This window comes from Kitasatospora sp. NPDC033851 (genome assembly GCF_055576085.1).
Genome location: NZ_JBVIRL010000016.1, coordinates 112,251 through 168,983 on the forward strand (window position 1 = coordinate 112,251; position 56,733 = coordinate 168,983).

Consider the following 56,733-nt stretch of genomic DNA (forward strand, 5'->3'; position numbering starts at 1 on the left):
GCCTCGATGGACATGTTCACCAATTACGGCGAGCGCGGCGACCTGTTCGCGGCGGCCGTCCGGGAGCTTGCGGACAGCTAGGGCACTGGGCCTCCGGCGAGAGCACAGAACGGGTAGGGGCGTGGCGGGGCAGGGCAGGGCGGAATCCGGCGTTGGCAAGCAGGACGCCGCCGAGCCGTGGCGAGTGATCTCCGCCACCACGACCAAGTACAAGTCGGCCGGTCCGCTGGCCCGCGTCCAGGCCTTCCGGGCCCGGCTCGGGTACTGGCTGGACCGGCCGCTCACGCCGTACCTGCTGGTCGTCGGCAGCACGCTGCTGCTGGTCGTGCTCGGCCTGATGATGGTCTTCTCGGCCTCGCAGATCCTCGCCCTGAACCAGCACCACGCGGCCCAGTACTACTTCCTCAAGCAGCTGATCGCGGCCATCCTCGGCCTGGTCCTGCTGATCGGCTTCGCCTCCGTCCCCGTGGCGGTGCTGCGGGTGATCGTCTACCCGGTGATGTTCGGGGTGATCGGCGCGCTCACGCTGGTCGCCGTGCCCGGCATCGGGGTGCGGATCAACGGCAACCAGAACTGGCTGGATTTCGGCTTCTTCCAGTTCCAGCCCTCCGAGTTCGCCAAGCTCGCGCTGGTGCTCTGGGGCGCCGACCTGCTCGCCCGCAAGCAGAAGGCCGGCACCCTGAACTCCTGGAAGCACCTGCTGGTACCGCTGGTGCCGGGAGCCCTGCTGCTGCTCGCGCTGATCATGTTCGGCGGCGACATGGGCACCTCGATGATCCTGGTGGCCATGGTGTTCGCGCTGCTGTGGATGGTCGGAGCACCACTGCGGCTGTTCGTGGCCACCGTCGGGGTCGCGGTGGTGGTCTGCACCGCGCTGGTCATCACCGTCCCGCACCGCGCGGAGCGACTGGGCTGCATCGGCGTCACCAAGCTCGACCCCGAAGGCGCCTGCTTCCAGGCCCTGCACGGCGTCTTCGCGTTCGCGAACGGCGGTGGCTTCGGCACCGGCCTCGGCGCCGGCGTGGAGAAATGGGGTCAGCTGCCCGAGGCGCACACCGACTTCATCTTCGCCGCGACCGGCGAGGAACTGGGCCTGGTGGGGACGCTGTCGGTGATCGGCCTCTTCGCGGCACTAGGCTACGCGGGTATCCGTGTGGCCATCGGCACGAAGGACCCCTTCGTCAGGTACGCCGCGGGAGCCGCCACCACCTGGATCATGGCGCAGGCCATGATCAACCTGGGGTCGGCGCTGGGACTGCTGCCCATTGCGGGCGTCCCGCTCCCGCTGTTCTCCTACGGCGGTTCCGCCATGCTGTCGGCCATGTCCGCGATCGGTGTGCTGCTGTGCCTGGCACGCAGTACCTCGGGCGCGAAGGCGGCCCTGGCCGCCCGGAACAAGAACTCCCGGATCAGGAAGCGACTGGCCCGGGTGCTGACACGACGACGAACCACAGCGCGCCCGGCCCCCGGGCCGGCACGCAGGGAGCGGTGAATTTCGGTGCATGTCGTACTCGCCGGCGGGGGGACCGCCGGTCACATCGAGCCGGCCATGGCCCTCGCGGACGCCCTCCGCAGGCACGACCCGTCCATCGGGATCACCGCCCTGGGCACCGAGCGCGGTCTGGAGACCCGGCTGGTGCCCGAGCGCGGCTACCAGCTGGAGCTCATCCCGGCCGTCCCGCTGCCCCGCAAGCCCACCCCGGAGCTGATCACCGTCCCCGGCCGGCTGCGCGGCACCGTGCGGGCCGCCCAGGAGATCATCGAGCGGGTCAACGCGGACGCCGTGGTCGGCTTCGGCGGCTACGTCGCGATGCCCGCCTACCTGGCCGCCAAGCGGGCCGGCGTGCCGATCGTGGTGCACGAGGCGAACGCCCGCCCGGGCCTGGCCAACAAGATCGGCGCCCGCTACAGCGACTTCGTGGCGGTCTCCACGCCCGACAGCAAGCTGCGCGACTCCCGGTACATCGGCATCCCGCTGCGCCGCACCATCGCGACCCTGGACCGCAACGCGGCCCGCCCGGAGGCCCGGCACTACTTCGGCCTCGACCAGCGGCTGCCCACCCTGCTGGTCTCCGGCGGCTCCCAGGGCGCCCGCCGGCTCAACGAGACGGTCACCGCGATCGCCCCGCGGCTGCAGCAGTACGGCGTGCAGATCCTGCACGCGGTCGGCCCCAAGAACGAGCTGCCGCAGGTCGCGGACGTCCCCGGGATGCCGCCGTACCGCCCGGTGCCGTACCTGGACCGGATGGACCTCGCCTACGCGGCGGCCGACATGATGCTCTGCCGGGCCGGTGCCATGACGGTGGCCGAGCTGGCGGCCGTCGGCCTGCCCGCCGCCTTCGTCCCGCTGCCGATCGGCAACGGCGAGCAGCGGTTGAACGCCCAGCCGATGGTCAAGGCCGGCGGCGGCCTGCTGGTGGACGACGCCGAGCTGACCCCGGACTGGGTGCTGCAGAACGTGCTGCCGGTGCTCACCGACCCGCAGCGGCTGTGGGACATGAGCCGGTCCGCGGCCGAGTTCGGCCGGCGGGACGCCGACGACCTGCTGGTCGGCATGGTCTACGAGGCGATCCAGGCCCACCGCGGCGGCCGCCGCCGTGGCTGACGGCCGGCTCGCCGACCCGCTCGAAGCGGAGCTGGAGGACGAGGAGTCCGCTCCTCGCCTCCGGCTCTCCCGGCGGGGCATCGTGGTGCTGAGCGTGCTCGGCGCCGCGGTCTTGGGCGGGCTGGCCTGGCTGGTGTTCTACTCGTCGGTGCTGGACGTGCGCAGCGTCGCCGTCCAGGGGACGACCGACGACAAGCTGACGGCGGCCCAGGTCCGCGACGCGATCGGCGGGCTCGGCGACGGCCCGCTGGCCCGGGTGGACCTGGACGACGTCCGGCACCGGGTGGAGGCGATCCCCCGGGTGTCGAAGGCCGAGGTGTGGCGGGGCTGGCCGCACACCCTGCAGGTGAAGGTCGCCCAGCGCAAGGCGGTGGCCGCCGTCAAGGGGGAGGACGGCCGGTTCACCCAGGTGGATGCCGGGGGCGTGAGCTTCGCCACCGAGGCGGCCCCGCCGCAGGGCGTGCCGGTGGTGGAGCTGCGGCTCAGTCAGCAGGCGAACGACGTGGACGGGGTGATCTCCCGTCCGCAGTTGGTCCAGGGCGCGGTGGCGGTGGCCGCCGGGTTGCCGCCGGACGTCGCCAAGCGGGCCGGGGCGGTGCTGGTGCACTCGTACGACGACATCGAGCTGCAGCTCAGCGGGGGTGCGACGGTGCGCTGGGGGAGTCCGGAACAGATCGACCGGAAGGCCCGGGTGCTGGTGGCGCTGCTGAACCAGAAGGGTACGAACTTCGATGTGACCGCTCCGGAGGCGCCGGCGGTGTCGGGATGATCCGGTAGGTTCTGTGCCTGAGGGAGGGGTTGACGCCTCGAAGTGTCGGCCTGAACCTTGGTGGTCACCCCGGTTTCCTAAGCCGGCTGATGATCACATAGGCTCAAAAGAAAAGGGGAAGCTCGGCGTGTTCGTTGAAACACGTGCCAAGAGCCACCTAGTGTCCTGTGTCACCAGACTGTGCCACTTGGTGATGTGACGAAGGCACAGGACTAACCCTAAAGGTCAAGTTTAGGGTTGGGGTCGGCGGTCGGCATTTCGGACATTCAGTCAGAAACCAGGCTCCCTACCCATCGACATCCGTCGGAACGGACCCTCGCCGGGCCGGGCCGACCCGGAAATTCGAGGCGAGAGGCCTTCGACGTGGCAGCACCGCAGAACTACCTCGCAGTCATCAAGGTCGTCGGAATCGGCGGCGGTGGTGTCAACGCCATCAACCGGATGATCGAGGTCGGTCTCAAGGGCGTCGAGTTCATCGCGATCAACACCGATGCGCAGGCCCTCCTGATGAGCGACGCCGACGTCAAGCTCGATGTGGGCCGTGAACTCACCCGGGGCCTCGGCGCCGGCGCCAACCCCGAGGTCGGCCGCAAGGCCGCCGAGGACCACCGCGAGGAGATCGAGGAGGTCCTCAAGGGGGCCGACATGGTCTTCGTGACCGCCGGTGAAGGCGGTGGCACGGGCACGGGCGGCGCGCCCGTCGTCGCCAACATCGCGCGCTCCCTGGGCGCCCTGACCATCGGCGTGGTCACCCGCCCCTTCACCTTCGAGGGCCGGCGCCGGGCCAACCAGGCCGAGGACGGCATCGCGAGCCTGCGCGAAGAGGTCGACACCCTCATCGTGATCCCCAACGACCGGCTGCTGTCCATCTCGGACCGCCAGGTCAGCGTGCTCGACGCGTTCCGCTCGGCCGACCAGGTCCTGCTCTCCGGTGTCCAGGGCATCACCGACCTGATCACCACCCCGGGTCTGATCAACCTCGACTTCGCGGACGTCAAGTCCGTCATGTCGGAGGCCGGTTCGGCCCTCATGGGCATCGGCTCGGCCCGCGGTGAGGACCGCGCCAAGGCCGCCGCCGTGATGGCGATCTCCTCGCCGCTGCTGGAGGCCTCGATCGACGGCGCCCGCGGCGTGCTGCTCTCCATCTCGGGCGGCTCCGACCTCGGCCTGTTCGAGATCAACGAGTCGGCCCAGCTGGTCAGCGAGGCCGCCCACCCCGAGGCCAACATCATCTTCGGCGCGGTCATCGACGACGCGCTCGGCGACGAGGTCCGGGTCACCGTCATCGCGGCCGGCTTCGACGGCGGGCAGCCGCCGGCGATCGTCCGTGACCCGGTGGTCAAGTCCACCGCCTCGGACCGCCCGGCCACCCCGCCGGCCGCCCCGGACCGCCCGGCCAGCCGGCCGTCGTACGGGAGCATCGGCTCGGTGGCGTCCCGTTCGGAGGAGACCCCGGCCGCGTCGACCCGGGCCGAGACCCCGGCCACCACGACCGCCGCCGCCCCGGTGCCGCCGCAGGTGCAGCCGGTCCGGCAGCCCTATGTGGAGAGCCCGGCCGAGGAACTCGACGTCCCGGACTTCCTTAAGTGATCGATCACGCGGTACACGCGGGTGCTCACTTCGCCTTCACCGACCGGTGGGGCGGGGTGAGCACTTCGCCGTACGGGGAGCTCAACCTCGGCGGCGCCGTGGGGGACGACCCGGGGGCCGTCCGGGAGAACCGGGCGCTCGCCGCCCGGGAGCTGGGGATCGAACCGGCCGACGTGGTGTGGATGAACCAGGTGCACGGCGCCGAGGTCGCCGTGGTGACGGAGCGCCAGCCGCTGGGGGCGGCCCCGACGGTGGACGCGGTGGTCACCGACCGGCCGCTCGCCCTCGCGGTGCTGACCGCCGACTGCACTCCGGTGCTGCTGGCCGACCCGGTGGCCGGCGTGGTGGGCGCGGCCCACGCGGGCCGGCCCGGGCTGGCGGCCGGGGTGGTGCCCGCGGTGGTCCGGGCGATGGTCGAACTGGGGGCCGAGCCCGGGCGGATCACCGCCGCCACCGGGCCCGCGGTCTGCGGCAGCTGCTACGAGGTGCCGGCCGAGCTGCGCGCCGAGGTCGCCGCGGTGGTGCCGGAGGCCTTCGCCGAGACCTCCTGGGGGACCCCGGCCCTGGACGTGCCGGAGGGAGTCGCGGCCCAGCTGGCCGCGATGGGGGTCAAGGAGCCGGTGCGGTCACCGGTCTGCACCCTCGAATCCGCCGATCACTACTCCTACCGCCGCGAGCAGCGCACGGGTCGGCTCGCGAGCTACGTCTGGTTGGGCTCCGATCATTGATGACGAATGACATCTACGGACCGTTCCCGGGTGGTCCCGGCCCCTTCTCGCCCGGTCAGGACTGGCTGGGTGCGCTGACGGAGGGCCGACGGGCCCGGTACGAGGAGCTCGGGACCAACCTCGAGGTGGTCGAGCGCCGGATCGCGGCCGCCTGTGCGGCCGCCGGGCGCTCCCGGGACGAGGTCACCCTGATCGTCGTCACCAAGACCTACCCCGCCGAGGACACCGCGCTGCTGGCCGGACTGGGTGTGACGGATGTCGCGGAGAACCGCGACCAGGACGCCGCACCCAAGGCGGAGCAGTGCAGAAACCTTCCTCTTGACTGGCACTTCGTCGGACAGCTGCAGACCAACAAGGTGCGCTCGGTCGTCGGGTACGCGAACCACGTGCACTCGGTGGACCGGCTGCGGCTGGTCGAGTCGCTCTCCGCGGCGGTGCTCAAGTCGGAGCGCCCCGAGCTGGGCTGCCTGGTGCAGGTGGCGCTGGACAAGGCGCACGGCGAGGGCGCGCACCGGGCCGGGGTCGCGCCGGAGGACGTCGCGCGGCTGGCCGACGCCATCGCCGACACGCCCGGGCTGCGGCTTGACGGTGTGATGACCGTCGCTCCGCTGGCCGGACCGCTGGCCGGAGACCCGGCCCGGGCCTTCGATCGGCTGGCGGAAATCGCAACCGGCGTACGGACGGCCCATCCTGCTGCCACCATGGTCTCCGCAGGCATGAGCGGCGACCTTGAGCAGGCGATTGCCGCCGGAGCGACACATGTGCGCGTCGGAACGGCGGTACTCGGAGTGAGGTCACCCCTCAGGTAACGTCACCGGGTAAGTAGATCAGACTGCAGGACAAAATAGGACAGAATCTAGCAGCTCTTCGGAGCGCTAGCGAACCGTGGATCGCAGCTCCGCGGACCCCACTCCACGAACCCTGACAGGCCGTCGGCCTGACGCGCCGTCGTGGATGGACCGTGGAATCCGCAGGCAGGGCCGTACGGCCCCGGCCGCCGGGAGACGGATCCGGTCCCACGGAGTGAGCGAAGCGAGCGACCATCGGACGGGGCGCGGCTTCGCGGAGTAGCCACCGGGCGCCAGCTCGGTGGCCATGAGCGGAGGAGACAGGAGCATGGCCGGCGCAATGCGCAAGATGGCGGTCTACCTCGGCCTCGTGGAGGACGAGACGTACGACGGCCAGGGGTACGACCCCGACGACGACTACGACGCGGACCCCGAGCCGATCCGGACGGGACAGCGGACCGAGGACATCCCCCGGCCGGCCGCCCCGGCCGCCGCCACGCCCGCCCCGGTCTCCTCGATCACTCCGCAGCCGGTGCCGGCGGCGGTGCCGATCCGACAGGAGACCCCGAGGATGGCCCCCGTGTCGTCCATCACACCCGAACGCCGCCACAACCTGGAGAAGAGCGCCCCGGTGATCATGCCCAAGGTAGTGAACGAACGAGAGCCCTACCGCATCACCACGCTGCACCCCCGGACCTACAACGAGGCCCGTACCATCGGGGAACAGTTCCGTGGCGGCACTCCTGTGATCATGAATCTGACCGAGATGGACGACACGGATGCGAAGCGGCTCGTAGACTTCGCCGCTGGACTCGTCTTCGGTCTGCACGGCAGTATCGAGCGCGTGACACAGAAGGTGTTCCTGCTGTCGCCTGCTAACGTCGATGTCACGGCGGAGGACAAGGCTCGGATCGCCGAGGGTGGGTTCTTCAACCAGAGCTGACCCGGCCACGACTTTACGTGTGGATCTGATCAACAGTGGGTTAGCGACAGGTGACGAGGGCGGGCCCGAGGGCTCGGGACCGGGGAGAGGGAAAACGCGATGGACATCGTGTGGGCGGTGCTCTACTACGCCCTGACCGTCTTCCTGGTGTTCCTGCTCGTGCGACTGGTCATGGACTGGGTCTTCCAGTTCGCGCGTTCGTGGCGGCCTGGCAAGGCCATGGTCCTGGTCCTGGAGGCCACGTACACTGTCACGGATCCGCCGCTCAAGCTTCTTCGGCGGCTCATTCCGCCGTTGCGTTTCGGGGGCGTGGCGCTCGACCTGTCCTTCTTCGTACTGATGATCATTGTGTATGTCCTGATCTCGCTTGTGCACCCCTAGTCGTAGGTGAGCGATGCGACAGGATGCCGGTGTGCCGACGATCACGTTGAGGTGAAGAGATGCCATTGACCCCCGAGGACGTTCGGAACAAGCAGTTCACGACCGTCCGCCTGCGTGAAGGCTATGACGAGGACGAGGTCGATGCCTTCCTCGACGAGGTCGAGGCGGAGCTGACGCGCCTCCTCCGGGAGAACGAGGACCTGCGCGCCAAGCTGGCCGCCGCGACTCGTGCCGCCGCGCAGAACCAGGCCAACCTGCGCAAGGAGCCGCCGCAGGACGCCCCCCGTCAGGGTGGCGCCCCCGTCCCGGCCGCCATATCCGGCCCGCCGATCCCCGGCCAGCAAGGCCCGGGCGGCCCGCAGCAGATGGGCCCCGGCGGCCCGCAGCAGCAGATGGGTCAGGGTGGTCCGCAGCAGATGGGCCCCGGTGGCCCGCAGCAGCAGATGGGCAACCAGCCGCTCGGCCTGCCCGCCGGCTCCGCCCCGCAGCTGCCGCCGGCCGGCGGCCAGCAGCAGATGAACCAGACCATGGGCGGCCAGCAGCAGCTGGTCCAGCCGATGGGCGGTCAGATGCTCCAGCCCATGGGCGGCCCCGGTGGCCCGCAGCAGATGGGCAACCCGATGGGCCAGGGTATGGGCCAGGGCATGGGCCAGGGCCAGGGTATGGGCCAGGGCATGGGCCAGCAGCAGATGCAGCAGATGGGCGGCCCCATGGGCGGCCAGCAGCAGATGGGCAACCCGCAGCAGATGGGCGGCCCGCTCGGCGCCCCGATGCAGCAGCAGGGCCCCGGTGGCGACAGCGCGGCCCGCGTGCTGGCGCTCGCCCAGCAGACCGCCGACCAGGCGATCTCCGAGGCCCGTTCCGAGGCCAACAAGATCGTCGGCGAGGCGCGCAGCCGGGCCGAAGGCCTCGAGCGCGACGCCCGTGCCAAGGCCGACGCCCTGGAGCGGGACGCGCAGGAGAAGCACCGCGTCGCGATGGGCTCCCTGGAGTCCGCGCGGGCCACGCTGGAGCGCAAGGTCGAGGACCTGCGGGCGTTCGAGCGTGAGTACCGCACGCGTCTGAAGTCGTACCTGGAGACCCAGCTCCGTCAGCTGGAGTCGCAGGCCGACGACTCGCTCGCCCCGCCGCGGATCCCCGCCACCGCGTCGCTGCCGCCGGCAGCCTCGTCGATGGCGTCGGCCGGTGCCGGTGCGATGGGCAGCGGTGCGCCGAGCTTCGGTGGCAACCAGCCGTCCTTCGGGGGCAGCTCGCCGTCCTTCGGCGGGAACAGCTCCTTCGGCGGCAACACCTCGGCGCCGAGCTTCGGTGGACAGCCCAACGTCGGCAACGGCGGTGCTCCGCAGATGCAGCCGGCCGGGATGACCCAGCCGATGGCGGCCGTCCGGCCGCAGCCGCCGCAGCCGATGCAGCAGGCTCCGGCGCCGATGCGGGGCTTCCTGATCGACGAGGACGGCGACAACTGAGGTTGTAGCAGGGCCTTCTGAGGGCGTCCCCTTTCTGACCTCCGGGTCGGGGAGGGGGCGCCTTCTTGTGTGGGCGGGTGGGGGTGGAGACGGGGCCGGACCGGGGGTTCGGGGGAGGGGCGCGGGGTGGGTGTGGGTATGGCGAAGCCGCCGTCACCCGGGGGTGACGGCGGCTTCGCCGGGGGTCAGGCCTTGCGGAGTTGGAAGGCGAGGCCGAGCGAGTCGTCGGTGAAGGTCTCGGAGTCCCAGTCGGCTGCGCCGGCGGCGAAGTCGGTGGCGAGGACCTCCTCGGCGACGAGGGGGCCGTGTTCGGCGATGGCCTCGGCGGTCTCCTCGGTGGCGGCGCGCCAGCGCAGGACGATGCGGTCGGCGACGTCCAGGCCGGAGTTCTTGCGGGCCTCCTGGATCTGGCGGATGGCGTCGCGGGCGACGCCGAGGCGCTTGAGCTCCGGGGTGATGGCCAGGTCGAGGGCGACGGTGGCGCCGGACTCGTTGGCGACGGCCCAGCCCTCGCGCGGGGTCTCGGTGATGATCACCTCGTCCGGCGAAAGGGTGATCGTCTCGCCGTCGAGCTCGACGCGGGTCTCGCCGTCGGCGCGCAGCTCGGCGGCCAGGCGGGCGGCGTCGGTGGCGGCGACCGCCTTGGCGACGTCCTGCACGCCCTTGCCGAAACGCTTGCCCAGCGCGCGGAAGTTGGCCTTGGCGCTCGTGTCGACGAGTGAGCCCCCGACCTCCGCGAGCGACTCCAGGGTGGAGACGTTGAGCTCCTCGGCGATCTGCGCGCGCAGGTCGGCGGGCAGCTCCTCCCAGCCCTGGGCGGCGACCAGCGCGCGGGAGAGCGGCTGACGGGTCTTCACGCCGGACTCGGCGCGGGTGGCCCGGCCCAGCTCGACCAGGCGGCGGACCAGCGCCATGTGCCGGGAGAGGTCCGCGTCGATCAGCGACTCGTCGGCCTGTGGCCAGGTGGCCAGGTGGACCGAGGCCGGGGCGTCCGGGACGACCGGGACGACCAGGTCCTGCCAGACCTGCTCGGTGATGAACGGGGTGAGCGGGGCCATCAGGCGGGTGACCGTCTCCAGCGCCTCGTGCAGGGTGGCCAGCGCGGCGGCGTCGCCCTGCCAGAAGCGGCGGCGGCCGCGGCGGACGTACCAGTTGGACAGGTCGTCGACGAAGCCGGAGAGCAGCTTGCCGGCGCGCTGGGTGTCGTACGCCTCGAAGGCCGCGTCGACCTCGCGGACCAGGGTGTTCAGCTCGGAGAGCACCCAGCGGTCCAGCTGCGGGCGGTCGGCCGGGGCCGGGTCGCTCGCGGAGGGCGCCCAGTTCGAGGTGCGGGCGTACAGGGCCTGGAAGGCGACGGTGTTCCAGTAGGTGAGGAGGGTCTTGCGGACCACCTCCTGGATGGTGCCGTGGCCGACCCGGCGGGCCGACCAGGGCGAGCCGCCGGCCGCCATGAACCAGCGGACGGCGTCGGCGCCGTGCTGGTCCATCAGCGGGATGGGCTGCAGGATGTTGCCCAGGTGCTTGGACATCTTGCGGCCGTCCTCGGCCAGGATGTGGCCCAGGCAGACGACGTTCTCGTAGCTGTTCTTGTCGAACACCAGGGTGCCGACCGCCATCAGCGTGTAGAACCAGCCGCGGGTCTGGTCGATCGCCTCGGAGATGAACTGCGCCGGGTAGCGCTTCTCGAACAGCTCCTTGTTCTGGTACGGGTAGCCGTACTGGGCGAAGGGCATCGAGCCCGAGTCGTACCAGGCGTCGATGACCTCGGGCACGCGGGTGGCGGTGCCGCCGCAGTCGCGGCAGGCGAAGGTCACCGCGTCGATGTACGGGCGGTGCGGGTCGAGTCCGCTCTGGTCGGTGCCGGTGAGCTCGGTCAGCTCGGCCAGCGAGCCGACGCAGGTGAGGTGGCCCTCCTCGCAGCGCCAGATCGGCAGCGGGGTGCCCCAGTAGCGGTTGCGGCTGAGCGCCCAGTCGATGTTGTTGTTCAGCCAGTCGCCGAAACGGCCGTGCTTGACCGTCTCAGGGAACCAGTTGGTGGCCTCGTTCTCGCGGATCAGCGCGTCCTTGACGGCGGTGGTCCGGATGTACCAGGACGGCTGCGCGTAGTAGAGCAGCGCGGTGTGGCAGCGCCAGCAGTGCGGGTAGCTGTGCTCGTACGGCAGGTGGCGGAAGAGCAGGCCGCGCTCCTTGAGGTCCGCGACCAGGGCCTCGTCGGCCTTCTTGAAGAACTGGCCGCCGACCAGCGGGACCTCGGGGGCGAAGGTGCCGTCGGCGAGCACCGGGTTGACCACCGGCAGGCCGTACTTGCGGCAGGTCGCGAGGTCGTCCGCGCCGAAGGCGGGGGACTGGTGGACGATGCCGGTGCCGTCCTCGGTGGTGACGTAGTCGGCGTTGAGGACGTAGTGCGCGTTCTCGATCTCGACCAGGTCGAAGGGGCGGCGGTAGGCCCAGCGCTCCATCTCGGCGCCGGTGAAGGACTCGCCGGTGGTCTCCCAGCCCTCGCCGAGGGCCTTGGCGACCAGCGGCTCGGCGACGACCAGCTTCTCGTTGCCGTCGGTGGCCACCACGTAGGTGACCTCGGGGTGGACGGCGGCGGCGGTGTTGGAGACCAGGGTCCACGGGGTGGTGGTCCACACCAGCAGGGCGGCCTGGCCGGCCAGCGGGCCGCTGGTCAGCGGGAAGCGGACGAAGACCGAGGGGTCGACCACGGTCTCGTAGCCCTGGGCCAGCTCGTGGTCGGACAGGCCGGTGCCGCAGCGCGGACACCAGGGGGCGACCCGGTGGTCCTGGACCAGCAGGCCCTTGTCGAAGATCTGCCGGAGCGACCACCAGACGGACTGGACGTACGACGGGTCCATCGTCCGGTAGGCCGAGTCCAGGTCGACCCAGTACCCCATGCGGGTGGTCAGCTCGGCGAAGGCGTCGGTGTGGCGGGTCACCGAGTCGCGGCACTTGGCGTTGAACTCGGCGATGCCGTACGCCTCGATGTCCTGCTTGCCGGAGAAGCCGAGCTCCTTCTCGACGGCGAGCTCGACCGGGAGGCCGTGGCAGTCCCAGCCGGCCTTGCGGGCGACGTGGTAGCCCTTCATGGTCCGGTAGCGCGGGAAGACGTCCTTGAAGACGCGGGCCTCGATGTGGTGGGCGCCGGGCATGCCGTTGGCGGTCGGCGGGCCCTCGTAGAAGACCCACTCGGGGCGGCCCTCGGACTGTTCCAGACTGCGCTGGAAGATCTTGTTGTCCTGCCAGAACGACAGGATCTGGTGCTCCAGGGCAGGCAGGTCCACCTGCGCCGGGACGGGGTTGTAGGAGCTGCTCATCGCGGGCGTCTACCTCCGGCGGATGCTGGGACTGGATCCTCCGGAGGGACGAGACGGCCAGGCCGCCCCGCGGTACCACCCTCCTTGGCCGCGGTGCTGCGTTGCGGCCCTCTTGTTTGGGCTTGCTGCCGGGTCTAGTGGACCGCCGCGGGCTTCGCGGTGGCCGTTCTTCCGGCGGCTCCGGGGTGATCTTCCCGTCGTGCACACCCCCGGGCTCGCACCATCCCCGGGTCGCTCGTGGCTGCGTACGTCGGTACTCGTCCCATCTGCGCCTTGCAGGGCCAGTGTATCGGCCGGGCGAGTCGGTTTGTCCAAACCGTTTCGGGCGGGCGGCCTCCGGGGCGGGCGGCCGGGTTGGTGGCCGGGCTGGTGGCGGGGCTGGTCAGGGCGGTGGTCGGGGCGGTGGTTAGGCGGGGGCGATGTGGGCACAACCCTGTCAGCGCGAGGGGCGTGGCGGCTGGGGCGGCTGCCTGGGTGGGATCGTCATGAGGCGTCGGTATGTCATGTTGTGACCGGTTTTGATCGGGATTATCGTTCCGGCACTGGAAGCCGCCGGGAACCGGCGGCTCGATTCGTTCGTAGATGGAGTCGAAGCCATGGCTGAGAAGGGAACCGGCGCGGGTACCGCCACCAAGCGGGCACGCAAGGCCGTGGCGGTCGATCCAGGGGAGGGGACCGTGACCACTACCGCACCGAAGTCCAGCACCGACACCGTCACCGTGCCGCGTGGGGCCGAGTCCGTGGACCCGGCAACGCTGCCGGTCCGGCCCGGCGAGGATCCGTGGACCACCGAGGAGGTCCACGAGCTCCACAACGAGCTGATCGGCGAGCTGGAGCGGCTGCAGAACGAGATCGACGCCGCCGAGGCGGCCATCTCCGGTCTGATGCGCGACTCCAACGACGGGGCCGGCGACGACCAGGTCGACGCCGGGACGAAGAACATCTCGCGGGAGAGCGAGCTGGCGCTGGCCAACAACGCGCGCGACAGCCTCGCCCAGACCGAGCGCGCCCTGGGCCGGCTGGAGGGCGTCGGGTTCGGCACCTGCGAGTCCTGCGGAAAGGCCATCGGCAAGGCCCGGATGCAGGCCTTCCCGCGGGCGACGCTCTGCGTGCAGTGCAAGGCCAAGCAGGAACGCCGCTGAACCGGCTGCCGAACCGGGCGACCGGAGCGACGCGGGGGGTCGGGCTTGCCGTACGCTCGACCCCGTAACGTCGCCTGACTCGTCTGTTCGTGGTTGCGGACGCGGTCGGGTCGGCACTGGCCCACCACCCTCCCCCTCCTACGCCGGGGGAGCTCCATCGGCAGCGGAGCGGATCATCAGTACGCAAGGTTCCCCCCAGACCCGGGACGACGCAGTCCCGTCCCCCGCCGATGGCGTGGAGGTGCCCGTGGCCGAGCCGTCCGAGGCGGCGTCCGTGGACGAACCGACGGTGGCGGAGAAGCCCAAGGGCCCGCGGCGGATCGGGGTACTGCTGGTCATCGCGGTCCTCGCCTTCCTGATCGACCTCGCCAGCAAGCTGCTGGTCGTCGCCAAGCTGGAGAACCACTCGGCGATCAAGGTGATCGGGGACGTCGTCACCTTCCAGGTGATCCGCAACTCGGGCGCGGCGTTCGGCATGGGCCAGGCCCTGACCGTCGTCTTCACGATGATCGCCTCCGCCGTCATCGTGGTGATCTGGCGGATCGCCCGCCGGCTGTACAGCCTGCCGTGGGCGATCGCGCTCGGACTGCTGCTCGGCGGGGCGCTGGGCAACCTCACCGACCGGCTGTTCCGCTGGCCCGGCGTCTTCCGCGGACACGTCGTGGACTTCATCTCCGTCCAGCATTTCGCGGTCTTCAACCTCGCCGACTCGGCGATCGTCTGCGGCGGGATCCTGGTCGTGCTGCTGTCCTTCCGGGGCAGCAACCCGGACGGGACCGTCCACCAGCAGGGTGGCAAGGAGGAGTAGCGCGGCGGCCGCCCGCCCGCCCCGGGAAGGGGCGGGCCGGGTTTCCGGCATACTCGTACGGGTGAGTACCGCAGCGCAGATCCGAAGCCTCCCCGTTCCCGACGGCCTGGAGGGCGAACGCCTCGACGCCGCCCTGGCCCGGATGTTCGGCTTCTCCCGGACCAAGGCCGCCGAGCTGGCCGCCGACGGCAAGGTGACGCTCGACGGCGCCGTGGCCGGAAAGTCGGACCGGGTGACCGGCGGTTCCTGGCTGGAGGTCGAGATCCCCGCCCCCGCCGCCCCGGTGCAGATCGTCGCCGAGCACGTCGAGGGCATGCGGATCGTCCACGACGACGAGGACATCGTGCTGGTCGACAAGCCGGTCGGCGTCGCCGCGCACCCCAGCCCGGGCTGGACCGGCCCCACCGTGATCGGCGGGCTCGCCGCGGCCGGGTACCGGATCTCCACCTCGGGCGCGGCCGAGCGGCAGGGCATCGTGCACCGGCTGGACGTCGGCACCTCGGGCCTGATGGTCGTCGCCAAGTCCGAGCGCGCGTACACCGACCTCAAGCGGCAATTCCACGACCGGATCACCGACAAGCGGTACCACACGCTGGTCCAGGGGCACCCGGACCCGATGAGCGGCACCGTGGACGCGCCGATCGGGCGGCACCCCAGCTCGGACTGGAAGTGGGCGGTGACCCAGGACGGCAAGGCGTCCGTCACGCACTACGACCTGATCGAGGCGTACCGGGCCGCGTCGCTGCTGGCGATCAAGCTGGAGACCGGGCGCACCCACCAGATCCGCGTCCACATGTCCGCGCTGCGGCACCCGTGCGTGGGCGACCTGACGTACGGGGCCGACCCGACGCTGGCCAAGCGGCTCGGGCTGACCCGGCAGTGGCTGCACGCGGTGTCGCTCGGCTTCGAGCACCCGTCGGACGGGCAGTGGGTCGAGTTCTCCAGCGAGTACCCCGCCGACCTGCAGGGCGCGCTGGACGTCATCGCGGCGGAGAGCTGACATGAGCACTGGCGTGGGGATCGCCATCCGGGTCGCCGAGGGTGACGCCGACCTGGCGCTCGTGCGGGCGGTCCGGCGGGAGGTGTTCATCGTCGAGCAGAACGTGCCGGAGGAGCTGGAGTACGACCGGTACGACGGGACCTCGGTGCACCTGCTGGCGGTGGGCGCCGACGGGGCCGCGCTCGGCACCGGGCGGCTGATCTTCGGCGACCAGGCGCGGGAGCTGACCGGGGGCGTCGAGGGGCGGGTGCTGCTCGGGCGGCTCGCGGTGCTGCCGGCGGCCCGGGGGACCGGGCTGGGGGCGCAGCTCGTGCGGGCGATCGAGGCCGCGGGGGCGGAGCGCGGGGCCTCGGAGGTGGAGCTGCACGCGCAGGTCCACGCGCTCGGGTTCTACGAGCGGCTCGGGTACGTGGCGGAGGGACCGGTGTACGACGACGCCGGGATTCCGCACCGGACGATGACCCGGGTGCTGTAGGCGGCGCTGTAGGCCTTGCGTTTCGCGCGGTTCCCCGCGCCCCGTCGGGGCGCGGGGAATTCGTGTTCGGTGGTGGGCTTCGGGGGTGGGTTTCGGGGGTGGGGGAGAGGCGAGGCGGAGCCGTACGCAACCCGGGCGTAGTGGGGTGAACCGGGCTCACGGCGGGCCGGCTTCAGGGGTGCTTATCAGGCGCCTACCCGGACGGCGGATACGATCAGCGGCCATGGAGTTCGGTGGGGCATGGCGTCGCTGGCGCGGCCGGGGTACGACGGTCAGGCGAAGGGTGCTGGCCGGTGCGGTCGCCCTGGTGGCGGTGGCCGGGGTGGGCACGGCGACAGTGGCGTCCGGCGGTGAGCAGACGGTCCGACAGGAGGACCGTTTCCTCAGCATGCCGGAGACGCCCGGCGGCACGCAGCAGGTCCAGCTGGACACCTCGTTCTTCACCGCCGGAAGCGGTCCGCGTCCGGCGGTGCTGCTGGCGCACGGCTTCGGCGGCTCCAAGGAGGGCGAGCGCGAACGCGCCCAGCAGCTCGCCCGGCAGGGGTACGCGGTGCTGACCTGGTCGGCGCGCGGGTTCGGCCGCTCGGGCGGCAAGATCGGCCTCAACGCGCCGGACCGCGAGGTCGAGGACGTCCGGCACCTGGTGGACTGGTTGGCCCAGCGGCCCGAAGTGCAGCTCGACGGGCCCGGCGACCCGAAGGTCGGCATCACCGGCGCCTCGTACGGCGGGGCGATCTCGCTGCTGGCCTCCGCGTACGACCACCGGATCGACGCGGTGGCGACCCAGATCACCTGGTGGAACCTGGCGGACGCGCTGTTCCCGCAGGGCGTGCAGGGCTCGGCCGCGGCGGACGGCGTGTTCAAGAAGCTGTGGGCCGGGATCTTCTTCACCACCGGCTCGGCCGGGGACCTCGGGCCGTCCGGCGGTGCGCCGCGCGAGGGCGGCGAGGCTAAGCCGATGGCGGACGGGCAGGCCGGGTGCGGGCGGTTCCTGGAGTCGCTCTGCCAGATGTACGACCGGGTCGCCACCGCCGGGCACGCCGACCCGGAGGCCGTCGCGCTGCTGGACCGCTCCAGCCCGTCCTCGGTCGCCGCGCAGCTCAAGGCGCCCACGCTGGTGGTGCAGGGGCAGCAGGACTCGCTGTTCCCGCTCGACCAGGGCGACCGGATCGCGCAGGCGATCGCCGCGAACGGCGCGCCGGTGGCGGTGGACTGGTTCGCCGGCGGACACGACGGGGGGACGGACACCAGCGCGCGGGTCGACGACCGGGTGACGGCCTGGTTCGAGCACTACCTGCGAGGCCGCGGCAACGACACCGGGCCGGCGTTCCGGGTGACCCGGACCGGCGGGGTGGACTCCACCGGCTTCCAGGCCGTGCTGCGCGGGGCCACCGCCGACCGCTACCCCGGGCTCGGCGGGACGGGCTCGCGGGCCGTCGCGGTGACGGGCGGGGAGAAGACCATCGCCAACCCGCCCGGCGGGGCGCCGCCGGGGATCTCGACGCTGCCGGGCATCGGCGCCCTGAGCCAGGCCGCCTCGCTGGGCGCCGGGCTGTCGCTGGACTTCCCCGGGCAGAACGCCGCCTTCGACTCGCCGCCGCTGGACTCGCCGCTGCACCTGACCGGGCAGCCGACCGTGCCGGTGCGGGTGAAGGCGGACCGGCCGGACGCGGTGCTGTTCGCGAAGCTGTACGACGTCGGGCCGGACGGCAAGGCGGTGCTGCCGCAGCAGCTCGCCGCGCCGCTGCGGGTCACCGGCGCGGACGCCGGGCGGACGGTCACCGTGGCGCTGCCGACGGTGGACCACACCTTCCCGGCCGGGCACCGGGTGCGGCTGGTGCTGGCGAGCACCGACCTCGCGTACGCCTCGCCCGTCGAGTCGGCCACCTACCAGGTCGCGCCGGCCGGGGTGATCACCGCGCCGACCGTTCAGGAGCTGGTCACCGAAGCGGCGCCGCTGCCCGCGCGGACCTGGCTGCTGCCGCTGGCCGCCGTGGTGGTGGCTGCGGGCCTGGTGCTGACGCCGCGGCTGCGGCGTCGGCGGGCGGCCGGCGGCCCGGAGTTCGATCCGGAGCTGGCCGCGGTCCCGCTGCGGATCAGCGGGCTGAGCAAGCGCTACAAGGGCTCCCAGGACCGCTACGCCGTAAGGGAGTTGGGCTTCCGGGTGGACCAGGGGCAGGTGCTCGGGCTGCTCGGGCCGAACGGCGCGGGCAAGACCACCACGCTGCGGATGCTGATGGGCCTGATCCGGCCGGACGCCGGGGAGATCCGGATCTTCGGGCACCTGGTGCGGCCCGGGGCGCCGGTGCTGTCGCGGGTCGGGGCGTTCGTGGAGGGAGCGGGCTTCCTGCCGCACCTCACCGGGCGGGCCAACCTGCGGCTGTACTGGCAGGCGACCGGGCGGCCGGAGGCCGACGCGTGCTTCGAGGGGGCGCTGGCCATCGCGGGGCTCGGGGAGGCGCTGGACCGCGCGGTGCGGACGTACTCGCAGGGCATGCGGCAGCGGCTGGCGATCGCGCAGGCCATGCTCGGGATGCCGGACCTGCTGATCCTGGACGAGCCGACCAACGGGCTGGACCCGCCGCAGATCCGCGAGATGCGCGAGGTGATGATCCGGTACGCAGCGGGCGGGCGGACGGTGATCGTTTCGAGTCACCTGCTGTCCGAGGTCGAGCAGAGCTGTACGGATCTGGTCGTGATGGACCGAGGGAAGCTGGTGACGGCCGGTGCCGTCAGTGAGATCGTCGGGTCGTCGGAGCTGCTGATGATCGGCGTCGCCGCTTCGTACGACCCGGAGTCGGCGGCCGAGAAGGTGGCCGCGCTGGCCGGGGTCGGCTCGGCGGAGGCCGTCGAGGACGGGCTGCTGGTACGGCTCGACGGCCTGGCCGCGAGCGAACTGCTCGCGGAGCTGGTGCGGCTGGGGGTGCCGGTGCAGAGCGCCGGGCCGCAGCGGCGGTTGGAGGACGCGTTCCTGTCGTTGATCGGAGGTGGCGAGCGATGAGCCAGGTCTCGGAGGTCTCCGCAGTCTCGGCTGACCACGCGGAGGGGTACCGGGCGAGCCGGACGCTGCCGCTGCGGGTGGAGGCGATGCGCCAGCTGCGCCGGCGCCGCACCCTGGTGATCGGCGCGGTGCTGGCCGCCATGCCGTTCGTCCTCCTGGCCGCGTTCCAGATCGGCGGCACCCCGGGCCGACCCGACCGGACCACCTTCATCGAGCTGGCCACCGCCTCGGGCGCCAACTTCGCGGTCACCATGCTCTTCGTGGGCACCGGCTTCATGCTGGTGATCCCGGTCGCGCTGTTCTGCGGGGACACCGTCGCCTCGGAGGCCAGCTGGTCCTCGCTGCGGTACCTGCTGGCCGCGCCCGTGCCCCGGGCCCGGCTGCTGGCCCGCAAGTTCACGGTCGGGCTGGTGTTCTCGGCGGTCGCCGTGGTCATGCTGCCCGCGATCGGACTGGTCGTCGGGACCGCCGCCTACGGGTGGGGCGACCTCAAGCTGCCCGCCGGGGCCAGCCTGCCGGCCGGCGAGGCGCTGCCCAGGATCGCCATCGCGGTGGCCTTCGTCTTCCTGAGCGAGATCGTGATCGCGGCCCTCGCGTTCTGGCTGTCCACGGCGACGGACGCGCCGTTGGGCGCGGTCGGCGGCGCGGTGTTCGCGTCGATCATCACCGGGGTGCTGGACGCCGTCACCGCGCTCGGCGACCTGCGGGAATGGCTGCCGGCGCACTGGCAGTACGCCTGGGCGGACGCGCTGCAGCCGCAACTGGAATGGGGCGGGATGGTGCAGGGCGTCTCGCTGTCGCTCTCGTACGCGGCGGTGCTGCTGGCGCTCGCGTTCCGGGGGTTCGCGCGCAAGGACGTGGTGTCGTAGGGCCCGGACGGTGTCATGGGGCCCGGTGGTGTCGTGGCGGCGGGTGGGACATGGGGGATCATGGGTGGGTAGCTGACCTCTGCAGGTGAAGGACCCCAACCGTGGCCCAGATCGTCCTCTTCCACTCCGCCTACGGGCTGCGCCCCGCCGTGCACGCCGCCGCCGACCGGCTGCGCGTCGCCGGACACACCGTGCACACGCCGGACCTGTTCGACGGGCGGACCTTCGACTCGGTCGAGGAGGCGCAGGAGTTCCAGGAGGAGATCGGCGGCCGCGACGAACTGCTGAAGCGAGCGGTGACGGCCGCCGCGCCGGTGTCCGAGGGCGGGCTGGTGTACGCGGGCTTCTCGCTCGGCGGTGCCGTCGCGCAGAACCTGGCGCTGGCCGACGAGAAGGCGCGCGGGCTGCTGCTCCTGCACGGCACCTCGGACCTGCGGGAGGACGCCGCCACGTCGATCCCCGTCCAGCTGCACATCGCGGAGCCGGACCCCTTCGAGCCGGAGGACTGGCTGAACGCCTGGTACCTGCGGATGCGGCGGGCCGGGGCGGAGGTCGAGGTGCACCGCTACCGGGGGGCCGGGCACCTGTTCACCGACCCGGAGCTGCCGGACTACGACGAGCAGGCGGCGGAGCGGGCCTGGGCGGCGTCGCTGGACTTCCTGGTGGAGGTGGACGGGCAGGAGGACTGGCGGGGACCGCAGGACTGACGGGCAGCAGGGCTGACGGGGGCCGTCAGTAGGTCGCGGGTCCGGGAAGGCCAGGTCGAAGCGAAGGCTTCGGTCTGGCCTTCGGCGTTTCTAGGGGTGGAGACCGCCGACGTCGCCGCCGACGTCGCGTGGGGCTGACGAGGCGTCATGTGACCGGTGGAGCACGAGTGGTGAGGCGCCGGGGGGACGGTCGGGAAGTGGCGGAAGTGCCGGTCGCGCACCGGTTCGCGGGTCGGAAAGACTGTTTCCGGACAGCTACCCACAGTGATCAACAGGGTAGTGGTCCAGACCTCTTGTCGAGCATGTGTCACTCTGCCAGCACGGATGATCGAGCTACGAACTGTTGTTAACCAAACGGCCGCCCCGGCGTCACCGTCCGACGGGTGGTCAGGTTGACCGGATTTCCCACGGCGTCGTTGATCTCCCGGGAAACCACTCCATAGAGTCGCGGTGCACTCCACCTCACCAGTTCGCCGAATCCGCGGAAATGCCGGCGAGCCATTCCCGCGACTAATCATTGGGGCGGCACATGCTTGTTCTCGGAATCACCAACAACGACCTGGCCGGCGCCTGCCTGGTTCAGGACGGAACGGTCGTCGCGGCCGTCAGCGAGGAGCGCTTCTCCCGGATCAAGGACCACAAGGCCTGGCCGGAGCAGTCGATCGACTACGTCCTGAAGGAGGCCGGGGTCACCCTTTCCGATGTCGACCGGGTGGCCTACGGGTGGCAGGCGGGATTCAGCGCCGAAAAGCACCTGCTGCTCTATGTGGACCGCATTTCGGAGGAGGCCAGGCTGCGCCCCGAGGCGCTTCCGCACCTCCGCAAGCGGATATCCGACGAAATTCAGAACGACCGCGAGAAGCGCGGCGAGTTCGATGCCTTCATCGAAGCGAACGGGCTGCGCGGCAAGGTGGTTCACGTCGACCACCACGAGTCGCACGGGCTGGGCGCCTACCTCTGCTCCCCGTTCGACGACGCCCTCGTGGTCACCTGCGACGGCCGTGGGGACTTCCAGTCCCTGACCGTCACGCACTACTTCCCCGGCGGCGAGGAGGTGCTCCAGCGCGAGACCTCGATCGACAGCCTCGGCTACTTCTACGGTCGGATCACCAAGCTGCTCGGCTTCCGCCCCAACCGCCACGAGGGCAAGATCACCGGCCTGGCCGCCAACGGCGACCCGGAGAAGCTCCTCCCGCTGATGCGGCGGATGATCGACGTCGAGGAGAACGGCGCGATCCGCGCCCGCTGCGGCGACTGGTACCAGCCGTCCTACGAGGGCTACTCCGAGGCGCTGCTGGCCGAGATCGCCACCCACGAGCCGGCCGACGTCGCGGCCGCGGCCCAGCGGCACGTGGAGGACCTGCTGACCGCCGTGGTGGCGCGGCACGTCGGCCGGGTGCCCAGCGGCAACGTCTGCCTGTCCGGCGGCGTGTTCGCCAACGTCAAGCTCAACCAGCGGATCTTCGAGACCGAGGGCGTGCGGAACATCTACGTGCTGCCGCCGATGGGCGACGGCGGGCTGCCGCTGCAGACCGCCGTGATCGTGGCCCACCGGGAGACCGGCGAGCGCCCGCGGGTGCCCTCGATGGCGCTCGGGCCGGACGCCGCGATCTCCGAGGGCCGGCTGGAGGAGCTCCTGCGGGACTACCCCGAGCTGCGCTACCGGCGGATCGGCGAGTCCATGCAGGAGGTGCTGCTGGGCGCACTGGAGGCGGACCAGGTCATCGGCACCTACCGCGGCCGGATGGAGTTCGGCCCGCGCGCCCTCGGCCGGCGCAGCGTCATCTACGGCACCGCCGACGTGACCATGAACGACTGGCTCAACAAGCGGCTGAACCGTACCGAGTTCATGCCCTTCGCGCCGATCACCGCCGAGGACCTGGCGGCGGACTGCTACGTGGGCTGGGAGCCCGAGCAGCCGTCGGCGCTGTTCATGACGATCACCTACGACTGCCACGAGACGTTCGCCAAGGCCTGCCCGGCGGTGGTGCACGTCGACAACACCGCCCGCCCGCAGATCGTCCGGGCCCAGGACGACCCGTTCCTGCACGAGCTGCTGATGGCCTGGTACGACCGCAGCGGCCAGGCGGCGCTGGTGAACACCTCGTTCAACAAGCACGAGGAGCCGATCGTCGGATCGCACCGCGACGCGCTGGACCCGCTGGCCGACGAGGTGATCGACCTGCTGCTCGTCGACGACGTGTACCTGGTCTGGAAGGACTCCGCCAACACCTTCATGGCGCGGCAGTCCGGCTAGGCCGGTGGCTCGATCGGCCGGGGGGTCAGTCGTGAGGTCAGCCGTGAGGTCTAGTCCAGTTGACCGCCTGGCCGACGAGCATTGAACTATCGTCAGACCGTATGGCATGAACGCCGAGTGAGGAGACCGATGCAGCCGCACGCCGGAACGCGGTACGAGGTCGAGGCCGTCGTCTTCGACATGGACGGGGTCCTGATCGACTCCAGGCCCGTGATCGAGGAGGCGTGGCGGTCGGTGGCTCGGCGCCACGGCCGGGTCCTGGCCGACCCGGAGATCGAGGAGTACGTCCACGGGCGGACCGGCGACCAGACGGTGCGGCTGATCTTCCCCGACCACTCGGACGCCGACCGGAAGGCGATCTGGGCCGAGGTCGACACCGTCGAGGAAGAGGCCCCGTACCGGTCCGTCCCCGGCGCCGACGGGCTCGCCACCCGCCTCCGGGACGCCGGTGTGCCGATCGGCCTGGCCACCAGCAGCTGGACCCGGAAGATCGACAACGCGCTGGGCGGGCTCGACCTGCTCGACGTCTTCCGGGTGCGGGTCACCCGGGACGACGTCGAGCGGGGCAAGCCGCACCCGGACCCGTACCTGGCGGCCTGCCGGGGGCTCGGGATCCGGCCGCAGCGCGCGCTGGTCTTCGAGGACTCGGTCAGCGGGGTGCGCTCGGCGGTCGCGGCGGGGGCGGTGTGCGTCGGGATCGGCGGGTCGGCCCTCGTCGAGGCCGGCGCGGTGGTCGCCGTACCGGACTTCACCGCGTTGGTGGTGGCGGACGGCGACGGGGGCGGGGCGATCACGCTGACCGACCCGGACGGGCGGGTCACCGTGGTGCTCGCCGTCGGGCCCAACGGTGGCTGAGGCGCGCCGGGCCGCGTCGAACCCGGCGCTCGTGGACTCGATACCGCGGGCGCCGGGGGCCTCGGCCGATCAGGCTGAGGATGTTGAGCACGTTGAGGACGTTGAGCACGTCGAACGGGCTGAAGCGGCTGAAGCGGCTGACCGGGCTGAACCGGCGGCGCCGGTGATGGCCAGGTCGGCGGCGGTCTCGGCGTTCTGCGTCTTCCTCGTCCTGGGCGTGCTCACCGCCTCGCTCGGCGCTTCGCTCCCCTTCCTGCGGGAGCGCTTCGGCGCCGAGCACGAGGTCGGGCGGGTGGTCTCCGCGTACAACCTCGGCGCGCTCGCGGCGACCGTCTGCATCGGGCTGCTGGGGCGGCGGCTGAACGTCCGGGCGGCGCCGCCCGTCCTGCTCGCGGTCTTCGCGGCGGGCGCGGCCGGGATGGCGGCCAGCCCCGGCTGGACCGCCTACCTCGGCTGCGCGGCCGTCACCGGCATCGGGTACGGCGGGCTGGCGCTCACTCTCAACACCGCGTTCGCGCGCGGGTTCGCCGGGAACAGCGTGGTGATGGTCAACCGGCTGAACGCGGTCTTCGGAATCGGCGCCATGCTGGGCCCGCTGGCCGCGGGGGCCGTCGGGCACACGGACATCCGGCTGCTCGCCCTGGCGGCGGCGGTGTGCGCGCTGCCGTGCTTCCTGGTCGGACGGGCGGGGGCGGTGCTCGCCACCCCCGAAGCCGCGTCGGGCGGGCAGCCGTCGCAGGGCGGGCAGGCGGCGCAGGGCGGGCAGGCGGCGCAGGGCGGACAACGCGCGCGGATCGGGCTGGAGTTGCTCCCGTTCCTGCTGGTGGGCCTGGTCTACGCGGGCATGGAGACCAGCATCGGCACCTGGCAGTCGACCCAGCTGGTGCGCGACGGCTGGAGCATGCAGGCCGCGACGACGGCGGCCTCGGGGTTCTGGGCCGGGATGGCCATCGGGCGCCTGGTCCTCCCGCAGCTGACCAGGCGGCTGTCGGGCCGCACCACCCTGCCCGGCTACCTGGCGGCCGGGGTCGGCGCGCTGGCGCTGGCCGCCGTGCCGCACCTCGCGGTGGTGGCCTACCCGCTGGCCGGCCTGGCGCTCGCGCCGGTGCTGCCGACCCTGATCGCCTGGGTCTCCGGCGTGGCGGAGGTGCCGCAGCAGGCGACCTCCGTGCTGACGCTCTGCTGCATGCTCGGCAACGCCGTCGTGCCGGCGGTGGTGGGGGCGCTCAGCGGGTCGGGCGGGGCGGCGGTGATTCCGCTGGTCCTGGCCGGGGCGTGCCTGCTCTGCCTCGGGCTCGCGGGGTGGCTGCGGTCCGCTCGGCAGTAGGCGGGAGTGCTGCGGTCGCGATTGGTGCGCAGGAAGTCGGATGGGCCGACTTCCTGCGCATAATCCGGGGCGGAGTCGGGCCCGGGATCAGCCGTAGTAGTTGTGGATGTTGTAGATGATGTTGGCCCGGAAGTAGTGGCCCTGGATGTCGTAGAAGTTGCCACCCCGGATGGTCATGCCGACACCGTCGGGCTCGGAGTCCACGCGCGGGGCCGACGGGCTGGCGACGTTGTTACCGCGCGGCACACCCTGGGGGGCCGTCGCCTCGGCGGCGTAGGTCAGGCTCTCGGAGGTCAGGATCTGGCCGGTGTTGGCGTCGCGCCAGGCCTCGACCATCAGGCCGTCACGGCCGTTGTACGCGATCGACGGGGCGGCGTTGGTGTTGGTGTTCCTGATCTGCTGCCAGTTGTTGTCCCACTGCCAGTAGCGGACGTTCAGGCCCTGGCGGTAGATGCGGTTGTCGGTGCCGCGGTGGAGGACGGTCAGGCGGTTGTCGGGCGAGGTCGAGGCGGCGGCCGCGGACTCCGTCCGGGCGCCGCCCGGCAGTTCGGACCAGGGGCTGAAGTTCCTGTTGACGCCCATGGCGCCCTGGTAGATGCGCTCGTTGGCGCCGACGACGATGAAGTGCAGCAGGTCCGGGAAGGCCGCGATGGCCGGGCTCAGGGTCGCGCGGCCGGCCGAACCGGAGCCGCCGATGTTCTGCGTGCGGTACTGGATGGCCGAATTCCAGTGCCAGCGCCGGTGGTTGGAATCACCGGGGTGGCGAGGTTCTGGCCCCAGATGTCGCCGTTCTGCCCTTAGGTGTGAGTGAGTGTGAGTATATGTGTGTTGAGGTGTGAGCCGGGGTGGCCGGAGAACGAGAACCGCCCGACCGGACGGTTCCGGGCGGGCGGCGGTGGGCTCGGTGGGCTCGGTGGCGGCTCGAAGGGCTACATCGGGGTGGGCTTGATCATGGCGAAGGCCGCACCCTGGGGGTCGGTGGCGACGGTCATCCGGCCGGCCACCATGTCGAACGGCGGGGCGAGGACGGTACCTCCGCGCTTGACCAGGGCGTCCACGGTGGAATCGACGTCGTCGACCGCGAAGTAGGTCAGCCAGTGCGCCGGGGTGCCGGGCGGGTCGTTGGCGAGGAGGGTGGCGCCGCCGACCGCGCGGCCGCCGACCCGCAGTTCCCAGTACGAGTCCGCGCCGTCCAGCGGCTCGATCTCGATGCCGAACGCCTCGCCGTAGAAGGCTGTCGCGGCCTGGATGTCGCTGGTGTGCAGCTCGTTCCAGGTCAGCGCGCCGGCCTCGTTGACCACCCGGGCGCCGGAGAACTCGCCCGGCTGCCAGGCACCGAACACCGCGCCCTGCCGGTCGGCGGCGATCAGCATCCGGCCCAGGTTGCCGACGTCCACGACCGGGACGAGCAGGGTGCCGCCGGCGGCGACGATCGCGTCCTGGGTGGCCTGGGCGTCGGTGGTCGCCAGATAGCTGTTCCAGACGGTCGGCGGCTCCGGCATCCCCTCGGGGGTCATCGCCGGGCCGATGCCGGCCACGGCCTTGCCGTCGAGCTCGCAGACCGCGTAGCCGCCGAACTCGGCCGGGCCGGGCCGGCCCTGCCAGCCGAGGAGGTCCCGGTAGAAGTCCAGCGCGGCCTGCTGGTCCTTCGCCATCAGATCGACCCAGCACGGAGTGCCGGTCGGGTACGGGGTGGTGACTTCAGGCATTTTGACCCTTTCTGGTGGGTTTACTGCCGGTCACGATTTCGTCGCGGGAGGTGAATCGCCACTCGACACGCCGCCGTGGCCGTGGGGGCGGTGGACGGCCGGCACGCTGCGCAGGAAGTCGGACCGGCCGACTTCCTGCGCAGTCCGGAGGCCAACGGGCCCTCACAGGTTCTGGTGGCCGACGGTGCGGTGTTGGGTGTCGTACTCGTCGAGGGTGTTCATGTGCGAGGCGGCGGGGACGGGGATGGCGTAGGCGGTGAAGGTGGTGCCGGGGATGGTGGCGGTGGTGGCGGTCGTGGGTGCGGCGTTGCCGAAGGTCATGGTGGCGTCGGCGACGTTCGCGGCGGGCTGGGCGGTGAAGAGGCTCGCGCCGTTGGGCAGGTTCTGCTGGCCGTAGATGCCGCTGGGGCCGGTGTCGATGGGGCTCTTGACGCCGGCGCAGTCGCCGTACGGGCTGCTGACCAGGCCGTTGTAGGCGGTCCGGAGGCAGACCAGGCCACCGGTGCTCCTCCCACCGGGTGCGTAGCCGGCGGGGGCGGCGGGGTAGTAGGTCAGCGTCACCGACCAGGTGGCGCCGTCCAGCACACCGCTGCCCACGGTCGTCGACAGCTCGCCCGCGACCGGGGGCGGCGGCGCGGCGGCGAACTCGGACCGCGGTGGTCCCGCCGGGTCCCGCGGGTCCGAGGAGAGCGCGAGCACGCCGGCCACGGCGCAGGCCAGGGCGCCGGCCACGACGCCGGCCAGCGCCCGGCGGCGACGGGTGCGCCGGGCCCGGCCCGACCGCAGGATCTCGGCGACCGGCGCGGGCGACGGGGTGACTCGCCCGGCCGAACGGGCGAGGGCGTCATGGAGTCGATCGGTCATGGGGTCGCTCCCAACAGGTCGGCGGCGTGGTCGAGCAGGGTGGGGTCGGCGCGCAGCCTGGTCAGCGCCCGGGACGCCTGGCTCTTCACCGTGCCGATGCTGCACCCGAGTTCGTCGGCGACCTGCTCCAGGCTCAGGTCCTCCCAGTAGCGCAGTACCACCACGGCCCGCTGGCGTTCGGGCAGCCCGGCGAGGGCCGCGACCAGCAGGTCTCGGTCCTCGCCGCCGTGGGCGGCCGCCGGCGCCGGGGTGTCCGGCAGGAAGGGCGTCAGCAGGTGGCTGACCCTTCGTCGCCGGTACCGGCTGCGGTTGTTGTTCACCAGCGCGCGCCGCAGGTAGCTCGCGGCGGTGTCCGGGTCGATCCGCCGCCAGTGCGGATACGCCTTCGCGAGGGTGGTCTGCACCAAGTCCTCGGCCTCGTGGAAGTCGCCGGTGAGCAGATAGGCGGTCTGCACCAGCGCCCCCCACCGGGCCACCACGAACTCGCTGAAGCCGGCGTCCTCGCCTGCACGCTGTGGGCCGCTGCGCACGGAAATGGGTGTCCTTCGGGTCGGTGAGGGGTCAGAAGTTCCGGTGGCCGACGGTGCGGTGTTGGGTGTCGTACTCGTCGAGGGCGCTCATGTGCGAGGCGGCGGGGACGGGGATGGCGTAGGCGGTGAAGGCGGTGCCGGGGACGGTGGCGGTGGCGACGGTGGTGGGTGCGGCGTTGCCGAAGGTCATGGTGGCGCCGGCGACGTTCGCGGCGGGCTGGGCGAGGAAGAGCCTGGCGCCGTTGGGCAGGTTGTGCTCGCCGTACATGCCGCTGGGGCTGGTGTCGGTGGGGCTCTTGACGCCGGCGCAGTCGCCGTACGGGCTGGTGACCCGGTCGTTGTAGGCGGTCCGCAGGCAGACCAGGCTGCCGGTGGTCTTCTCGCCGGGCGCGTAGTCGGCGGGGACGATGGGGTAGTAGGTCAGCGTCACCGACCAGGTGGCGCCGTCCAGCACACCGCTGCCCACGGTCGTCGACTGCGGCGCGGCGGCCGGCCCCGAGGCGACGGGTGCGGCGGTGGGGGAGCTCTTCGGCGTGGCGGGCGCGGCGGCGGCCGAGGCCTTCGCGGCGGCGATCGCCGAGGCGAGCGGATTGACGTCGGCCGGGGGGTTCGCGGGGGTGGAGTCGGCGCTGGCGGACGTGCTCAGGGCGAGGCCCGCCAGCGCGACGACGGTGGCGGCCGCGGCGGCTGCGGCGAGCTTCTTGGTCCGTGCCTGGGTCATGGTTCTCCTCGATCGCGCAGGGGATGAATGGCCGGAGCGGCGCCTCTCCATCCGTGAGTACTCCCGCTCTGCCGAACGGGTTGCACGCGTCGATCACCGGATCACCGGATCACCGGATCACCGGAGCGGTACGGTACAGCGCCTCCCGCTGGGGGCGCGTCTGCGGCGGGGTGTGCCGTCAGGAGGGCGGGCGCGAGTGGCGCCGCACGTGCGTGGCTCAGTGCGGGGCAAGCTGCTCGCGGTGCTGCGGGAAGTGCGCGATGAGGTGGACCAGTTGTGGACGGACTGGTCGTGGGCGGAAATGGCTGAGCCGGTCGCCCCGACTGTCCACGGAATTCCGGGATAGCGGGGCGACCGGCCGAGAAAAGACGATTACCGGATGACCGCGGCAAATTCCTCGAAGCTGATCTGCTCGTCGTCGTTCTCGTCGGCGATCTTGAAGAGCGCCTCGGCGTTGGCCTCGCTCACCTTGGGGTTCTTCTGGAGGTGGGTCTTGAGCTCCATGGCGCTGATGAAGCCGTCACCGTCGGTGTCGATCTCGTCGAACTGGGCCTTCTTGTGGGCGTCGCCGCTCATGGGATTCCTTTCGTAGGGGTGTTTTTCCGCCACATGGGAGCATAGAGGAGAAATGTGCAATTCGGCTGCGATCGATTTTCTGAGATTTAATGACTTTCGATTTCCAGGTTGCGTTATCGCCGGCGGCCGGTGCCGACGGGTTATCGGTGGAGCGGCGTGCGCCCAGGTCGGCACCCGGGGCGTGATCCGGTGGGCGTAAGCGCCCGCCTCAACTCGCTTTCACCCGCAGGAGTTGCGTGTCGGCGAGGTGGTTGACGAATGGCGGCGGCCGAGGTCGTCGGGGGCCTTCGACGGGCGTGACGGCCGCGTGCCCTGCGGCGGACACGTGACGAGGGTGGTTGGGGGCCGTACTCGGTGTAGAGCTGGATCGCCTGGGCGGTCACGTCGCCGGCGCGCAGGGCGGCGAGCCGGACGGCCATGCCGATGCCGGAGGAGACCCCGGCCGAGGTGATGATCCGGTCCTGCCCACGGACCCGGGCTGTTCGCCGTACGGTCGAAGCATGGACGCACGTGCGCGACTGCTCTCCGTCAACGTCGGCAGGCCCCGGCCGAACCCGTGGAAGAAGGGCATCGGGCTGACCGGCATCGACAAGCACCCGGTGGACGGCCCGGTCGCGGTTGCCGCGCCCGGGCCGAAGGGAACCGGCGCGGTCGGCCTGGCCGGAGACCGGGTGTACGACCTGCGGAACCACGGCGGCGACGACCAGGCGGTGTACGCCTACGCCCGAGAGGACCTCGACGGCTGGCAGGAGGAACTGGGCCGGGACCTGGGCAACGGCTCGTTCGGAGAGAACCTGACCACGGTCGGCCTGGACGTGAACGGCGCGCTGATCGGCGAGCGCTGGCGGATCGGCCCGGACGTCGTCCTGGAAGTGTCCTGCGCGCGCATCCCCTGCGGCACCTTCCAGGGCTGGCTGGCGCGCGAAGGCTGGATCCGGCGCTTCACCGAGGCGGCCCTGCCCGGCGCCTACCTGCGGGTGATCGCGCCGGGCGAACTGCGTACTGGGGATGCGGTGGAGGTGGTGCACCGCCCGGACCACGACGTCACGGTGGCCCGGTCGTTCCGCGCGGTGACAACCGAACCGCGGCTGCTGCCAGGCCTGTTGGCGGCGGAGGCGCTGCCGGAGGAGATCAAGGACCTGGTGCGCCGGCGGACCCGGGCCTAGGGCCGCTCCGTGTTCGGGCGGGCATGAAGCGGAGTCAGGGCGGGCTCTCGATTGCCGGGGCGGGGCGGGGCGGGGCGGGGCGGGCCGGCAGGAATGCCGACCCGACGGGGACTCCGTCGGTGTCGGATGCCAGCCAGGCCAGGCGGTGGGCGGACGGGCCGCCGGCAGGATCGGTCAGTGCGGTGATGCGAACGGGCAAAGTGTCTCCGCCGTAGAGAACGGCGACGGCCTGGAGCGACCGGCGGCCCCTCGCACGAAAGTTGGGCGCGAGGGGCCGGCGTCATGCTGTGGTCCGCGTGGGTGCAGGAGCAGGCGTCACGGCGAGGCGGTGGCGGACTGGGTGGAGAGGGCGGAAGCGGCGAAGGCGCGGGTCCGTTCCGCGGCCTGGTCCAGGGGGACGTGCTGGTTGTTCGGCGGGTAGAAGTCGACCTCGCCGACCGCGCCGTAGTTCGCCCAGAAGCACGTCGTCATCGGGAAGCCGTCGGTGACGTTCTGCTGGCACTTCATCACCATGGTCATGGTGGAGTACGCCTTCGGCTCGCCGACGGGCGAACGGCCGTAGCCCTGAGCCAGCTTCATGGAGTGCTCGAAGGACGCGTCGAGCGCGCTCTGCGGGTCGGCGACCTTGGTGAAGAGGCTGGTCCTTCCGGTGAGGTGAGGAACCGTCGCGCTGTGCGACCCCTTGCTGATCGTGATCCGGGGGTTCCCGAAGCACGAGTCCTCGCCTTCGACCTCGCGCCCGTCCTCCTTGAGGGCGGGGAGGCGGTTGACCCCGAAGACACCCATGTCCAGGTCGCTGCCGAACCTGAAGCCGCCATCGCCATCGGAGCAGGTCAGTCCGTCGAGTCGGGGGACGGTGACCTCCGAGTAGCGTGCCGGTGTCCGGCCCGAGCTTCTCCGCCTTCGGCGCGGCGGCCGGCTTGCCGCCGTCCCCCTGGCTTGACCCGCACCCTGCGGCGAGCACACCCAGAACCAGGGCTGCTGCCGGAATCCCCCACCTACGCATGTACGTGGTACCTCTCGTGTCCCCGTAAACGATCATCGGGGATCGTACGCGACGCTACCTCGGGTACCGCTGGTTCATGCGTCAAGAAGGTCGGCGGCATCTTCATCTGACCGCATCCGCACGGTCGGTGGGGTGGGGTGAGGTGGGTCGTGGCGGAGGGGCGGTGGTTGCGCAGGAAGTCGGGCGGGCCGACTTCCTGCGCGGGCGGGGCATGAGGTGTCAGGCGTGGTGGTCGAATTCGCCGGCCTTGATGCCGTGGAGGAGGGTGGCGAAGGTGGTGGCGGTGGTGCTGAGGATGGTGTGGCCCTCGTCGGACTCGCGGAGTTCGACCGCACCGCCCACCGTGCGGACCTCCACACAGTTCTCGGCGTTGCCGCTGAAGGAGGACTTCTGCCACTCGGTGTCGGTCATTCGCGGGCCTCCCGCTGTGATTGGTTGGGCTCCGGGTGGGGTTGTCAGGCGTGGTGGTCGAATTCGCCGGCCTTGATGCCGTGGAGGAGGGCGGCGAAGGTGGTGGCGGTGGTGCTGAGGATGGTGTGGCCTTCGTCGGACTCGCGGAGTTCGACCGTCCCGCCCACCGCGCGGACCTCTACACAGTTCTCGACGTTGCCGCTGAAGGAGGACTTCTGCCACTCGGTGTCGGTCATGTCGGGCCCTTTCACAGGTTTCGCGCGATCTTGCGAATCAAGTCGCGAGAGTCATCCTCGCTCAGCGCCGACGCTTCGGTGCGTTCGAAGATCGCCCGGTAGCTGGTCAGCTCGCTGACGGCATCGAGGTATTCGGGGCCGTGGGAGGACTCCCGTTCAACGGTGTCCAGTTCACGGACCGCACCGAACGCGTATGTGAGGTTCTCGGCGGGCCCGGGGAAGGTCTCGATGTCGAACGGCACCACTCGAATGGTCATCCAAGGCAACTCGGAGTCTTCGAGCAGGGAAGAAAGCTGCTCCCTGAGGATCTGCGTGCCGCCGAACCGCGTCCACAGCACTGACTCGTAAATGAAGAAGGTCAAGGGCTTCGGGTTGCGACGCAGATCGGCCTTGCGCTGCATCCTGAAAGCGGTGCGGGCTTCCAGCTCGTGTCGAGGCAGCGGAGGGAAGACGCGTCCAAAGACGGCTGAGGCGTAGTTGAGGGTCTGGCAGGGGCCAGGCATGTGGGTGAGAAGCCACAGCATGAGTTCGCGGGAGGTCTTCTCAAACTCTGCGTTCTCGAGGACGCCGTCCGGGACAGTGCCTCGGTACTCCTCCCACCAGCCCTTGGATCGGTCCCGAACCATGGCTTCCAGAGCCTCGATCAGAGGTGGATTCATGCACTTGCAGGCTGCCGCGAAGGACCGGAGTCGGTCCACGTTGACGCTGGTCTTTCCGTTCTCCATCTGCGTCACCTGGGCAGCGCTCACTCCGAGCGCGCGAGCGAGCTGGCTCCCACCGAGGCCGGCTTGCTCGCGCATCTTCCGTAGCTCGGCGCCCAGGCGGCGCTGACGAAGGGTTGGGTTCTGGCGACCAGGCATGGAGTCAGTTTGCCTCGCCTGCACTCGATGGGGCCATCTGTCCCTCGGGAGAGGGAACCTCGGCAGAACAACCTAAAATTAAGTAGTTGCTGCGCTATGGTCGGTTTCACATCGATCCGACGGATCGTCAGTAACGCCTGCTAGTGCCGCATCAGGCAACGTTTGCCCTGTTGATGGTGTGCCGTGGCGCCTGGGCAGGGGTGACACCGCTCAGGCGTCGGTGGTGTGGGAGGCTGGGCCGGTGCCTGTGACCCTCCACCCTCTGGACGCCGAACACTTCCCTGCCTGGCTCGAACGCAGTCGAGCCGAGTACGCCAAGGACCTCGTTGCTCTGGGGCAGACGTCCGAGGACGCCTACCGGCAGGCGGACGAGACCATGGCGCACTCCTTTCCGTCCGGGACACTGACCCCGGATCACGCGGTCTTTGACGTGGTCGACGATGCCGGGGTGAGCGTCGGCTACCTCTGGATCGGACCGGACAGGAGTGACGACGCCGGTGCCTGGTGGGTCTGGGACATCGTGATCGACGCCGACAAGCGTGGTCGGGGCCTCGGCCGAATGGCCATGCTCCTCGGCGAGGAATACGCCCGGGCGCGGGGCGCTCATACTCTGGGTCTCAGCGTCTTCGGGTTCAACACCGGAGCGCGTGGCCTTTACGAGTCGCTCGGCTACGAGACGACCTCGGTGAAGATGCGCAAGAAACTCGACCGAGCCTCAGGCGACGTTTGCCCTGCCGACGACGGCTCGTAGGCGCCGGTCGTCGGCGTGGCGGTTCCGCCAGATGATGTAGCGGCGGATCATGCTGCCCTGTTCCTTGTGGGTGGCGTGGTCGGTGCCGTCGAGGGTGAAATAGCGCAGGGCGGTGAACTGGGCCTCGATACGGTTGAGCCAGGAGGAGTTCGTCGGCGTGTAGGCGATTTCGACGTTGTTCGCGGTGGCCCAGTCGCCGACGCGCTGGCACTTCCTCGTGGTCAGGTGCGGGGAGAAGTTGTCACAGACGATCGCAATCCGTATCGACGGCGGGTAGAGGGTGCGCAGGTAGCGGCAGAACTCCAGGAACTGGGTGCGCTTCTTGACCGGCTTGATGTGGCCGTAGAGCTTGTCCTTGACCAGGTCCAGGGCGGCGAAGAGGTGGCGCACGCCGCCGTAGCGGTTGTAGGTGGCCCGGCGCCTGCGGCGTGGCTCACGGTCGGGGTCCTTGTGCTTGCCGCCGCGTTCGGCCCACTGCCGGCCGGGGTGCGGCATGAGGTTGAGCGGTCCGAACTCGTCCACGCAGAAGATGACTTCGGGCTCGCCCTCCTCGGGTATGACCTCGCCGTCGGCGATCGCGTAGAGGTGCTCAACCCTCGCCTTCTTGGCCGCGTAGTCGGGGTCGCGGGAGGTCTTCCAGGTCTTCAGCCGTTGAAAGGAGACGCCTTCCTCGCGGAGCAGGATGCGCAGGCCCTCGTGGCTGATGTCGTCGACCACCCCCTCGGCGACCAGGAAGTCCGCCAGCTTGGTCAGACTCCAGGTGGAGAAGGGCAGGTCGTGCTCGGCCGGCTTGGACTTCGCGATCTTCTTGATCTCACGCCGCTCGGGCAGCGTGAAGGTCTTCGATCGGCCGCCCGAGTACTTCGGATACAGCGAGCCGAAGCCGTCGGCGTTGAAGTTGTGGATCACATCCCGGACCCGGTCCGCGCTGGTGAACGACACCTCAGCAATCCTCGCCACTGGCATGCCCTGCGCGGACAGCAGGACCATCTGGGCCCGTCGCCAGGTCACCACCGATCCGCTGCCCCGGCGGATGATCCGCAGTAGTCGCCGGCCCTCGTCATCATTGATCTCGCGCACGCGAACTCGTTCCGCCACCCGCACATGGTGACCGCCGTCCGTCATCCGGCGAAGGACGCCGGGCGGCGCGTCACATCACAACAGGGCAAACGTTGCCTGATGCGGCACTAGCAAGCACCGCAGAGCACCCAGGCCCATCTGCCTGGCCTTGCTCACGGCGACATGTGTTCCGCCGGTTCTTCCCTCACTCACGCCTCGGGAGAAGTCCCATGCGTCACCTCAACACGCCCTCGATCGCCATCGCCCGTCAGTCCCTGCGCGACACCATGCAGCGCGTCGGGTGGGAGTCGTCCATCATCTTCGACGCGCAGCTCGCGCTCGTTGAGCTGCTCGTCAACGCGTGGCGGCACGGGGCCACGCCCGCGCCGATCGTCCAGATCATCTCCGCGAACCAGACCCTCCGCGTCTCCGTCACGGACGAGAGCCCGATCCCGCCCTCCCCGCAGGCGCCGGGCCTGTTCGCCGAATCGGGCCGGGGCCTCCAGCTGGTCGCCGGCCTCACGCACCGGTGGGGCGTGGACTCCCAGGAGCGTGGCAAGTCGGTCTGGTTCGAGCTGGACGGTGCCGCGTGAGGCGCCACCCCATGAAGCCGACCGATCCCCGGATCCGGCACTACACGGACGACCACATCCGCACCCTGCTGGCCGAAGTCCAGGAGCGCGGTAGGAAGTTCGGCCTGATCTGGCCGTCGGCCTGCACGGACAAGACCATCGAGGGCCGCGTCCTCGTCTGCTTCAACACCGCGCCCGCGTCGACCTTGCTCAACCTCCTCATGCTGCTCCTCGACGCCGAACGTGAGACCCCGTGCGATTCCTGATCGGGACGGCGTTCGCCGTCCTCCTCGCCCTCGCCTTCGCGACCGTCGCCCTGGGCGTCGTCACCGCCCTCCGCGCGACCCCGCCCGACGAGGACGCCTGACCGGCCAGCCCCTGCCGGCCCTCGCCAGCCCCCGCCGCCCGTGCGTCGGGGGCTGCGGCACGATAAGCCCCATGTCAGAGCAGAGAGACGACCTCTACGCGCCGCCGACCACCCTCCCGGGCCTCCTGCAGCGCGGCCGGGGGCAGGGTGCGCTGATCGCCGCCGAGGATCCGGTAGCCGCCGCCGACCTCGTGTACGGCTGCATCCGTTGGGAGTGGCGCTGGCACCGGCAGATCGACGACCGGGCGCTCTACCTCGCCCGACTGGTCCGGGACCTGGAGCTGCCGCTCGGGCCGATTGTCGAACTGCTGGCCGGGGACGAGTACGCCTGCGCGCGGGCCACCCAGGTGCTGGAGCGGCTGGCACTCGGCGGCTCGGACGAGGCCCGGGAGGCGCTGCGGGCGTACGTCCGGGACGGCGAGCACTGGGTGGACGTCCTGGAGTCGGTGGCCGGCCGTTGGCCGGTGGCGTGGTGGGACGACCTCGAGGACGTGGCGCGGGCACGCCTGGAGGCGGGCCAGGACGACCCGCAGCCGTGGGCGTTGCCGTGGCACCGCTGGGACCTGGCTGCCCCGAAGCGGGAGCGCCCGGCCGAAGCGCGGGAGCAGACGGCGGAGCTGGCGGAGATGGCCTCCCCGGAGCTGCTGGAGCTGCTCGCCGACCCGGGTGAGTCGTTCCTGCGGAAGGCGTTCACGTTGGGCCGGCTCATCCACCGTGAGCCGGAGCCCGGCCTGGTCCCGCTGGTGCCGCTGCTCGGGATGGCGAACGGCCGGTACGCCATGCCGTTTCTGCGCCGGGCGGTCGGGAAGCTCGGCCCGCTGGCCCGGCCGGCGGCGCGGGGCTGGGTCACCTCCGGGACGCCCTGGCTGGCGGGGCTCGGGCATGAGGCGCTGGCCCGGCACATCGAGGAACAGGACGTTCCGACCTTGCTCGCCGCTCTGGAGCGGGACTGGGTGGAGCAGGTCTGGTGCGGCCCGATGCACACCGCCCGGGGGCTGGCCCGGTCCGGCCCCGGGGCGGCGGACGCGACATCGCTGCTGCGCCGGTTCTGGCTCTGGACCCCGCACTCGTACGAGCGGCCCGGCTACCTCAGGGCGCTGGCCGCGATCGACCCCGCCGGACTGGACGGCGCGTACGTCGAGTCGCTCTGGGACTGCCAGTCCGATGCCCGGCTGTGGGCGGTCGAGCACGCTCCGGAACGGCCCGCTGTGACGGCCCGCCTCGCCTACCTCCGGGACGATCCGATGGAGGAGCCGGAGGTCAGAAATGCCGCCGCAGTGCGACTCGCCGGGCTGACCTCGGGGCCCCTCCCGCAAAGCGAGGAAGCGTTGGAAGGGAGGCTAGAGTAGACGCGTGAACGTGTGAGTGATGGTCCGGGCCCCGCGAGGCGCTCCGGGCCACATCCATTTCCAGGGCATCCCCTGTGACCTGCACGTTCGCCGGCCCACCAGACCAGCACGAGCCCCGGAGGCCCCGCCTTGAGCGACCAGCCGTTCGCGCATCTGCACGTCCACACCGAGTACTCGATGCTGGACGGTGCCGCCCGGCTGAAGCAGATGTTCAAGGAGGTCGAGCGCCTGGGCCAGACCCATGTCGCGATGACCGACCACGGCAACATGTACGGCGCCGCCGAGTTCCACCGGCAGGCCACCGACGCGGGCATCACCCCCGTCATCGGCATCGAGGCGTACGTCGCCCCCGAGTCCCGTTCCAACACCAAGCGCATCCTGTGGGGCCAGCCGCACCAGAAGCGGGACGACGTCTCCGCGTCCGGCGCGTACACCCACAAGACGATCTGGGCCCGGAACAAGGAGGGCCTGCACAACCTCTTCAAGCTGACCTCGCGCTCCTACGCCGAGGGCTGGCTGGTGAAGTGGCCCCGGATGGACAAGGAGCTGATCTCCGAGCTGTCCGGCGGCCTGATGGCCACCACCGGCTGCCCGTCCGGCGAGGTGCAGACCCGCCTGCGGCTCGGCCAGTTCGACGAGGCCGTGAAGTCCGCCGCCGACTACCAGGACATCTTCGGCAAGGAGAACTACTTCCTGGAGCTGATGGACCACGGCCTCGACATCGAGAAGCGGGTCCGCGACGGGCTGCTGGAGATCAGCAAGAAGCTGGACATCCCCCCGGTCGTCACCAACGACTCGCACTACACCACCGAGGCCGACGCCGGCGCGCACGACCTGCTGCTCTGCGTCCAGACCGGCAAGAACCTCTCCGACCCGGACCGCTTCCGCTTCGACGGCACCGGCTACTACATCAAGTCCGCCGCCGAGATGTACGCGCTGGACTCCTCGGACGCCTGGCAGGAGGGCTGCCGCAACAGCCAGCTCCTCGTCGCCTCCCGCGTCGACACCGAGGGCATGTTCAAGTTCAAGAACCTCATGCCCCGCTTCCCCATCCCGGAGGGCTTCGAGTCCGAGGCGGACTTCTTCAAGTCCAAGGTCTGGGAGGGCATGGACTGGCGCTTCCCGGGCGGGTACGACGAGGAGCACAAGAAGCTCGCCGAGTACGAGATGGACACCATCATCCAGATGGGGTTCCCGGCGTACTTCCTCGTCGTCGCCGACTTCATCATGTGGGCCAAGAGCCAGGGCATCGCGGTGGGCCCCGGCCGTGGCTCGGCGGCCGGCTCGTTGGTCGCGTACGCGATGGGCATCACCGACCTCGACCCCATCCCGCACGGCCTGATCTTCGAGCGCTTCCTCAACCCCGAGCGCATCTCCATGCCCGATGTCGACATCGACTTCGACGAGCGCCGGCGCGGCGACGTGATCCGCTACGTGACCGAGAAGTGGGGATCCGACAAGGTCGCCATGATCGTCACGTACGGCACCATCAAGGCCAAGGCCGCCATCAAGGACTCCTCGCGAGTCCTCGGCTACCCCTACGCGATGGGCGACCGCATCACCAAGGCGATGCCGCCGGACGTCATGGGCAAGGGCATCCCGCTCTCCGGCATCACGGACAGCAGCCACCCGCGCTACGGCGAGGCCGGCGAGATCCGCGGGCTCTACGAGAGCGACCCGGACGTCAAGAAGGTCATCGACACCGCGCGCGGCATCGAGGGCCTGATCCGCCAGCCCGGCGTGCACGCCGCCGGCGTCATCATGTCCGCCGAGCCGCTCACCGACCACATCCCGGTCTGGACCCGGCACACCGACGGCGTCACCATCACGCAGTTCGACTACCCCACCTGTGAAGGCCTCGGCCTCCTCAAGATGGACTTCCTCGGCCTGCGCAACCTGACGATCATGGACGACGCCGTCAAGGCGATCGAGCGCAACAAGGGCGAGAAGATCGAGCTGCTCAAGCTGCCGCTCGACGACAAGCCGACCTACGAACTCCTCGCCCGCGGCGACACCCTCGGCGTCTTCCAGCTCGACGGCGGCCCCATGCGCTCGCTGCTGCGCCTGATGAAGCCCGACAACTTCGAGGACATCTCCGCGGTCCTGGCGCTGTACCGCCCGGGCCCGATGGGCGTCAACTCCCACACCAACTACGCGCTGCGCAAGAACGGCCAGCAGGAGATCACCCCGATCCACCCGGAGCTGGAGAAGCCCCTGGAGGAGGTGCTCCGGCCGACGTACGGCCTGATCGTCTACCAGGAGCAGGTGCAGAAGGCCGCGCAGATCCTCGCCGGCTACTCGCTCGGCCAGGCGGACCTGCTGCGCCGGGCCATGGGCAAGAAGAAGAAGGAGATCCTGGAAGCGGAGTTCGTCCCCTTCCAGAAGGGCTGCCGCGAGCGCGGCTACTCCGACGCGGCCATCCAGGCCGTGTGGGACGTCCTCGTCCCCTTCTCCGGCTACGCGTTCAACAAAGCGCACACCGCCGGGTACGGGCTGGTCTCGTACTGGACGGCCTACCTCAAGGCCAACTACCCGGCCGAGTACATGTCCGGCCTGCTCACGTCCGTCAAGGACGACAAGGACAAGTCCGCGGTCTACCTCAACGAGTGCCGCAAGATGGGCATCCAGGTGCTCCCGCCGGACGTCAACGAGTCGGACTCGGACTTCACCCCGCACGGTGACACCCTCGTCCGGTTCGGCCTCACCGCCATCCGCAACGTCGGCGGGCCGGTCGTCGAGTCGATGATCCGGACCAGGAAGACCAAGGGGAAGTTCTCCTCCTTCCCCGACTTCCTGGACAAGGTGGAGTCGGTGGTCTGCAACAAGCGGACCGTCGAATCGCTCATCAAGGCCGGCGCCTTCGACTCGCTCGGGCACACCCGCAAGGGCCTCAGCGCCCAGTTCGAGCCGATGATCGACAACGTCGTCGGGGTGAAGCGCAAGGAGGCCGAGGGACAGTTCGACCTCTTCGGCGGCGACGCCACCGACGACGAACCGAGCTTCGGACTCGACGTCGTCTTCTCCGAGGAGGAGTGGGAGAAGTCCTTCCTGCTCGCCCAGGAACGCGAGATGCTCGGCCTGTACGTCTCCTCGCACCCGCTGCACGGCATCGAGCACGTCCTCTCCGACAAGGCGGACTGCGCGGTCGCCGACCTCGCCGAACGGCCGGACGGGACGATCGTCACCATCGGCGGCATCATCTCGGGCCTGCAGCGCAAGATGACCAAGCAGGGCAACGCCTGGGCCATCGCTACCGTCGAAGACCTGGCAGGCTCCATCGACTGCATGTTCTTCCCGGCGAGCTACCAGCTGGTCTCCTCCCAACTGGTCGAGGACGCCGTGGTGTTCGTGCGCGGCAAGCTCGACAAGCGGGAGGACGTGCCGCGGCTGATGGGCATGGAGCTGTCCGTCCCCGACCTGTCGAACGCGCACGCCGACGCGCCGATCACCATCAACATCCCCAGCGGGAAGATCACGCCGCCGCTGGTCGCCCGGCTCAGCGAGGTGCTGACCCACCACAAGGGCACGACCGAGGTCCGGGTGCGCCTGGAGAGCCGCACCAAGACCACGGTGCTGCGGCTCGACCGGCACCGGGTGAAGTCGGACCCGGCGCTGTTCGGTGACCTGAAGCAGCTGCTCGGGCCCAGCTGTCTGGCGGTGTGAGAAGTCTGCGTGCGCTACGGGCGGTTGACGCCTGAGCGCGGGTAGCGGCCGTCCGCCTCGCCCGGTTCCCCGCGACCCTTTCGGGCGCGGGGAACTTCTGTCGGGGGAGTCGGGGGAGAGGGGCAGGGGTTTTCAGGAACCGCTGCCGAGGCCCGGGGGTACCGCGGTGTGGAGGGCGGAGACGAAGGCGGAGACGGCCGGGTGGGAGCCGGCGCCGGCGCGGAAGGCGGCGCGGGTGCGGCGGTACATGGGGAGGCGGGTGAGGGTGACGCCGGGCGGGGGCTGGGCGGTGCCGAGGTGGGGGACGAGGGCCACGCCCTGACCGGCGGCGACCAGCGCGAGCACGGTGGTGAAGTCGTCGATCTGGTGGCGGATCCGGGGTGCGAAGCCGGCCGACTCGCAGGCGCGGACGGCCATGGTGTGGCAGAGGGTGCCGGGTGAGGACACGATCCACGGCGCGCCGCGCTGTTCGGCGATGGTGCCCGGGGTGCGGGCGGCCAGGTACATGGGTTCGGTGAAGACCGGGCGGGTCGCGGCGAGACCGGGTTCGGGGTCGGTGGGGACGAGGTCGTACTCGTGGACCAGGGCCACGTCCAGTTCGCCCGCGCGCAGGGCCGCGCCGACGGCCGCCGGGTCGACCTCGGTGACCATCGGCTCCAGTCCGGGGTGCCAGGCGGCCAGTTCGCCGAGCACCGCCGGGATGATCGCGCGGGCCGCCGACGGGTAGGTGCCGATCCGCAGCGGACCGGCCAATCCCCGCTTGGCGTGGGCGAGTTCGGCGCCCGCCTGCTCCAGGAGGGCGAGCACCGATTCGGCGTGCCGGACCAGGTTGCGTCCGGCCGGGGTGAGGGTGACCCGCCGGCCGGTGCGCTCCAGCAGCGGGACGCCCGCCTCCTTCTCCAGGACGGACAGCTGCTGGGAGACCGCCGACGGGCTGAAGGAGAGCGCCTCGGCGACGGCCGCGATGGTGCCGAGGTGGGCGAGTTCGCGCAGCAGGCGCAGGCGTCGGACGTCGAGCATCGGCTCAGCCTAGCCGAGCATCGGCTCAGCTTACGAGAAGCGTCGGAAATGTGAACTGGACCTGGGTGATCGGTGGGCCGCAGGATCGTGGGCATGGAACTCAAGGGCATCTACGTCCCCCTGATCACCCCCTTCGCCGCCGACGGCACCGTCGCGCTGGACGCGCTGGAGAAGCTCGCGCACGAGCTGCTCGACGCCGGTGCGGCCGGCCTGTGCGCGCTCGGCACCACCGGCGAGCCGGCCGCGCTGAGCGCCGAGGAGCGGGACGCGGTGGTGGACGTCGCCGCGGCCGCCTGCGCCGGGCGCGGGGCGCAGCTGATCGTCGGTGCGCACGGTGGGGACACCCGGGCCGTCGGCGAGTCGCTGGCCGCGCTCGGTGCGCGGGTGCCGAGCGCCGCGGCCGCGCTGGTCACCGTCCCGGCGTTCGTGCGGCCCGGCGAGGCGGGGACGGTCGCGCACTTCCGGGCGCTGGCCGCCGACAGCCCGCTGCCGCTGCTCGTCTACCAGATCCCGTACCGCACCGGGCAGCAGCTCTCCACCGCCGCGCTGCGCGAACTCGCCGCGATCGAGGGCGTGGTGGGCGTCAAGTACGCGACCGGCGGGCTGGACCAGACGGCGGCGGAGCTGCTCGCCGACACCCCCGAGGGGTTCGCGTTCCTCACCGGGGAGGACGCCTTCCTGCCGCCGATGCTGGCGCTCGGCGCGGCCGGGGGCATCCTCGCCGCCGCGCACCTGGCGACCGGCCGGTTCGTGGAGCTGGCGCAGGCCTGGCAGGCGGGGGACGTCGAGCGGGCGCGGGCGCTCGGGCACCGGCTGACCGGGCTGGCGCTGGCCGCGTTCACGGCGCCGAACCCGACGGTCACCAAGGGCGTGCTGCACGCCCAGGGGCGGATCCCGACCCCGGACGTACGGCTGCCGCTGCTGCCGGCCGACCGGGCCGAGGTGGAGGCCGCGTTGGCGCTGGTGAATGGTCTGGACCACTAGGGTCCGTCCGGCATCCTGTCCGGGATCCCGTCCGGGGAGCCTCTCAACCAGTGAAATGGCAGGTCGCCCGGCCCGCGTGACAAGGCATGATGGGCAGAGTGCGGCTGTGAACAGCACCATTCAGAGGAGTAGTCGGAATGAAGATCGGCATTGTCGGTGCCACCGGCCAGGTCGGCAGCGTGGTCCGCGAGATCCTGGCGGACCGGGCTGGTCGTGAAGGTGGACTGGGCCCGGTGGAGCAGCTGCGGCTGTTCGCCTCGGCCCGCTCGGCCGGGCGCACGCTGCCGTGGCAGGGCACCGAGGTCACCGTCGAGGACGCGGCCACGGCCGACTACACGGGCCTCGACATCGTGATCTTCTCCGCCGGCGGCGCCACCTCCAAGGCCCTCGCCCCGAAGGTCGCCGCGGCCGGTGCCGTCGTCATCGACAACTCCTCCGCCTGGCGCCGCGACCCCGAGGTCCCGCTGGTCGTCTCCGAGGTCAACCCCGAGGCCATCGCGGACCGCCCCAAGGGCATCATCGCCAACCCGAACTGCACCACCATGGCCGCCATGCCCGTGCTGCGCCCGCTGCACGCGGAGGCCGGCCTGGCCGCGCTGATCGTCTCCACCTACCAGGCCGTCTCCGGCAGCGGCGTCGCCGGCGTCGCCGAGCTGCAGGACCAGGCCGCCAAGGTCATCGACGGTGCCGCCGGGCTCGCCCACGACGGCGCCGCGGTCGAGTTCCCCGAGCCCAAGGTCTACAAGCGCCCGATCGCCTTCAACGTGCTGCCGCTGGCCGGCTCCATCGTCGACGACGGCTCCAACGAGACCGACGAGGAGCAGAAGCTCCGCCACGAGAGCCGCAAGATCCTCGGCATCCCGGAGCTGAAGGTCGCCGGCACCTGCGTGCGCGTCCCGGTCTTCTCCGGTCACTCCCTGCAGATCAACGCCCGCTTCGAGCGCCCGATCAGCCCCGAGCGCGCCGCCGAGCTGCTCGCCGCCGCCCCCGGCGTCGAGCTGTCCGACATCCCCACCCCGCTGCAGGCCGCGGGCAAGGACCCGAGCTACGTCGGGCGCATCCGGGCGGACGAGACCGTGGACAACGGCCTGTCGCTGTTCATCTCCAACGACAACCTGCGCAAGGGCGCCGCGCTCAACGCCGTCCAGCTGGCCGAGCTGGTCGCCGCCGAGCTCAAGGGCTGAGCGCCGGGGCTCGCCATGCCCAGGGCCCATGGGCCCGTACGCCGCCGCGTGACCTCGGGCGGGCTCCGTCGTTGAACGGGGCCCGCCTTCGCGTTTCTTTGCGTGCCGTTGGGGCGGCTGTTGCGGTACCGGGACATCCGGCAAGGTTCGGCAGGCGAACCCCGGGTAAAAGGTGACCCAACGATCGGGCGACGACGGGGGCCCCTCACCTCAGTACGCCCGGACGGAGGGCGGACCGCCCGCCCCCCGAACGCCCCACCCGACTGATTCCGAGGGCGAGCGAAAAGAGGTGCGCGATGGACCGCTGTGTCGTCCTGGTGGACGCCGGATATCTGCTGGGCGCCGCCGCCAGCCTGCTCGCGGGGGATCCGTCCCGGTCCAAAGTCACCGTGAACCACACGGCCCTCATCACCGCGCTGCGCGAGCGCGCCGAGGCCGAGACCGGGCTGCCGCTACTGCGCATCTACTGGTTCGACGCCGCGCCCGACCGGCGCCCGATGCCCGAGCACCGGCGGCTGCGCGTCCTGCCCCGGGTCACCGTACGGCTCGGAGCGCTCACCCGGGCCGAGGGGCGCTGGGTGCAGAAGGGCGTGGACGCCGCCATGCACGCCGAACTCTCCGAACTCGCCCGCAACCGGGCCTGCGCCGACGTCGTACTGATCACCGGGGACGGTGACCTGCTGCCCGGCATGATGACCGCCAAGGAGCACGGCGTCGCCGTCCACCTGTGGGCCCTGCAGGCCGCCGACGGCGACTTCAACCAGTCCGAGGACCTGGTCGGCGAAGCGGACGAGCGGCGGGTGCTGGACCGGGAGTGGATCGAGGGGTCGTTCTCGCTGCGGGACAACTCCAACCTCTTCCCGGCACCCGGGGCACGGCAGGAGATCACCAAGATCCTCGCCGCCCCGCCGGCCGCGCTGCCCAGCGTCGTGCCGGGCGTGGCGCCGGCGGCGGTCCGTCCGGCGGCCGTCGCCGAGGAGGGCGCTGCCTCCGCCGCCGCCAACGGGCGGCCGCAGTCCGCGGCCACCGCGCTCAAGGTCGTCCCCACGCCGAAGGACCTGGCCGGACGCGCCTCCTCCGTCACACCGATCACCCCGGTGGCGAACGGGCACGGGGCGGTCGGGTCCGGGACGGTCGGGGCCGGCGTCAACGGGCACGGCGCGAACGGGCACGGCCTGAACGGCCACGGTACGAACGGGCACGGCGCCGTCGCGCAGGCCGGACCGGTGCTGCGGTGGTCCTCCGACCGCGGCTGGGTCGACCGGCCCGCCCCGGAACCCGCCGTCACCGCCGGCGACAGCCTGCCCACCCTCGCCCAGCTCACCACCTCCGAACAGCGCTGGGCCGACCGCGAGGAGGACATCACCACCATCGGCGGCGACGCCCACGAAGTCGGGCAGGTCTTCGCCCGCCGCTGGAGCGACCGGATCGGCGACTCCGAACGGCTCACCGTGCTGTGGCCCGACTACCCGCGCATCCCCCACCGCGTCGACGGCGAACTGCTCCGCTACGCCGCCCGCTTCGGGCTGCTCGCGCACAAGGACGACCAGATCGACGAGCACGACCGCTACGCCATCCGGGCCGGGTTCTGGAAGGAACTGGCCGCACGGGTGCCGGGCGGGTCGATGGTCGTCGACGACTGAGTCGATGACGACCGGGTCGACGGCCGTCGGCGGCTGAGTCGGCTGAGGCGCACCGGGATGCGCGGTGTGACACCCGCCCCTCCCGGCGAACAGGCCCCCTTGTCCGGTTCGCCCGTATGAGCGCGTAGAGTCTTCGGTCGTGAGTGAGACGGCCGGGAGAGCCCCCGACGAAACCCCGCCGTGCATCGCCGTGCGCGACCTGGTCAGGACCTACCGCAGCGGACGCGGCGCGGCCGCCACCGAGATCCGGGCCAACGACGGCATCAGCCTCATCGTCCGGCAAGGCGAGATCTTCGGGCTGCTCGGGCCCAACGGCGCCGGGAAGTCGACGCTGGTCCGCCAGCTCACCGGACTGCTGCGCCCCGACTCCGGCACGGTCGAACTCCTCGGCCACGACATCGTGCGACACCCCGAGCGGGCCGCCCGGCTGCTCGGGTACCTCGGGCAGGAATCCACCGCGCTGGACGAGCTGACGGTCGCCCTCGCCGCCGAGACGACCGGGCGGCTGCGCGGGCTCGGCCGGGCGCAGGCCCGGAGCACGGCCGCCGACGTCCTGGACGAACTCGGGCTGACGGCCATCGCCGCCCGCCCGCTCGCCAAGCTGTCCGGCGGGCAGCGGCGGCTCGCCTGCTTCGCGGCCACCCTGGTCGGGGACCGGCCGCTGCTCGTCCTCGACGAACCGACCACCGGCATGGACCCCGTCGCCCGGCGGGCCGTGTGGAGCGCCGTCGACCGGCGGCGCGCCGAACACGGCACGACCGTGCTGCTGGTCACCCACAACGTGATCGAGGCGGAGACCGTGCTCGACCGGGTCGCCGTGGTGGACGAGGGCCGGGTGATCGCCTGCGACACGCCCGGCGGGCTCAAGGCGCTCGTGGACGGCGACGTCCGGCTCGACCTGGTCTGGCGCGACGAGGCACCCATCGGTGTGCCCGCCGTCGCCGCGCTGCGCGAACGCGCCGAGTGCACCGGGCGCCGCTGGACCGTCCGCACCACCCCCGACCAGGCCCGCGAACTGGTCGCCGCCGTCACCACCGGCCCGGCCTTCGCCGCGCTCGACGACTTCACCCTCGCCACCCCGAGCCTCGAGGACGCCTACCTCAAGCTGGGCGGCCGCCACGGAGGACTGGCCAAGTGACCCTGCTCTCGGCGCCACCGCGAACCGACCGGACCTCGGCCGGACCTGCCCCGCTCGCCCCCGCGGCCCGGCTGCTGCCGGCTCTCGCCGCCGTGTACCGGGCGCAGCTCGCCCGGGCGCGGGTCGCGCGGATCCCGCTGCTGTTCGTCGCCACCTTCCAGTCCGTCGGCATCCTGGTGATGATGCGCGGCGTCGTGGACGCCGGGCAGTCCTCGGCGGCACGGTCGGTGGTCGCCGGGTCGAGCGTGCTGGTGGTGGCGTTCGTCGCGCTGAACCTGCTCGCCCAGTACTTCGGGAAGCTGCGGGCCACCGGCGGCCTCGACCACTACGCGACGCTGCCGGTGCCGGCGGCCTCGGTGGTGCTCGGGGCGGCCGCCGCGTACGCCTCCTTCACCCTGCCCGGGACGGTCGCCACCGCGGCCGTCGGGGCGGTCATGTTCGGACTGCCGCTCGGACAGCTGTGGGTGCTGCTGGCGGTCGTCCCGCTCGCCGGGGCCGCGCTGTCCGGGCTGGGTGCGGCCTGCGGGCTGCTCGCGCCCCGGCAGGAGATCGCGACCATGCTCGGGCAGCTCGGCATGTCCGCCGCTCTGCTGCTCGGCGTGCTGCCGGTCGACCACCTGCCGCAGCCGGTGCTGTGGCTGCGGGACCTGCTGCCGTCCACGTACGGGGTGGAGGCCTTCGCGCGGACCTTCACACCCGACCCGGACTGGGCGATGGTGCTCGCGGACCTGGGGGTGTGCGCCGGGGTGGGCGTGGTGTCGCTGGGCGTGGCCACGTGGGCGTACCGGCGGGCCGTCGCGCGGTAAGGGCCGAACGGGTGGTGGGGTCGTTCCGAGGGGCGGCGTGAAACGATGGGGCCTGTGACCGTACCGAACACACCTCCGGATCCCGCCCACACCGATGTGCAGGCGGCGCCGGAAGACGCCGTGCCCGACGCCGTGCCCGACCCGTACGCGCCCCCGCAGGGGCTTGCGCCCGTCGCGTCCGACGCTCACGGGCCTTCGCTGGTGCAGCGGCTGCTGCCGGAGGTGCGGGTCTGGGCAGGGGTCGTCGTCGCCTGCCTGGTGGCCGGGCTGGTGATGGCCGCCCTGTGGGCGTGGCTGGCACCGAAGGTGCCGCTGGTCGTGGACGGCGACCGGATCCTCTACGTGGACCCCGAGGGCGAGCAGCGGGCCGGGGCCGACGCGGTGTTCGTGATCATCGCCTTGGGCGCCGGCATCCTGACCGCGCTCGGCGCCTTCCTGGTCACCCGGCGACGCGGCGGCGGCATCGCGGTCGCGCTGGGACTGACCGTCGGCGGACTGCTCGGGGCACTGGGGGCCTGGCGGATCGGCCGGTGGCTCGGGCCGACCAAGGACCTGATCGGCGAGGCCCGGCGGGTCGGGAACGGCGGGCACTTCGACGCGAACATCGACCTGGGGGCGATGGGCGCGCTGCTGGTGTGGCCGATGACGGCGATGGTGGTGCTGCTCGCGCTGTCGGCGGCGTTCGGCAAGCGGGAGGAGGACCCGCCGCCGTACTGGGGGGCGCCGGTCGCTCCCCCGGCGGCTCCGCCCACGCTTCCGGTGGGGCCGGAGGACCGGGGCTGAGGTTCGGCGGTCCGAGGTCCGAGGTCCGAGGTCCGAGGTCCGAGGTTCGCGGTTCGCGGTGTGGTGGCAGGGCGGAGGGTCGGTGGTCCGGGGACGGGCCGCGGCCTTCCGCCCTGCGGCGTTTCCGGTGGGGGCTCGGTGGGCGCGGGCTCAGCGGGCTCAGCGGGCGATGGGGGCGGTGAGGGCCCGGGTGAGGGCGATGAGGTCGGCGGGGGCGAGTTCCACTTCCAGGCCCCGGCGGCCCGCCGAGACGTAGACGGTGGGGTGGGTGAGGGCGCTGGCGTCGACGACGGTGCGCAGGGGGCGGCGCTGGCCCAGCGGGGAGATGCCGCCGAGGACGTAGCCGCTGCTGCGTTCGGCGGCCGCGGGGTCGGCCATGGTGGCGCGCTTGCCGCCGACGGCCGAGGCCAGGGCCTTGAGGTCGAGCTGGCCGGCGACGGGGACCACGCCGACGGTGAGGGTGCCGTCCACGTCGGCCACCAGGGTCTTGAAGACGCGCTCGGCGGCCACGCCGAGGACCTCCGCCGCCTCGCCGCCGTAGGAGGCGGCGGCGGGGTCGTGGTCGTAGGCGTGCACGGTGAACGGGACGGCGGCGGATTCCAGGGCGACGGTGGCCGGGGTGCCCTGGCCGCCCTTCTTGGTCTTCTTGGCCATGCGAGGGGTCCTGGGCTCCTGGGTTCCTGGTTCCTGGGTCAGTTGGGGCTGAAGGACTGGCGGGTGAGGTCGACGGCGGGCAGCGAGGGCAGCCAGGTGAGGACGGCGGTCTCGCGGCGCAGCAGGTCGAGTTCGGTGCGCAGGCGCTGGGCGGTGTCCGGGCAGGCGAGCAGCTGCTGCTTGACCGGGGTCTCGAACACCGAGGCGGCGGCGACCAGGTAGGAGAGCACCTGCGGGTCGTCGGGGAGGTCCTGGCGGCCGACGGTGCTGGCCTCGCGGGCGCCGGCGAGGCGCTTCTGGTAGACCCGGAAGGCCCGCTCGACCTCGGCGGCCAGCGCGCCGGAGCCCTCGCCGGGGCGTTCCTCGATCGGCTCGATCTCGCCGGTCAGGTACGGACCGGAGACGTCCACCGAGCGGAGCCGGAACCGGGTGGTGCCGGTGACCAGGAGCTCGTAGCGGCCGTCGGGCTGGTGCTCGGCGGAGGCGACGTCGGCGACGCAGCCGACCGGGAAGACCGCCTCGAGCGGGTCCCCGGTGAACGTGCCGAGGCCGTCGAGCGGTCCGGCCGGGCCTTCCTCGGGCCGGACCGGGGCGACCTCGCGGCCGTCCTTGATCGCGAGCACGCCGAAGCGCCGGGGGGCGTCCTCGGGCTGTTCGAGCAGGTCGGCGACGAGACGGCGGTAGCGCTCCTCGAAGACGTTCAGGGGCAGCACCAGGCCCGGGTAGAGCACGGTGTTCAGCGGGAAGAGCGGAAGCCGTTCTGTCACGGCGGACAGCGTAGTTCCCCGGACGGGGGCCTTGTCGCGCGGTTGAGGGCTCACCCGCGCTGAAGCATCCGGGTGGCGCCCGCGACGACGGTGGAGGCGAGCAGCCAGCCGATGACCACGAGTGCGGCGGAGATCCACTGGGCGAGGCCGCCCGGGTTCCAGCCGCCCTGGTTGAGATCGACGATCGGCAGCAGCTGGTTGAGGGTGTAGAGCACCGGGTTCCAGTGCGGCCGTTCGTCGGCCTTGAGCGGCTCCAGCGGGTGGGTGGCGAACCAGAGGCTGCCGAGGACCCAGGCGAGCAGCAGCCACAGGCCCGCCCTGCCGGGGCGGTAGCCGTAGCCGACGGTGGCGTCCTGGACGGCGCCCCAGACCCGGGCGGGCAGCGGCAGGGTCCGGCGGCGCCGGCGCTGCTTGGCGTACAGCACCTCGCGGGCGTCGTCGTCGGCCCCGTCGCGGCGCAGGGCGGCGGCCAGCTGCTCGTAGGACTCCGGCTGGAACTCGACCGAGGAGCCCTCCAGCCACTCGATCCGCTCCTGGATGCCGAAGGCCCTCAGCGGGCGCAGGTTCTCGTAGACGAAGCCGGTCAGGCCCAGGTGCTTGCCGAGCGGCCAGGCCTCGGGGATGTCGACCAGGTTGCCGACCCGGGCGCGGGAGAGCGAGACCGTGCCGGTGGGGCGGAACTTGCAGGTGAAGCGGAGCTCGGGGGTGTGGATGCGGCGCAGGGAGAGTTCGTCGTCACCCTCCAGGTGGAATTCGCCGGAGATCAGGCAGGCGCCGTCGAAGCGGCTGTCGGACAGCCGGACCCGGCCGAAGGCGCGGAAGGGGGTGACGGGGCCGTCGGGCGGCGGGTTCGCGCCGTAGCCGGACCCGTAGTAGCCGCGGGAGCCCGCCCAGCCGCGGTCGGCGGAGCCGGTCAGGTAGAGGGTGTGGCCGACGGTGACCCGGACGGCGTTGAGGCAGGTGTTGTTGTGCTGCCGGTCGGCGTGCAGCTGGGCGCCGCGCAGCGAGAGCCGGCCGCCTATCCGGGCGGTTCGTATGCTCAACTCGCCCTGGGTGTGCAGGCGTTCGGCCTCGAAGTCCTGGTTGACGCTGATCCCGTCGGCGGAGACGGCACGGCCGTAGCGGTCGCCGCCGACGACGGCCTGGTTGAGCAGCAGGTCGGTGCCGATCCTGGCGTCGGTGAGCCGGATGCCGTCGGGGAGGCGGCAGCGGGCGAGGTGGAGGTCGCCGGTGGTGGAGAGTCGGGAGGCCTCCAGGCGGGGGATCAGGCAGTTCACGAAGCGCAGCGTGGACACCGCCGCCTCGGAGATGAGGATCTTGTGCTCGAAGCGGCAGTCGTGCAGCTCGACGTAGTGGCCGATGGCGGCGCCGGCCAGGTTGAGCGCGCCGGTGACCAGCGCGCCGCTGAGGCGCAGCGAGGCGACGCGCCCGGGCGCGGGCTCCGGACCGACCAGCAGCAGGTGGGCGAGTACCTCGGCGCGGACGGTGCGCCGAGCGTCCCAGACGGCGTCGCCGAAGGGGTCGTCGGTGTCGGCTCCGCCACTGCGGAGGTCGAGGATCTCCCCCTGGTGGTAGGCCTCCCAGAGCTGCCGCTCGGTATCGGTCCAGCCCTCTGGAGCGCGCTCCACCATGGTTTCCCCCGTCCCCCGGTCGTCTCGCCTTTCGTATCACGGACTGAAATGCGGGACCAGCGGTTCCGGCCACTCCTTACACTGGGTGGCGTGATCTCTCGAATCGACCTCCGCGGCTCGCTCGACGACCCGCGTGACCTGCTGCCCCGTGCCGACTTCGACGTCGCGGCCGCCCTGGAGAAGGTGCGACCGATCGCCGAGGACGTCCACCATCGCGGGGTCGCGGCGCTGATCGAGATCACCGAGCGCTTCGACGGCGTCCGCCTGGAGTCCACCCGGGTCCCGGCCGAGCAGCTGACCGAGGCCCTGGAGACGCTGGACCCGCAGGTACGCGCCGCGCTGGAGGAGTCGATCCGCCGGGCCCGCGCCGTGCACGCCGACCAGCGCCGCACCGGGCACACCACCCAGGTGGTGCCGGGCGGCACGGTCACCCAGCGCTGGGTGCCGGTCGAGCGGGTCGGCCTGTACGTGCCCGGCGGGCTCGCGGTCTACCCGTCCTCCGTGGTGATGAACGTGGTGCCGGCCCAGGAAGCGGGCGTCCGGGGCATCGCGGTCACCTCCCCGCCGCAGAAGGCCTTCGGCGGCCGCGTCCACCCGACGATCCTGGCGGCCTGCGCGCTGCTCGGCGTCGACGAGGTCTACTCCGTCGGCGGCGCCCAGGCCGTCGCGATGTTCGCCCTCGGCACCGAGGAGTGCGAGCCGGTGAACATGGTCACCGGCCCGGGCAACATCTACGTGGCCGCCGCCAAGCGCTACTTCGCCGGCCGGATCGGCATCGACTCCGAGGCCGGACCGACCGAGATCGCCGTCCTCGCCGACGACAGCGCGCTGCCCTCCGACGTCGCCGCCGACCTGATCAGCCAGGCCGAGCACGGCCCCACCTCCGGCTCGGTGCTGGTCACCGACTCTCCGGCGCTGGCCGACGCCGTCGAGGCCGAACTGACCGTGCAGGTCGCCAAGACCAAGCACAGCGAGCGCGTCGCCGAGGCGCTGGGCGGCAAGCAGTCCGGCATCATCCTGGTCGACGACCTCACCCAGGGCCTCGCCGTCGTCAACGCGTACGCGGCCGAGCACCTGGAGATCCAGACCCGCGACCCGCACGCGGTGGCCGCCCGGGTCGTCAACGCGGGCGCGATCTTCATCGGCCGCTGGACCCCGGTCTCGCTGGGCGACTACGCGGCCGGCTCCAACCACGTGCTGCCCACCGGCGGCTGCGCCTGCCACTCCTCCGGGCTGTCGGTGCAGACCTTCCTGCGCGGCGTCCAGGTGGTCGAGTACGACCGCGACGCGCTGGCGGACGTCGCCGCGCACGTGGTCACCCTGGCGAACGCCGAGGACCTCCCCGGGCACGGGGACGCCATCAAGGCTCGATTCGACTGGACGGTGCCGGGCTCGTGACCGCTATTGACGATCTTCCGATCCGGGACGAGCTGCGCGGCCAGTCCCCGTACGGCGCACCGCAGTTGGACGTACCCGTCCAGCTGAACACCAACGAGAACCCGTACCGGCTGCCCGAGGAGCTGGTGGCCCGGATCGCCGAGCGCGTCGCCGAGGCCGCCCGCAACCTCAACCGCTACCCCGACCGGGACGCGGTCGAGCTGCGCGAGGGCCTCGCCGGGTACCTCGGGCGGACCACCGGCTTCCCGGTCGTGCGCGAGCAGGTGTGGGCCGCCAACGGCTCCAACGAGGTCCTCCAGCAGCTGCTGCAGGCCTTCGGCGGCCCCGGCCGCAGCGCACTCGGCTTCGAGCCCTCGTACTCGATGCACGCGCTGATCTCCCGGGGCACCGGCACCGCCTGGATCTCCGGCCCGCGCAACGACGACTTCACCATCGACCTCCACGCCGCGCTCGCCGCGATCGCCGAGCACCGGCCCAACGTGGTCTTCATCTGCTCGCCGAACAACCCGACCGGCACCGCCGTCGAAGCCGACACCGTGCTGCGGCTGTACGAGGCCGCGCAGGCCGCCCGGCCCAGCCTGGTCGTCGTGGACGAGGCGTACGTCGAGTTCTCGCACCGCGCCTCGCTGCTCTCGCTGATCGAGGGCCGCCCCAACCTGGTGGTCACCCGCACCATGTCCAAGGCCTTCGGCGCGGCCGGGCTGCGCCTGGGCTACCTGGCCGCCGACCGGGCGGTCGTCGACGCCGTCCAGCTGGTCCGCCTGCCGTACCACCTGTCCGCCGTCACCCAGGCCACCGCGCTGGCCTGCCTGGAGCACACCGACACCCTGCTCGGGTACGTCGGCCGGCTCAAGGAGCAGCGCGACCGGCTGGTCGACGCGCTGCGGGCGATGGGCCTGGAGGTGACCGACTCGGACGCCAACTTCGTCCAGTTCGGCCGCTTCGCCGACACCCACGCCGTCTGGCAGGCCATCCTCGACCAGGGCGTCCTGGTCCGCGACAACGGCGTGCCCGGGTGGCTGCGCGTCACCGCCGGCACCCCCGCCGAGAACGACGCCTTCCTGGACGCCGTCCGCACCGCCCTCCCGTCTCCCACCCCCACCCTTGATCGAGCACGCTCCGCGCGCGCTGCCAGTCAGGAGCTGTAACCCCCATGTCCCGCATCGGACGCGTCGAGCGCACCACCAAGGAGACCTCCGTCCTGGTCGAGATAGACCTCGACGGCACCGGCAAGACCGACATCTCCACGGGCGTCGGCTTCTACGACCACATGCTCGACCAGCTCGGCCGGCACGGCCTGTTCGACCTCACCGTCAAGACCGACGGCGACCTGCACATCGACACCCACCACACCATCGAGGACACCGCCCTCGCGCTCGGCGCCGCCTTCAAGCAGGCGCTCGGCGACAAGGTCGGCATCTACCGCTTCGGCAACTGCACGGTGCCGCTGGACGAGTCGCTCGCCCAGGTCACCGTGGACCTCTCCGGCCGGCCCTACCTGGTGCATACCGAGCCCGAGGGCATGGCGCCGATGATCGGCAGCTACGACACCACGATGACCCGGCACATCCTGGAGTCCTTCGTGGCCCAGGCGCAGATCGCGCTGCACGTCCACGTGCCGTACGGGCGCAACGCCCACCACATCGTGGAGTGCCAGTTCAAGGCGCTGGCCCGGGCGCTGCGCTACGCCGCCGAGCGCGACTCGCGCGCGGCCGGCATCCTCCCGTCGACCAAGGGTGCGCTGTGAGCAATTCCGCGTTGGCTCTGATCTTCGTCGGCCTCTTCCTGGCCGGCGGAGTGATCTCCTTCTGGAAGCAGAAGCTGCCGAAGGGCGTCATCCTCGTGCTGGGGCTGGGCGCGGGGATGTGCCTGGCCGCCGGCGTCATGCGCCTGTAGCCCCGCCCGACCTGCCAGACGTGTCAGACCTGGCCCGACCTGCCAGACCTGCCCTAGAAAGACTGGACACCTGAACATGGGCAAGAACGTCGTCGTCCTCGACTACGGCTCCGGCAACCTCCGCTCCGCGCAGCGCGCCCTGGAGCGGACCGGGGCGAACGTCACGGTCAGCTCCGACTACGACACCGCGATGGCCGCGGACGGCCTGCTCGTCCCCGGTGTCGGCGCCTTCGAGGCCTGCATGCGCGGGCTGAAGTCGGTCCGCGGGGACTGGATCATCGACCGCCGCCTCGCCGGGGGCCGCCCGGTCATGGGCATCTGCGTGGGCATGCAGATCCTCTTCGAGAAGGGCGTCGAGCACGGCGTCGAGACGGCCGGCTGCGACGAGTGGCCGGGCACCGTCGAACCGCTGGAGGCCCCGGTCGTCCCGCACATGGGCTGGAACACCGTGGACGTCCCCGAGGGCAGCCGGATGTTCGCCGGCCTCGACCCGCAGACCCGCTTCTACTTCGTGCACTCCTACGGGGTGCGGCGCTGGGAGCTGGAGACCCACAGCGCGCGGATCAACCCGCCGCTGGTCACCTGGGCCACGCACGGGCAGCCGTTCGTCGCGGCCATCGAGAACGGCCCGCTGTGGGCCACCCAGTTCCACCCCGAGAAGTCCGGTGACGCCGGCGCCGCCCTGCTGACCAACTGGGTCAACACCCTCTGACGAGCTGAAAGTTGTATCTGATGAGCGAACGAAGTGAGCGAGCCGTCGAGGCTGTGCCTGGCGATGCCACCGCTGAGCGGAGCGAGAGCGGGGGCCTGAGCCGCCTCGAACTGCTTCCTGCCGTCGACGTCCGCGACGGCCAGGCCGTCCGCCTGGTCAAGGGCGCCTCCGGCACCGAGACCTCCTTCGGCGAGCCGCTGGCCGCCGCCCTCGCCTGGCAGAACGCCGGCGCCGAGTGGCTGCACCTGGTCGACCTCGACGCCGCTTTCGGCACCGGCTCCAACTACGAGCTGCTGCGCGAGGTCACCGGGCAGCTGGACATCAAGGTCGAACTGTCCGGCGGCATCCGGGACGACGAGTCGCTCGCCCGCGCCCTCGCCACCGGCTGCACCCGGGTCAACCTCGGCACCGCCGCCCTGGAAGCCCCCGCATGGGTCGCCAAGGCCATCGCCGAGCACGGCGACAAGATCGCCGTCGGCCTGGACGTGGTCGGCACCACCCTGCGCGGCCGCGGCTGGACCCGCGACGGCGGCCAGCTCTTCGAGGTGCTCGAGCGCCTCGACCAGGAGGGCTGCGCCCGCTACGTCGTCACCGACGTCAACCGCGACGGCACCCTGACCGGCCCCAACCTGCAGCTGCTGCGCGACGTCTGCGCCGCCACCGACCGCCCGGTGGTCGCCTCCGGCGGCGTCTCCTCGCTGGACGACCTGCGCGCCATCGCCACGCTCGTCGGCGAGGGTGTCGAGGGCGCCATCGTGGGCAAGGCACTCTACGAGCAGAAGTTCACCCTCGAAGAGGCCCTGGAGGCGGTTTCAGGATGACCGATGGTCGGATCGTACGTGGCGAGGTCGTGCGGGGCGAGGTCGTGCGGGGCCGAGTCCGCGGATTCTCCCCCTGGGAGGACGAGTTCGGCTACTCCCGGGCCGTCGCCGCGGGCGACCACGTGCACGTGGCCGGCACCACCGCCTGGGTGGACGGCCGGATCGAGCACGAGGGCGACCCGTACCGGCAGACCCTCGCCGCGTTCGGCGTCGGGCTCACGGCCCTGGCCGCGTACGGTCTGACCGCGGACGACGTGGTCCGCACCCGGATGTACATCACCCACGTCCGCGACGCCGACGAAGTGGGCCGCGCCCACCACGAACTCTTCGACGCCGCACGCCCGGTGGCCACCATGGTGGTGGTCGAGGGACTGATCGACTCCCGGATGATGGTCGAGATCGAGCTCGACGCGTACCGCTCCGGGCTG

Annotated in this window: 55 protein-coding genes (2 of these 55 running past the window's edge); 39 read left to right on the plus strand and 16 right to left on the minus strand. The window is 71.5% G+C overall.

The annotated features are described in order from the left end of the window. From murD to ACZ51D_RS27545, 10 genes are all read left to right on the plus strand, one after another. Positions 1-81, plus strand: partial view of a UDP-N-acetylmuramoyl-L-alanine--D-glutamate ligase gene (gene murD / locus ACZ51D_RS27500; RefSeq protein WP_465663763.1) — the 3' portion only. 1,353 nt of this gene lie to the left of the window's left edge; the window shows 81 of its 1,434 coding nt (coding positions 1,354-1,434); its start codon lies beyond the left edge, outside the window; its stop codon occupies positions 79-81. A gap of 106 nt (positions 82-187) precedes the next feature. Then, the gene (gene ftsW / locus ACZ51D_RS27505) at positions 188-1,492 is read left to right on the plus strand and encodes a putative lipid II flippase FtsW (protein ID WP_360505469.1); all 1,305 of its coding nucleotides are present in this window, start codon (positions 188-190) and stop codon (positions 1,490-1,492) included. A 6-nt stretch (positions 1,493-1,498) separates the two neighbouring features. Further along, complete coding sequence (gene murG / locus ACZ51D_RS27510; protein ID WP_030239918.1) at positions 1,499-2,605, plus strand: undecaprenyldiphospho-muramoylpentapeptide beta-N-acetylglucosaminyltransferase; 1,107 nt, start codon at positions 1,499-1,501, stop codon at positions 2,603-2,605. Further along, on the plus strand, positions 2,598-3,374 hold the full coding sequence (locus ACZ51D_RS27515; protein WP_465663764.1) for a cell division protein FtsQ/DivIB: 777 nt from the start codon (positions 2,598-2,600) through the stop codon (positions 3,372-3,374). The genes murG and ACZ51D_RS27515 overlap by 8 nt, the downstream gene beginning before the upstream one ends. A 363-nt stretch (positions 3,375-3,737) precedes the next feature. Further along, entirely contained in the window at positions 3,738-4,964 is a 1,227-nt protein-coding gene (gene ftsZ, locus ACZ51D_RS27520; RefSeq protein ID WP_465621450.1) for a cell division protein FtsZ, read from the plus strand. Next, positions 4,961-5,692 (plus strand): peptidoglycan editing factor PgeF, encoded by a 732-nt coding sequence (pgeF, locus tag ACZ51D_RS27525; RefSeq protein ID WP_360505377.1) that lies wholly within the window; start codon positions 4,961-4,963, stop codon positions 5,690-5,692. Before ftsZ ends, pgeF begins: the two co-directional genes overlap by 4 nt. Further along, entirely contained in the window at positions 5,692-6,501 is an 810-nt protein-coding gene (locus ACZ51D_RS27530; RefSeq protein WP_360505379.1) for a YggS family pyridoxal phosphate-dependent enzyme, read from the plus strand. Before pgeF ends, ACZ51D_RS27530 begins: the two co-directional genes overlap by 1 nt. A 307-nt stretch (positions 6,502-6,808) precedes the next feature. After that, positions 6,809-7,423 (plus strand): cell division protein SepF, encoded by a 615-nt coding sequence (locus ACZ51D_RS27535; protein ID WP_360505471.1) that lies wholly within the window; start codon positions 6,809-6,811, stop codon positions 7,421-7,423. Positions 7,424-7,522: 99 nt separating this feature from the next. Then, positions 7,523-7,804: a YggT family protein gene (locus tag ACZ51D_RS27540; RefSeq protein WP_030060143.1), complete on the plus strand. Its 282-nt coding sequence runs from the start codon at positions 7,523-7,525 to the stop codon at positions 7,802-7,804. 59 nt (positions 7,805-7,863) lie between these two features. Continuing rightward, positions 7,864-9,270: a DivIVA domain-containing protein gene (locus ACZ51D_RS27545; protein ID WP_465663765.1), complete on the plus strand. Its 1,407-nt coding sequence runs from the start codon at positions 7,864-7,866 to the stop codon at positions 9,268-9,270. Between the two features lie 185 nt (positions 9,271-9,455). Here the strand turns inward: ACZ51D_RS27545 and ileS are convergent, their stop codons facing one another. Next, the gene (ileS, locus tag ACZ51D_RS27550; protein WP_465621448.1) at positions 9,456-12,587 is read right to left on the minus strand and encodes an isoleucine--tRNA ligase; all 3,132 of its coding nucleotides are present in this window, start codon (positions 12,585-12,587) and stop codon (positions 9,456-9,458) included. 677 nt (positions 12,588-13,264) lie between these two features. Between ileS and ACZ51D_RS27555 the strand changes: the two genes are divergently transcribed. From ACZ51D_RS27555 to ACZ51D_RS27600, 10 genes are all read left to right on the plus strand, one after another. Next, on the plus strand, positions 13,265-13,729 hold the full coding sequence (locus tag ACZ51D_RS27555; RefSeq protein WP_360505385.1) for a TraR/DksA family transcriptional regulator: 465 nt from the start codon (positions 13,265-13,267) through the stop codon (positions 13,727-13,729). Between the two features lie 172 nt (positions 13,730-13,901). Then, positions 13,902-14,537 carry a signal peptidase II gene (gene lspA, locus ACZ51D_RS27560; protein ID WP_465621654.1) on the plus strand — a complete coding sequence of 212 codons (636 nt, stop codon included), beginning with the start codon at positions 13,902-13,904 and terminating at the stop codon, positions 14,535-14,537. 61 nt (positions 14,538-14,598) lie between these two features. Beyond that, positions 14,599-15,537, plus strand: a complete 939-nt coding sequence (locus ACZ51D_RS27565; protein WP_360505388.1) for an RluA family pseudouridine synthase — start codon at positions 14,599-14,601, stop codon at positions 15,535-15,537. A 1-nt stretch (position 15,538) separates the two neighbouring features. Continuing rightward, positions 15,539-16,012, plus strand: coding sequence for a GNAT family N-acetyltransferase (locus ACZ51D_RS27570; RefSeq protein ID WP_465621444.1), 474 nt, complete (start codon positions 15,539-15,541; stop codon positions 16,010-16,012). Positions 16,013-16,235: 223 nt separating this feature from the next. After that, the gene (locus ACZ51D_RS27575) at positions 16,236-19,013 is read left to right on the plus strand and encodes an alpha/beta fold hydrolase (protein WP_465663766.1); all 2,778 of its coding nucleotides are present in this window, start codon (positions 16,236-16,238) and stop codon (positions 19,011-19,013) included. Further along, the gene (locus ACZ51D_RS27580; protein ID WP_465621440.1) at positions 19,010-19,882 is read left to right on the plus strand and encodes an ABC transporter permease; all 873 of its coding nucleotides are present in this window, start codon (positions 19,010-19,012) and stop codon (positions 19,880-19,882) included. The genes ACZ51D_RS27575 and ACZ51D_RS27580 overlap by 4 nt, the downstream gene beginning before the upstream one ends. Positions 19,883-19,983: 101 nt before the next feature. Continuing rightward, complete coding sequence (locus ACZ51D_RS27585) at positions 19,984-20,589, plus strand: dienelactone hydrolase family protein (protein WP_465663767.1); 606 nt, start codon at positions 19,984-19,986, stop codon at positions 20,587-20,589. A gap of 529 nt (positions 20,590-21,118) precedes the next feature. Then, positions 21,119-22,846: a carbamoyltransferase family protein gene (locus tag ACZ51D_RS27590; protein WP_465663768.1), complete on the plus strand. Its 1,728-nt coding sequence runs from the start codon at positions 21,119-21,121 to the stop codon at positions 22,844-22,846. 129 nt (positions 22,847-22,975) lie between these two features. Further along, complete coding sequence (locus ACZ51D_RS27595; RefSeq protein WP_465663769.1) at positions 22,976-23,701, plus strand: HAD family hydrolase; 726 nt, start codon at positions 22,976-22,978, stop codon at positions 23,699-23,701. Positions 23,702-23,867: 166 nt separating this feature from the next. After that, positions 23,868-25,028, plus strand: coding sequence for an MFS transporter (locus ACZ51D_RS27600; protein ID WP_465663770.1), 1,161 nt, complete (start codon positions 23,868-23,870; stop codon positions 25,026-25,028). 87 nt (positions 25,029-25,115) lie between these two features. On the opposite strand, the gene ACZ51D_RS27605 is transcribed toward ACZ51D_RS27600, so the two are convergent. From ACZ51D_RS27605 to ACZ51D_RS27630, 6 genes are all read right to left on the minus strand, one after another. Further along, a complete protein-coding gene (locus tag ACZ51D_RS27605; protein WP_465663771.1) occupies positions 25,116-25,610 on the minus strand; it encodes a hypothetical protein in 495 nt (164 codons plus the stop codon). A gap of 347 nt (positions 25,611-25,957) precedes the next feature. Continuing rightward, a complete protein-coding gene (locus ACZ51D_RS27610) occupies positions 25,958-26,737 on the minus strand; it encodes a VOC family protein (RefSeq protein WP_465621431.1) in 780 nt (259 codons plus the stop codon). A 162-nt stretch (positions 26,738-26,899) separates the two neighbouring features. Further along, positions 26,900-27,601 (minus strand): hypothetical protein, encoded by a 702-nt coding sequence (locus tag ACZ51D_RS27615; protein ID WP_465663772.1) that lies wholly within the window; start codon positions 27,599-27,601, stop codon positions 26,900-26,902. After that, positions 27,598-28,131 (minus strand): SigE family RNA polymerase sigma factor, encoded by a 534-nt coding sequence (locus ACZ51D_RS27620; protein WP_465621427.1) that lies wholly within the window; start codon positions 28,129-28,131, stop codon positions 27,598-27,600. The genes ACZ51D_RS27615 and ACZ51D_RS27620 overlap by 4 nt, the downstream gene beginning before the upstream one ends. Positions 28,132-28,162: 31 nt before the next feature. Further along, positions 28,163-28,852 (minus strand): hypothetical protein, encoded by a 690-nt coding sequence (locus tag ACZ51D_RS27625; RefSeq protein WP_465663773.1) that lies wholly within the window; start codon positions 28,850-28,852, stop codon positions 28,163-28,165. Positions 28,853-29,224: 372 nt separating this feature from the next. Next, entirely contained in the window at positions 29,225-29,428 is a 204-nt protein-coding gene (locus ACZ51D_RS27630; protein WP_360505410.1) for an EF-hand domain-containing protein, read from the minus strand. Between the two features lie 500 nt (positions 29,429-29,928). Between ACZ51D_RS27630 and ACZ51D_RS27635 the strand changes: the two genes are divergently transcribed. Continuing rightward, positions 29,929-30,594 carry an MOSC domain-containing protein gene (locus tag ACZ51D_RS27635; RefSeq protein WP_465621423.1) on the plus strand — a complete coding sequence of 222 codons (666 nt, stop codon included), beginning with the start codon at positions 29,929-29,931 and terminating at the stop codon, positions 30,592-30,594. 315 nt (positions 30,595-30,909) lie between these two features. Here ACZ51D_RS27635 and ACZ51D_RS27640 read toward each other — a convergent pair whose 3' ends face one another. From ACZ51D_RS27640 to ACZ51D_RS27655, 4 genes are all read right to left on the minus strand, one after another. Continuing rightward, on the minus strand, positions 30,910-31,380 hold the full coding sequence (locus tag ACZ51D_RS27640) for a hypothetical protein (protein ID WP_465663774.1): 471 nt from the start codon (positions 31,378-31,380) through the stop codon (positions 30,910-30,912). Positions 31,381-31,819: 439 nt separating this feature from the next. Continuing rightward, positions 31,820-32,011: a DUF397 domain-containing protein gene (locus ACZ51D_RS27645; RefSeq protein WP_465663775.1), complete on the minus strand. Its 192-nt coding sequence runs from the start codon at positions 32,009-32,011 to the stop codon at positions 31,820-31,822. Between the two features lie 44 nt (positions 32,012-32,055). Further along, a complete protein-coding gene (locus tag ACZ51D_RS27650; RefSeq protein WP_465618290.1) occupies positions 32,056-32,247 on the minus strand; it encodes a DUF397 domain-containing protein in 192 nt (63 codons plus the stop codon). Positions 32,248-32,258: 11 nt separating this feature from the next. Further along, positions 32,259-33,107 (minus strand): helix-turn-helix domain-containing protein, encoded by an 849-nt coding sequence (locus tag ACZ51D_RS27655; RefSeq protein WP_465618292.1) that lies wholly within the window; start codon positions 33,105-33,107, stop codon positions 32,259-32,261. 241 nt (positions 33,108-33,348) lie between these two features. Between ACZ51D_RS27655 and ACZ51D_RS27660 the strand changes: the two genes are divergently transcribed. Further along, on the plus strand, positions 33,349-33,858 hold the full coding sequence (locus ACZ51D_RS27660; RefSeq protein WP_465663776.1) for a GNAT family N-acetyltransferase: 510 nt from the start codon (positions 33,349-33,351) through the stop codon (positions 33,856-33,858). Here ACZ51D_RS27660 and ACZ51D_RS27665 read toward each other — a convergent pair. Further along, the gene (locus ACZ51D_RS27665; protein WP_465663777.1) at positions 33,823-34,956 is read right to left on the minus strand and encodes an IS630 family transposase; all 1,134 of its coding nucleotides are present in this window, start codon (positions 34,954-34,956) and stop codon (positions 33,823-33,825) included. The two genes, ACZ51D_RS27660 and ACZ51D_RS27665, sit on opposite strands and share 36 nt — an antisense overlap. 191 nt (positions 34,957-35,147) lie before the next feature. Between ACZ51D_RS27665 and ACZ51D_RS27670 the strand changes: the two genes are divergently transcribed. The 4 genes from ACZ51D_RS27670 (at position 35,148) to dnaE (ending at position 40,868) form a co-directional block, all read left to right on the plus strand. Continuing rightward, entirely contained in the window at positions 35,148-35,510 is a 363-nt protein-coding gene (locus ACZ51D_RS27670; protein WP_465663778.1) for an ATP-binding protein, read from the plus strand. An 11-nt stretch (positions 35,511-35,521) separates the two neighbouring features. Next, entirely contained in the window at positions 35,522-35,755 is a 234-nt protein-coding gene (locus ACZ51D_RS27675) for a hypothetical protein (protein WP_360505420.1), read from the plus strand. A 172-nt stretch (positions 35,756-35,927) separates the two neighbouring features. Next, complete coding sequence (locus ACZ51D_RS27680) at positions 35,928-37,205, plus strand: hypothetical protein (RefSeq protein WP_465663779.1); 1,278 nt, start codon at positions 35,928-35,930, stop codon at positions 37,203-37,205. A 129-nt stretch (positions 37,206-37,334) separates the two neighbouring features. Continuing rightward, a complete protein-coding gene (gene dnaE, locus ACZ51D_RS27685) occupies positions 37,335-40,868 on the plus strand; it encodes a DNA polymerase III subunit alpha (RefSeq protein ID WP_360505424.1) in 3,534 nt (1,177 codons plus the stop codon). A gap of 132 nt (positions 40,869-41,000) precedes the next feature. On the opposite strand, the gene ACZ51D_RS27690 is transcribed toward dnaE, so the two are convergent. Beyond that, the gene (locus ACZ51D_RS27690; RefSeq protein WP_465663780.1) at positions 41,001-41,888 is read right to left on the minus strand and encodes a LysR family transcriptional regulator; all 888 of its coding nucleotides are present in this window, start codon (positions 41,886-41,888) and stop codon (positions 41,001-41,003) included. A gap of 93 nt (positions 41,889-41,981) precedes the next feature. Between ACZ51D_RS27690 and ACZ51D_RS27695 the strand changes: the two genes are divergently transcribed. From ACZ51D_RS27695 to ACZ51D_RS27720, 6 genes are all read left to right on the plus strand, one after another. Continuing rightward, positions 41,982-42,872: a dihydrodipicolinate synthase family protein gene (locus ACZ51D_RS27695; RefSeq protein ID WP_465663781.1), complete on the plus strand. Its 891-nt coding sequence runs from the start codon at positions 41,982-41,984 to the stop codon at positions 42,870-42,872. Positions 42,873-43,009: 137 nt separating this feature from the next. Continuing rightward, positions 43,010-44,056 carry an aspartate-semialdehyde dehydrogenase gene (locus ACZ51D_RS27700; protein WP_465618304.1) on the plus strand — a complete coding sequence of 349 codons (1,047 nt, stop codon included), beginning with the start codon at positions 43,010-43,012 and terminating at the stop codon, positions 44,054-44,056. Positions 44,057-44,352: 296 nt separating this feature from the next. Further along, positions 44,353-45,699 (plus strand): NYN domain-containing protein, encoded by a 1,347-nt coding sequence (locus ACZ51D_RS27705; RefSeq protein WP_465618306.1) that lies wholly within the window; start codon positions 44,353-44,355, stop codon positions 45,697-45,699. A 139-nt stretch (positions 45,700-45,838) separates the two neighbouring features. Further along, entirely contained in the window at positions 45,839-46,837 is a 999-nt protein-coding gene (locus tag ACZ51D_RS27710; protein WP_465663782.1) for an ABC transporter ATP-binding protein, read from the plus strand. Next, positions 46,834-47,643, plus strand: coding sequence for an ABC transporter permease (locus ACZ51D_RS27715; RefSeq protein WP_396287777.1), 810 nt, complete (start codon positions 46,834-46,836; stop codon positions 47,641-47,643). The genes ACZ51D_RS27710 and ACZ51D_RS27715 overlap by 4 nt, the downstream gene beginning before the upstream one ends. 54 nt (positions 47,644-47,697) lie before the next feature. Then, complete coding sequence (locus ACZ51D_RS27720) at positions 47,698-48,426, plus strand: hypothetical protein (RefSeq protein WP_465618310.1); 729 nt, start codon at positions 47,698-47,700, stop codon at positions 48,424-48,426. Positions 48,427-48,585: 159 nt separating this feature from the next. Here the strand turns inward: ACZ51D_RS27720 and ybaK are convergent, their stop codons facing one another. From ybaK to ACZ51D_RS27735, 3 genes are read right to left on the minus strand one after another with little or no spacing between them, the layout of a single operon-like run. After that, positions 48,586-49,080, minus strand: coding sequence for a Cys-tRNA(Pro) deacylase (gene ybaK, locus ACZ51D_RS27725; protein ID WP_465618312.1), 495 nt, complete (start codon positions 49,078-49,080; stop codon positions 48,586-48,588). A 38-nt stretch (positions 49,081-49,118) separates the two neighbouring features. Continuing rightward, positions 49,119-49,847 (minus strand): LON peptidase substrate-binding domain-containing protein, encoded by a 729-nt coding sequence (locus ACZ51D_RS27730; RefSeq protein ID WP_360505440.1) that lies wholly within the window; start codon positions 49,845-49,847, stop codon positions 49,119-49,121. Positions 49,848-49,897: 50 nt separating this feature from the next. Next, entirely contained in the window at positions 49,898-51,478 is a 1,581-nt protein-coding gene (locus ACZ51D_RS27735) for an oxidoreductase (protein ID WP_360505442.1), read from the minus strand. A 90-nt stretch (positions 51,479-51,568) separates the two neighbouring features. Between ACZ51D_RS27735 and hisD the strand changes: the two genes are divergently transcribed. The 7 genes from hisD to ACZ51D_RS27770 form a co-directional block, all read left to right on the plus strand. Continuing rightward, entirely contained in the window at positions 51,569-52,876 is a 1,308-nt protein-coding gene (gene hisD / locus ACZ51D_RS27740) for a histidinol dehydrogenase (protein WP_360505444.1), read from the plus strand. Further along, positions 52,873-54,024, plus strand: a complete 1,152-nt coding sequence (locus ACZ51D_RS27745) for a histidinol-phosphate transaminase (protein WP_465618315.1) — start codon at positions 52,873-52,875, stop codon at positions 54,022-54,024. Before hisD ends, ACZ51D_RS27745 begins: the two co-directional genes overlap by 4 nt. Positions 54,025-54,029: 5 nt before the next feature. Further along, positions 54,030-54,623, plus strand: a complete 594-nt coding sequence (gene hisB, locus ACZ51D_RS27750) for an imidazoleglycerol-phosphate dehydratase HisB (protein ID WP_360505447.1) — start codon at positions 54,030-54,032, stop codon at positions 54,621-54,623. After that, positions 54,620-54,772, plus strand: a complete 153-nt coding sequence (locus ACZ51D_RS27755) for a hypothetical protein (protein WP_360505449.1) — start codon at positions 54,620-54,622, stop codon at positions 54,770-54,772. The genes hisB and ACZ51D_RS27755 overlap by 4 nt, the downstream gene beginning before the upstream one ends. A gap of 76 nt (positions 54,773-54,848) precedes the next feature. Continuing rightward, positions 54,849-55,484 (plus strand): imidazole glycerol phosphate synthase subunit HisH, encoded by a 636-nt coding sequence (gene hisH, locus ACZ51D_RS27760; RefSeq protein WP_465618318.1) that lies wholly within the window; start codon positions 54,849-54,851, stop codon positions 55,482-55,484. Between the two features lie 95 nt (positions 55,485-55,579). Next, positions 55,580-56,305 carry a bifunctional 1-(5-phosphoribosyl)-5-((5-phosphoribosylamino)methylideneamino)imidazole-4-carboxamide isomerase/phosphoribosylanthranilate isomerase PriA gene (gene priA / locus ACZ51D_RS27765; protein ID WP_360505475.1) on the plus strand — a complete coding sequence of 242 codons (726 nt, stop codon included), beginning with the start codon at positions 55,580-55,582 and terminating at the stop codon, positions 56,303-56,305. After that, on the plus strand, positions 56,302-56,733 hold the 5' portion of the coding sequence (locus ACZ51D_RS27770; RefSeq protein WP_465618320.1) for a RidA family protein. It continues 30 nt past the right edge of the window; 432 of the gene's 462 nt are visible here — the first part of the coding sequence; it begins with the start codon at positions 56,302-56,304; its stop codon lies beyond the right edge, outside the window. The genes priA and ACZ51D_RS27770 overlap by 4 nt, the downstream gene beginning before the upstream one ends.

Coding starts and splice junctions, on each gene's coding strand:
- ACZ51D_RS27530 (WP_360505379.1), top strand. CDS start 5,692: ATGACGAATGACATCTACGGACCGTTCCCGGGTGGTCCCGGCCCCTTC.
- ACZ51D_RS27535 (WP_360505471.1), top strand. CDS start 6,809: ATGGCCGGCGCAATGCGCAAGATGGCGGTCTACCTCGGCCTCGTGGAG.
- ACZ51D_RS27540 (WP_030060143.1), top strand. CDS start 7,523: ATGGACATCGTGTGGGCGGTGCTCTACTACGCCCTGACCGTCTTCCTG.
- ACZ51D_RS27545 (WP_465663765.1), top strand. CDS start 7,864: ATGCCATTGACCCCCGAGGACGTTCGGAACAAGCAGTTCACGACCGTC.
- ileS (WP_465621448.1), bottom strand. CDS start 12,587: ATGAGCAGCTCCTACAACCCCGTCCCGGCGCAGGTGGACCTGCCTGCC.
- ACZ51D_RS27570 (WP_465621444.1), top strand. CDS start 15,539: ATGAGCACTGGCGTGGGGATCGCCATCCGGGTCGCCGAGGGTGACGCC.
- ACZ51D_RS27575 (WP_465663766.1), top strand. CDS start 16,236: ATGGAGTTCGGTGGGGCATGGCGTCGCTGGCGCGGCCGGGGTACGACG.
- ACZ51D_RS27580 (WP_465621440.1), top strand. CDS start 19,010: ATGAGCCAGGTCTCGGAGGTCTCCGCAGTCTCGGCTGACCACGCGGAG.
- ACZ51D_RS27590 (WP_465663768.1), top strand. CDS start 21,119: ATGCTTGTTCTCGGAATCACCAACAACGACCTGGCCGGCGCCTGCCTG.
- ACZ51D_RS27595 (WP_465663769.1), top strand. CDS start 22,976: ATGCAGCCGCACGCCGGAACGCGGTACGAGGTCGAGGCCGTCGTCTTC.
- ACZ51D_RS27600 (WP_465663770.1), top strand. CDS start 23,868: ATGGCCAGGTCGGCGGCGGTCTCGGCGTTCTGCGTCTTCCTCGTCCTG.
- ACZ51D_RS27605 (WP_465663771.1), bottom strand. CDS start 25,610: ATGGGCGTCAACAGGAACTTCAGCCCCTGGTCCGAACTGCCGGGCGGC.
- ACZ51D_RS27610 (WP_465621431.1), bottom strand. CDS start 26,737: ATGCCTGAAGTCACCACCCCGTACCCGACCGGCACTCCGTGCTGGGTC.
- ACZ51D_RS27615 (WP_465663772.1), bottom strand. CDS start 27,601: ATGACCGATCGACTCCATGACGCCCTCGCCCGTTCGGCCGGGCGAGTC.
- ACZ51D_RS27625 (WP_465663773.1), bottom strand. CDS start 28,852: ATGACCCAGGCACGGACCAAGAAGCTCGCCGCAGCCGCCGCGGCCGCC.
- ACZ51D_RS27630 (WP_360505410.1), bottom strand. CDS start 29,428: ATGAGCGGCGACGCCCACAAGAAGGCCCAGTTCGACGAGATCGACACC.
- ACZ51D_RS27635 (WP_465621423.1), top strand. CDS start 29,929: ATGGACGCACGTGCGCGACTGCTCTCCGTCAACGTCGGCAGGCCCCGG.
- ACZ51D_RS27640 (WP_465663774.1), bottom strand. CDS start 31,380: ATGGGTGTCTTCGGGGTCAACCGCCTCCCCGCCCTCAAGGAGGACGGG.
- ACZ51D_RS27645 (WP_465663775.1), bottom strand. CDS start 32,011: ATGACCGACACCGAGTGGCAGAAGTCCTCCTTCAGCGGCAACGCCGAG.
- ACZ51D_RS27650 (WP_465618290.1), bottom strand. CDS start 32,247: ATGACCGACACCGAGTGGCAGAAGTCCTCCTTCAGCGGCAACGTCGAG.
- ACZ51D_RS27655 (WP_465618292.1), bottom strand. CDS start 33,107: ATGCCTGGTCGCCAGAACCCAACCCTTCGTCAGCGCCGCCTGGGCGCC.
- ACZ51D_RS27670 (WP_465663778.1), top strand. CDS start 35,148: ATGCGTCACCTCAACACGCCCTCGATCGCCATCGCCCGTCAGTCCCTG.
- ACZ51D_RS27675 (WP_360505420.1), top strand. CDS start 35,522: ATGAAGCCGACCGATCCCCGGATCCGGCACTACACGGACGACCACATC.
- ACZ51D_RS27680 (WP_465663779.1), top strand. CDS start 35,928: ATGTCAGAGCAGAGAGACGACCTCTACGCGCCGCCGACCACCCTCCCG.
- ACZ51D_RS27690 (WP_465663780.1), bottom strand. CDS start 41,888: ATGCTCGACGTCCGACGCCTGCGCCTGCTGCGCGAACTCGCCCACCTC.
- ACZ51D_RS27695 (WP_465663781.1), top strand. CDS start 41,982: ATGGAACTCAAGGGCATCTACGTCCCCCTGATCACCCCCTTCGCCGCC.
- ACZ51D_RS27700 (WP_465618304.1), top strand. CDS start 43,010: ATGAAGATCGGCATTGTCGGTGCCACCGGCCAGGTCGGCAGCGTGGTC.
- ACZ51D_RS27705 (WP_465618306.1), top strand. CDS start 44,353: ATGGACCGCTGTGTCGTCCTGGTGGACGCCGGATATCTGCTGGGCGCC.
- ybaK (WP_465618312.1), bottom strand. CDS start 49,080: ATGGCCAAGAAGACCAAGAAGGGCGGCCAGGGCACCCCGGCCACCGTC.
- ACZ51D_RS27735 (WP_360505442.1), bottom strand. CDS start 51,478: ATGGTGGAGCGCGCTCCAGAGGGCTGGACCGATACCGAGCGGCAGCTC.
- hisB (WP_360505447.1), top strand. CDS start 54,030: ATGTCCCGCATCGGACGCGTCGAGCGCACCACCAAGGAGACCTCCGTC.
- hisH (WP_465618318.1), top strand. CDS start 54,849: ATGGGCAAGAACGTCGTCGTCCTCGACTACGGCTCCGGCAACCTCCGC.